This window comes from Occultella aeris (assembly GCF_902703175.1).
Taxonomy (GTDB): Bacteria; Actinomycetota; Actinomycetes; order Actinomycetales; family Beutenbergiaceae; genus Occultella; species Occultella aeris.
On the sequence record NZ_CACRYJ010000045.1, the window covers coordinates 1 to 42,005 of the forward strand.

Annotated in this window: 36 protein-coding genes; 12 read left to right on the plus strand and 24 right to left on the minus strand. The window is 69.8% G+C overall.

Features of this window, described 5'->3' with window-relative positions:
* From HALOF300_RS14835 to HALOF300_RS14850, 4 genes are all read left to right on the plus strand, one after another.
* Nucleotides 1-1,814 (plus strand): family 78 glycoside hydrolase catalytic domain (locus tag HALOF300_RS14835; protein ID WP_156741713.1); only part of this gene is annotated, 1,814 nt, incomplete at its 5' end.
* Nucleotides 1,815-2,005: 191 nt separating this feature from the next.
* Nucleotides 2,006-2,977 (plus strand): TIGR03885 family FMN-dependent LLM class oxidoreductase, encoded by a 972-nt coding sequence (locus HALOF300_RS14840; protein ID WP_156741714.1) that lies wholly within the window; start codon nt 2,006-2,008, stop codon nt 2,975-2,977.
* Nucleotides 2,974-4,656, plus strand: a complete 1,683-nt coding sequence (locus tag HALOF300_RS14845; protein WP_156741715.1) for an alpha-amylase family protein — start codon at nt 2,974-2,976, stop codon at nt 4,654-4,656. Before HALOF300_RS14840 ends, HALOF300_RS14845 begins: the two co-directional genes overlap by 4 nt.
* Before the next feature lie 38 nt (nt 4,657-4,694).
* The gene (locus tag HALOF300_RS14850) at nt 4,695-5,690 is read left to right on the plus strand and encodes a sugar-binding transcriptional regulator (protein ID WP_231955415.1); all 996 of its coding nucleotides are present in this window, start codon (nt 4,695-4,697) and stop codon (nt 5,688-5,690) included.
* A 37-nt stretch (nt 5,691-5,727) separates the two neighbouring features.
* On the opposite strand, the gene HALOF300_RS14855 is transcribed toward HALOF300_RS14850, so the two are convergent.
* The 6 genes from HALOF300_RS14855 to rph form a co-directional block, all read right to left on the minus strand.
* Nucleotides 5,728-7,212 (minus strand): mannitol dehydrogenase family protein, encoded by a 1,485-nt coding sequence (locus HALOF300_RS14855; protein WP_156741716.1) that lies wholly within the window; start codon nt 7,210-7,212, stop codon nt 5,728-5,730.
* 89 nt (nt 7,213-7,301) lie between these two features.
* Nucleotides 7,302-7,646: a hypothetical protein gene (locus tag HALOF300_RS14860; protein ID WP_156741717.1), complete on the minus strand. Its 345-nt coding sequence runs from the start codon at nt 7,644-7,646 to the stop codon at nt 7,302-7,304.
* A 44-nt stretch (nt 7,647-7,690) separates the two neighbouring features.
* Nucleotides 7,691-8,176: a hypothetical protein gene (locus HALOF300_RS14865; protein ID WP_156741718.1), complete on the minus strand. Its 486-nt coding sequence runs from the start codon at nt 8,174-8,176 to the stop codon at nt 7,691-7,693.
* On the minus strand, nt 8,176-8,658 hold the full coding sequence (locus HALOF300_RS14870; protein ID WP_156741719.1) for a hypothetical protein: 483 nt from the start codon (nt 8,656-8,658) through the stop codon (nt 8,176-8,178). The genes HALOF300_RS14865 and HALOF300_RS14870 overlap by 1 nt, the downstream gene beginning before the upstream one ends.
* A gap of 180 nt (nt 8,659-8,838) precedes the next feature.
* Nucleotides 8,839-9,495 carry an RdgB/HAM1 family non-canonical purine NTP pyrophosphatase gene (rdgB, locus tag HALOF300_RS14875; RefSeq protein ID WP_156741720.1) on the minus strand — a complete coding sequence of 219 codons (657 nt, stop codon included), beginning with the start codon at nt 9,493-9,495 and terminating at the stop codon, nt 8,839-8,841.
* Nucleotides 9,492-10,274, minus strand: a complete 783-nt coding sequence (rph, locus tag HALOF300_RS14880; protein WP_156741721.1) for a ribonuclease PH — start codon at nt 10,272-10,274, stop codon at nt 9,492-9,494. The genes rdgB and rph overlap by 4 nt, the downstream gene beginning before the upstream one ends.
* Nucleotides 10,275-10,354: 80 nt before the next feature.
* Here rph and HALOF300_RS14885 point away from each other — a divergent pair, with 80 nt between their 5' ends.
* Entirely contained in the window at nt 10,355-11,335 is a 981-nt protein-coding gene (locus HALOF300_RS14885; protein ID WP_156741722.1) for an MsnO8 family LLM class oxidoreductase, read from the plus strand.
* Here the strand turns inward: HALOF300_RS14885 and HALOF300_RS14890 are convergent, their stop codons facing one another.
* The 5 genes from HALOF300_RS14890 to clpS form a co-directional block, all read right to left on the minus strand.
* The gene (locus HALOF300_RS14890; RefSeq protein ID WP_408636857.1) at nt 11,336-14,050 is read right to left on the minus strand and encodes a phosphoenolpyruvate carboxylase; all 2,715 of its coding nucleotides are present in this window, start codon (nt 14,048-14,050) and stop codon (nt 11,336-11,338) included.
* A 67-nt stretch (nt 14,051-14,117) separates the two neighbouring features.
* On the minus strand, nt 14,118-14,891 hold the full coding sequence (locus tag HALOF300_RS14895; protein WP_156741723.1) for an MBL fold metallo-hydrolase: 774 nt from the start codon (nt 14,889-14,891) through the stop codon (nt 14,118-14,120).
* Nucleotides 14,888-15,742 carry a glutamate racemase gene (murI, locus tag HALOF300_RS14900; RefSeq protein ID WP_156741724.1) on the minus strand — a complete coding sequence of 285 codons (855 nt, stop codon included), beginning with the start codon at nt 15,740-15,742 and terminating at the stop codon, nt 14,888-14,890. The genes HALOF300_RS14895 and murI overlap by 4 nt, the downstream gene beginning before the upstream one ends.
* A 39-nt stretch (nt 15,743-15,781) precedes the next feature.
* On the minus strand, nt 15,782-16,384 hold the full coding sequence (locus HALOF300_RS14905) for a DUF2017 domain-containing protein (protein WP_156741725.1): 603 nt from the start codon (nt 16,382-16,384) through the stop codon (nt 15,782-15,784).
* A gap of 4 nt (nt 16,385-16,388) precedes the next feature.
* Nucleotides 16,389-16,697 (minus strand): ATP-dependent Clp protease adapter ClpS, encoded by a 309-nt coding sequence (gene clpS, locus HALOF300_RS14910; protein ID WP_154793266.1) that lies wholly within the window; start codon nt 16,695-16,697, stop codon nt 16,389-16,391.
* Between the two features lie 74 nt (nt 16,698-16,771).
* Between clpS and HALOF300_RS14915 the strand changes: the two genes are divergently transcribed.
* Entirely contained in the window at nt 16,772-18,100 is a 1,329-nt protein-coding gene (locus tag HALOF300_RS14915; protein ID WP_156741726.1) for a nicotinate phosphoribosyltransferase, read from the plus strand.
* Nucleotides 18,101-18,127: 27 nt separating this feature from the next.
* Here the strand turns inward: HALOF300_RS14915 and HALOF300_RS14920 are convergent, their stop codons facing one another.
* On the minus strand, nt 18,128-18,928 hold the full coding sequence (locus HALOF300_RS14920) for a sugar phosphate isomerase/epimerase family protein (RefSeq protein ID WP_156741727.1): 801 nt from the start codon (nt 18,926-18,928) through the stop codon (nt 18,128-18,130).
* A 140-nt stretch (nt 18,929-19,068) separates the two neighbouring features.
* Here HALOF300_RS14920 and HALOF300_RS14925 point away from each other — a divergent pair, with 140 nt between their 5' ends.
* Nucleotides 19,069-20,226, plus strand: coding sequence for an amidohydrolase family protein (locus tag HALOF300_RS14925; protein ID WP_197522582.1), 1,158 nt, complete (start codon nt 19,069-19,071; stop codon nt 20,224-20,226).
* Nucleotides 20,223-21,533 carry a 2Fe-2S iron-sulfur cluster-binding protein gene (locus HALOF300_RS14930; RefSeq protein WP_156741729.1) on the plus strand — a complete coding sequence of 437 codons (1,311 nt, stop codon included), beginning with the start codon at nt 20,223-20,225 and terminating at the stop codon, nt 21,531-21,533. Before HALOF300_RS14925 ends, HALOF300_RS14930 begins: the two co-directional genes overlap by 4 nt.
* 17 nt (nt 21,534-21,550) lie before the next feature.
* Here HALOF300_RS14930 and HALOF300_RS14935 read toward each other — a convergent pair whose 3' ends face one another.
* Nucleotides 21,551-22,342 (minus strand): IclR family transcriptional regulator, encoded by a 792-nt coding sequence (locus tag HALOF300_RS14935; RefSeq protein WP_269455294.1) that lies wholly within the window; start codon nt 22,340-22,342, stop codon nt 21,551-21,553.
* An 80-nt stretch (nt 22,343-22,422) separates the two neighbouring features.
* Here HALOF300_RS14935 and HALOF300_RS14940 point away from each other — a divergent pair, with 80 nt between their 5' ends.
* A complete protein-coding gene (locus HALOF300_RS14940; protein WP_156741731.1) occupies nt 22,423-23,223 on the plus strand; it encodes a LamG-like jellyroll fold domain-containing protein in 801 nt (266 codons plus the stop codon).
* Between the two features lie 50 nt (nt 23,224-23,273).
* Here the strand turns inward: HALOF300_RS14940 and HALOF300_RS14945 are convergent, their stop codons facing one another.
* From HALOF300_RS14945 to HALOF300_RS14985, 9 genes are all read right to left on the minus strand, one after another.
* Entirely contained in the window at nt 23,274-24,905 is a 1,632-nt protein-coding gene (locus HALOF300_RS14945; protein WP_197522584.1) for an extracellular solute-binding protein, read from the minus strand.
* 11 nt (nt 24,906-24,916) lie between these two features.
* The gene (locus HALOF300_RS14950; protein WP_197522585.1) at nt 24,917-26,008 is read right to left on the minus strand and encodes a Gfo/Idh/MocA family protein; all 1,092 of its coding nucleotides are present in this window, start codon (nt 26,006-26,008) and stop codon (nt 24,917-24,919) included.
* A 55-nt stretch (nt 26,009-26,063) separates the two neighbouring features.
* On the minus strand, nt 26,064-27,026 hold the full coding sequence (locus HALOF300_RS14955) for a carbohydrate ABC transporter permease (RefSeq protein WP_231955416.1): 963 nt from the start codon (nt 27,024-27,026) through the stop codon (nt 26,064-26,066).
* A gap of 5 nt (nt 27,027-27,031) precedes the next feature.
* Nucleotides 27,032-28,063: an ABC transporter permease gene (locus tag HALOF300_RS14960; RefSeq protein WP_156741734.1), complete on the minus strand. Its 1,032-nt coding sequence runs from the start codon at nt 28,061-28,063 to the stop codon at nt 27,032-27,034.
* A 52-nt stretch (nt 28,064-28,115) separates the two neighbouring features.
* On the minus strand, nt 28,116-31,970 hold the full coding sequence (locus tag HALOF300_RS14965) for a CBM96 family carbohydrate-binding protein (protein WP_156741735.1): 3,855 nt from the start codon (nt 31,968-31,970) through the stop codon (nt 28,116-28,118).
* A 565-nt stretch (nt 31,971-32,535) separates the two neighbouring features.
* Nucleotides 32,536-34,278, minus strand: a complete 1,743-nt coding sequence (locus HALOF300_RS14970) for a DEAD/DEAH box helicase (RefSeq protein WP_231955417.1) — start codon at nt 34,276-34,278, stop codon at nt 32,536-32,538.
* A gap of 107 nt (nt 34,279-34,385) precedes the next feature.
* Nucleotides 34,386-34,745 carry a DUF3039 domain-containing protein gene (locus HALOF300_RS14975; protein ID WP_154793263.1) on the minus strand — a complete coding sequence of 120 codons (360 nt, stop codon included), beginning with the start codon at nt 34,743-34,745 and terminating at the stop codon, nt 34,386-34,388.
* A 97-nt stretch (nt 34,746-34,842) separates the two neighbouring features.
* Complete coding sequence (locus HALOF300_RS14980) at nt 34,843-35,643, minus strand: ABC transporter permease (RefSeq protein WP_156741737.1); 801 nt, start codon at nt 35,641-35,643, stop codon at nt 34,843-34,845.
* Entirely contained in the window at nt 35,640-36,581 is a 942-nt protein-coding gene (locus HALOF300_RS14985; protein WP_156741738.1) for an ATP-binding cassette domain-containing protein, read from the minus strand. Before HALOF300_RS14985 ends, HALOF300_RS14980 begins: the two co-directional genes overlap by 4 nt.
* Before the next feature lie 127 nt (nt 36,582-36,708).
* On the opposite strand from HALOF300_RS14985, the gene HALOF300_RS14990 reads away from it, so the two are divergent.
* Entirely contained in the window at nt 36,709-37,710 is a 1,002-nt protein-coding gene (locus tag HALOF300_RS14990; RefSeq protein ID WP_156741739.1) for a TetR/AcrR family transcriptional regulator, read from the plus strand.
* Between the two features lie 75 nt (nt 37,711-37,785).
* On the opposite strand, the gene HALOF300_RS14995 is transcribed toward HALOF300_RS14990, so the two are convergent.
* Nucleotides 37,786-38,067 (minus strand): HU family DNA-binding protein, encoded by a 282-nt coding sequence (locus HALOF300_RS14995; RefSeq protein ID WP_154793259.1) that lies wholly within the window; start codon nt 38,065-38,067, stop codon nt 37,786-37,788.
* 212 nt (nt 38,068-38,279) lie between these two features.
* Between HALOF300_RS14995 and HALOF300_RS15000 the strand changes: the two genes are divergently transcribed.
* Nucleotides 38,280-39,443 carry an acyl-CoA dehydrogenase family protein gene (locus HALOF300_RS15000; protein ID WP_156741740.1) on the plus strand — a complete coding sequence of 388 codons (1,164 nt, stop codon included), beginning with the start codon at nt 38,280-38,282 and terminating at the stop codon, nt 39,441-39,443.
* Nucleotides 39,444-39,518: 75 nt separating this feature from the next.
* Here the strand turns inward: HALOF300_RS15000 and HALOF300_RS15005 are convergent, their stop codons facing one another.
* Nucleotides 39,519-40,067 carry an AMIN-like domain-containing (lipo)protein gene (locus HALOF300_RS15005; protein ID WP_156741741.1) on the minus strand — a complete coding sequence of 183 codons (549 nt, stop codon included), beginning with the start codon at nt 40,065-40,067 and terminating at the stop codon, nt 39,519-39,521.
* 544 nt (nt 40,068-40,611) lie between these two features.
* On the opposite strand from HALOF300_RS15005, the gene HALOF300_RS15010 reads away from it, so the two are divergent.
* Entirely contained in the window at nt 40,612-41,955 is a 1,344-nt protein-coding gene (locus HALOF300_RS15010; protein WP_197522586.1) for an ABC transporter substrate-binding protein, read from the plus strand.
* Nucleotides 41,956-42,005 lie beyond the last annotated feature (50 nt).

Consider the following 42,005-nt stretch of genomic DNA (forward strand, 5'->3'; position numbering starts at 1 on the left):
ACCCGACCCGCCCGGAGGTGACGCCGACGCCGCAGGTGAGCTCCGCCGTCGTCGTCCTCACTGCGTCCAGGGACGCCGGCGCCGCTCCCCTGCCAGCGGCCACGGTCCCGGCGGCGCTCGTGGCGACGTCGAGCGTCTACGGACAGGTGGTGCACCCACGCGAGCAGCACCCGCTCGGGAGCCTGAGGGACCTCGTCACCGGACTGACCCGGGGCGAGCCGGTGACGCTGCCCGACGGCGGCGACGTCTCGATCGTGCTCGACCTCGGCATCGAGGCGTCCGGGTTCGTGATCGTGGACCTGGACGCCCCGGCCGGGACGGTCGTGGACGTCTACGGCTTCGAGTACATCGAGGGCGAGCGCCGCCAGGAGACCACGGCGATGGACAACACGCTGCGCTACCGCACGCGGGCCGGACGGCAACGCTACGAGTCCCCGGTGCGGCGTGGGCTGCGCTACCTGCAGCTCGTGGTCCGTCGCGAGGCGGCCGCGCGGGGCCCGGTGACACTGCACGAGGTCGCCGTACGCAACTCCCACTACCCCATCGGCCAAGCGGACCAGGCCGGCGAGTTCGCCGCGAGCGACAGCCTGCTCACCGAGATCTGGGAGATGTCCCGGCGCACGGTGATCGCCTGCATGGAGGACACGTTCGTCGACTGCCCCGTCTACGAGCAGGCATTCTGGGTCGGCGACACCTACTCCAGCGCCCGGTTCGCGTCCTCGCTGTTCGACGTGGCACCGCTGATCGAGCGCTCGTTGCGGCTGGTGCCCGGGTCCAAGGCGCAGACCCCGCTGCTGGGCTCCCAGGTGCCGTCCGGGTGGACGAACGTGATCCCGGCGTGGACGTTCTTCTGGGTGCTCGCCTGCGAGCAGCACGCCCGGCGCACGGGTGACGCGGCCTTCGCCGGCGGCCTGCTGCCGGAGGCGGTCGAGGCCCTCGACGCGTTCGCCGAGCATCTCGACGGGAACGGCCTGCTGTCCATCGAGGCCTGGAACCTGCTCGACTGGGCACCGATGGACCAGCCGAACGCCGGGATCGTGACCCACCAGAACGCGCTGTTCGTGATGGCCCTGGACGCCGCGGCCGACCTGGCCGACCTGGCCGGGACCGGCGAGCGCACAGAACTGGCCGGTGCGCTACGGGCGCGCGCCGAGACGCTGCGCGCGGCGATCGCCACCCACCTGTGGTCGCCGGAGCGGGAAGCGTTCATCGACGCCATCCACGCCGACGGCACAAGGTCGGAGGTCATCAGCGTGCAGACCCAGATGTTCGCCCACCTCGCCGGCGTCGGCAGCGAGCCACAGCGCGAGCGCACCCGCGCGCTCGTGGTCGATCCGCCGTCGGGCCTCGTGCAGATCGGCAGCCCGTGGATGTCGATCTTCCGCTACGACGTGCTCGAGGCCGCGGGCCGTGCGGACGTGGCGCTGGCCGACCTGCGCCGAGACTACGGCGCCATGATCGAGGCAGGGGCGGTGACCTGCTGGGAGATGTTCCCCGCGCCGGACCGCCAGTGGCCGACCCGCAGCCACTGCCACGCGTGGTCGGCCGCGCCCGCGTCGTTCCTTCCGGCGGTCGTGCTCGGGATACGCCTGCTCGACGGCGGAACCCGGGTCGAAATCGCGCCGCACCCGGGCGAACTCGTGTGGGCCCGCGGTGCGGTCCCGCTGCCGGGTGGCGGCCGGGTGGAGGTCGCCTGGGCCCGCGACGGCGCGGCCCTTGACCTGCAGGTCGCCGCGCCAGCCGGGGTAGAGGTCACCGTCCGTGAGCCGGTCGGGTACACAACGCGGGTGCGGCTCGAGGACCCGCCGCCGTGAGCGAGATACGGATCCGTCCCGGGGGCCGGCGCGGCCGGTCGCCTCGCGGTCGCGGCTGCGCCGGATGACCGCCCCACGGGCTTCCATCGCTTCCATCGCTTCCACCGTGAACCACCCGACGCCCTGCGAGCCATCCCCGGCACCGACGATCTGCTGTTGCGGACGGCCTGCATCCGGGTTTCGGTTGCCTCATGACACGCATCGGGTTCCACGCAAGCCATGAGCAGGCCTCGCCGCGGCAGTTGCTCCGAGATGTGCAGCACGCCGAACGCGTCGGATTCGAGATGGCCATGTGTTCCGACCACATCGCCCCCTGGAGCAGCCGCCAGGGCCACTCCGGCAACGTGTGGACCTGGCTGGGTGCGGCGCTCGCGCTGACCAGTATTCCGGTCGGCAGCCTCGCCATTCCCGGACCGCGATACCACCCCGCCGTGCTCGCCCACCAACTGGCGACCCTCGCCCAGATGTTCCCCCACCGGGTGTGGGCCGCCCTGGGCAGCGGCGAGGCGTTGAACGAACACATCACCGGCGAGCAATGGCCGCGAAAGGAGGTTCGGGTGCAGCGGCTCGAGGAGAGCGTGGCGATCATCCGCTCACTGTTGGCCGGCGAGGAGGTCAGCAGGGACGGGCCGGTCCGGGTGGATCGAGCCCGGCTCTGGGATCTGCCCGAGGAGCCGCCGGAGCTGCTCGCTCCGGCGATCTCGGCCGTCTCCGCTGCGCGTGTGGCCACCTGGGCCGACGGCCTGTTGACCGTGGTCCAGCCTGTCGACACCCTGCGTGAGGTGGTGGCGGCCTACCGCGGCGCCGGCGGGCGCGGACGCCTGGCACTCCAGTTGCACGTGTCCTGGGCACCCACCGAACAGGAGGCCCTGGCACTGGCCCACGACCAGTGGCGAAGCAACGTCTTCGCCCCTCCCGCGCCTGCCGATACTGCGACCACCGAGGCATTCGACGCGTTCTCCGACCGGGTCCCACCGGATTCGGTCACGGAGACGGTGCGGGTGTCGGCGGACCTGGGACGGCACCGCGCCTGGATCGGTGAGTATGCCGACCTCGGGTTCGACGACATCTACCTGCACCACGTCGGACAGGCCCAGGATGCGTTCCTGGACGCATTCGGCGAGCAGGTCCTGCCCGCGGTGAGCGACGGAGGACGGCGATGAGAACAACCCGGACGAGCGACCTGTGGTGGAAGAGCTCGGTGATCTACTGCCTCGACGTGGAGACCTTCCTGGACTCCGACGGTGACGGAACGGGGGACCTGGCCGGCCTCGCGCAACGGATCGACTACCTGGCACAGCTCGGGATCAACTGCCTGTGGCTGATGCCCTTCTACCCCAGCCCCGACCGTGATGACGGCTACGACATCACGGACTTCTACGGCGTGGACGCACGGCTCGGCAACCATGGCCAACTCGTGGAGGTGGTACGGACTGCGCACGATCGCGGGATGCGGGTGATCGCCGATCTCATCATCAACCACACCTCGGACCAGCACCCCTGGTTCCGGTCGGCCCGGCGGAGCAGGAACAGCCGGTACCGGGACTACTACGTCTGGCGGGACACGGAGCCACCGGACACGAGCGGCGAGGTCGTCTTCCCCGACCAGGAGGAGTCCATCTGGGAACGCGAGGAGAGGACCGAGTCGTGGTACCTCCACCACTTCTACCGGCACCAACCCGATCTGAACGTGGCCAATCCGCTGGTGCGCGAGGAAATCCTGCGGGTCATCGGGTTCTGGCTGGAGCTCGGCATCGACGGCTTCCGGGTCGATGCGGTCCCGTTCTTCATCAAGGACGCCGAGACGCTCGGTGCCGATGGCGGTGAGTCGGCGGTTCCGGACGACCCGCACCAGATCCTGAAGGAGATCCGTGCGTTCCTGACCCGTCGCAAGGGCTCGGCGATGATGCTCGGGGAGGTCAACGTCGCCCGTGCGGAGCAGCTGGAGTACTTCGGCGGTGACGATGGGGACGAACTGACCATGATGTTCGATTTCATCGCCATGCAGGCCTTGTACCTGTCCCTCGCCCGAGGGGATGCGACGCCGCTGGCCGAGGCCCTCGAAGATCGGCCACCGATCCATCCCACCTGCCAGTGGGCCAACTTCCTGCGCAACCACGACGAACTCACCCTGGACAAGCTGACCGGCGAGGAGCGTCAGGAGGTGTTCGCAGCCTTCGGCCCCGAACCGCAGATGCAACTCTACGGACGTGGTCTCAAGCGCCGGCTGCCGACGATGCTGTCCGGTGATCCACGCCGGCTCAGGATGGCCTACAGCCTCATGTTCTCCCTCCCGGGCACACCGACGATCTACTACGGCGAGGAGATCGGGATGGGGGAAGACCTCGCCGTCGAGGGGCGGATGGCCGTGCGTACCCCCATGCAGTGGACCGACGGGCACAACGGCGGGTTCTCGGCTGCGTCCCCCGGCCGGCTGATCCAGGCCGTGGTGGGAGACGGGTACGGCCCGGAGCACGTCAACGTCCGCGACCAACGCCACGACCCCGATTCCATGTGGACCTTCATGCGGGAGCTGATCGCCGTGCGGCGTACCTGCTTCGAGCTGGGCTGGGGTGCGTTCTCGCTGCTGCCCACCGATGCCCCGCAGGTGTTGGCCCACCGCTGCGACCTGGAGGGCTCGGCCGTGGTGGCGATCCACAACCTCGGGCCGGATCCGGTCACGGTCCAATTACCGATGACCGACGTCGAACGACCGGACCAGATCGTCGACCTGCTGGCGCGCGACGGTGTCACACCCGGCGTCGGCACGCTCGAGGTTGCCCTGGGCGGCTACGACTACCGGTGGTTCCGGATCGGGGGCGAGGGACTCCTGGGCGCCTAGCGCCGACCCCGCCGACCGGTAGACTCAGATGAGCGAGTATGTTTGCTCATCTGACAGCCGCCGAGGAGGCTCTCGTGCCCGACGTCGACGATCCGGAGCTGCTGCGCGAGGTCAGCGTGGACTTCTACCTGGACGGCCGCTCCAAGGTGGAGATCGCCAAGGAGCGCGGGCTGTCCCGATTCCAGGTGGCGCGGATGCTGAACACGGCACGCGACCTGGGCATCGTCCGGATCGAGATCTCCACCCCGGCCCATCTGGACAACTCCACCGGTAGCGCCCTGGCACAGGCCCTCGGCGTGCGCGAGGTGATCGTCTCCTCCGGCGGCTCCAGCACGTCCCCGCGGGACGCCCTGGCTCGTGCGGTGGCCCGCACGCTCGTGGATCGGGCCAAGCCGCAGATGACGATCGGCGTCTCCTGGTCCCGGACCATCGAGCTAGCCGCCGCACACATCGAGCACCTACCGCCCTGTGACGTGGTGCAGCTCGTGGGGGCCCAGCCGGTGGAGGGCAGCGGCAACTCGCTCGAGATGATCCAGCGCTTCAAGAGCCTTCCGGGCGTGCGCACCTGGCCCATCTGGGCGCCGCTCGTGGTCCAGGACGAGGCCACGGCCGCCGGCCTGCGCGCTCAACCCCAGATCGCTCGGGCCCTCGAGCGTGCGGACCAGCTGGACATCGCCGTCGTCGCCGTCGGCGGCTGGTCGTCGGAGTCGTCGACCGTGTACTCGAACGTGAGCAGGTCCGACATCGCCGACGCCGCCGCCGCGGGCGCGGTCGGCGAGTGCTCTGGCCGCCTGTTCGACGACGCCGGCCGGCTCGTGCCGACTCCGCTGGACGGGCGGATCGTGGGCGTCGGCCTTGACCAGTTGCGCCGCACCCCCGAGGTCATCATCAGCGCCCACGGCGCGGCCGCGGCCCGGGCCGTGCGCGCAGCCGTCCGTGGCGGCATCGGATCCACGCTGGTGCTCGATCCGGCCGCAGCCGGTGCCCTGACCGAGATCCTGCGCGCCGAGTCCGCAGCGGTATCGGTCGACTGACCGGGCCGGCGGCGCGCCGAAAGTCTCGCGGTGCCACTCAGTCGAGTTCGGTCTCGGCCAGGTCCTCGAGCGTCGCCCGGGCGCCGTCGCGGTGCAGCGAGGCCAGGGCCGAGCGGTAGGGCCCGACGAACCGGTCGTCGTCGACGAGGTCACCGAACAGGTCCCGGTCGCGGATGAAGGCCAGCTCGTCCCGCTCGTGTGTCCGCGCGACCGCCGTGAGCTGCTCGGCGAGCCGATCCACGACCTCGATCGGTGCCCCCGCCTCGTCGACACCCTCCGCGTAGCGGGCCCAGCTGGCCACGATCGCGGCCGAGAGCCGCACCTCGCCGCCGCCGGCGAGGTTCTCGCGGATCACGGGCACGAGCCACTTCGGGATCCGGTCGGAGGACTCGGCGCACAGCCGGGCCAGCGTGTCGCGGACGTTGGGGTTGGAGAACCGCTCGATCAGGGTCTGCTTGTACGCCGTGAGGTCCACACCCGGGACTGGCCGCAGCGTCGGGGTCGCCTCCAGATCCATGTAGGCGAGCAGGAACGCTGAGAACAGCGGGTCCTGGCACGCGTCGTGGACCAGCCGGTATCCGGCCAGGTACCCGAAGTAGGCGACCGCTTGGTGGCTGGCGTTCAACAGCCGGAGCTTCATCAGCTCGTACGGCATCACGTCCTCGACGACCTGGACGCCGACGTCTTCGTACGGCGGGCGGCCGTCGGCGAACTTCTCCTCCAGCACCCACTGGGTGAACGGCTCACACACGACCGGCCAGGCGTCGTCGATGCCGAACCGCTCGGCCACCAGGGCCCGGTCGTCGTCGGTGGTGACCGGGGTGATGCGGTCGACCATCGAGTTCGGGAACGGAACTTCTGCCTCGATCCAGTCGGCCAGCTCGGCATCCTTGGCCCGTGCGAACGCGACGAACATCTTGTGCGCCACCTCGCCGTTGCCCTGGATGTTGTCGCAGCTCATCACGGTGAACGCAGGCGTGCCGCGGTCCCGACGGCGGCGCAGCGCCTCGGTCACGTACGCGAAGGACGTGCTGGGCACGGCGCCGTCGACCAGGTCCGCTCGGACCTGGACGTTGCCCAGGTCGAACTCGCCCGTCACCGGGTTGACGTTGTAGCCGCCCTCGGTGACCGTCAGGGAGACGATCCGCACCCGCGGGTCCGCCATCTTCTCGATGGCAACCTCGGGGTCGTCGGGTCCGTACAGGTAGTCGACGATGGAGCCGATGACGGTCGGCTCGATCGTGCCGTCGGCGTGCTTGAGGACGAGCGTATAGAGGCCGTCCTGAGCCTTGAGCGCGTCCCGCATCCGCGCGTCCCCGGGCAGCAGACCGAGCCCACAGATCGCCCAGTCGAGCGCCTTTCCCTCGCGCATCAGCCGGTCGAGATACATCGCCTGGTGCGCCCGGTGGAAGCCGCCCACACCGATGTGCACGATCCCGGCGGTCAGAGCGGACCGGTCATAATCCGGCACCTTCACGGATCCACCGAGACCCTGAACCGTCTCGTCCTTGAGCAGAGTCATCGCTGATTTCCTTCGTCCGACGTACGTTGAGCCGACGATATCAGGTGAGCGACTATGGCCTCACAAATGAGCGCGCCTTATCGGGCGGGCTAGTCGGCGATGCGGATGGCCACCACCTCGCACTGCACCGGGGATGACGTCCCACACTCACCTTCGATCCAGATCTCGACCTCGTCCCCGTCCGCCAGGTCATCCACCTGAACGTGCACGCCGTCGCCGTCCACGACGACCGGGTGGTCATCGGCACCCGCCAGGTCCATTCCTTCGAAGCGCTCGGGCACCGCATCCACCACCCTCGGGCCTGCGCCCCCGGCCGCCACGGACACGACGCCGGTCGCGTTCGGCTCGCGATCCGGAATGGCGGGACCGCTGCAGGATGACAGGACCAGCGTGGCCACCAGCACTCCAGCCACGGTCAGCGGTCGATGCGTCATGCCTCACCTCGTGTGCGCGTCGGTGGCGGCGGGCGGATTCGGCGTCACCGCGTCGCCGGTTCAGGCCAACCTGCGAGCGCTCCGATGACAGCCAGGCCGAGCCAGCGGCCCCGGAACACCAGATTCGACGACGTGCCGGTGACATGCAACTCCCAGGGCGCCGTGGCGAACTTCGGCCGAGCGGAGCGTATGCGGGGCCGCGCGTCCGTCAGCGTGAGTTCGTGCAGGGGAACGATCCGCCGGTGTTCATGCCCGTCCATGTAGTTGATCCATGCTTGCTCGACGGAACACTCGACGGGACTCCACCCCGCCAACGGCGAGAGCCATGGCGCCCGTCCACGCACCGCCACCTCGACTCCGTCGACGTAGTCGTTCGAGTCCTCCGTCGCAGGTGCCCACGTACCGGCGAGGCCGCCCGACGGCAGACTTCCGGTGACGATCTCGAAAATGGCGTCCGCCGACATAGCCACACGCCATGGCCACGTCGCTGCCTCAAGACGCCAGCCGATGATCTCCTCCGCGGCCACCATCACGACTCCCGAGCGTCACCACGGCGCCGACTGTGCCGACCCCCTCGGCCCTGTTGTCGACGCTCGTACAGGAAGTACCAGACCCCCGCTGCCATCAGCGCTGGACCGATCGCGAACATGAGAATCACATCTCCAAACTCGCCACCGTTGACCAGATGCACCTGGTCCCCCACGCCGAGAAACCGGGCCGGATACTCCTCGTCGAGCTCGTAGGGAGGCTTGTCCGTCTCCACCCACGCATCCTCGATCACCACGGCGTCGTCGGCACTCACGAATTGCCCGGACCAGGCACAGAGTTCTCCGCCGCGACCACTCGGCGTACAGTCCACGGCGTTGGTCGTGAAGACACCCGCGGCGCCCTCACCTCGCGCGACCGACAGGGCCGCGGGAAGGTTGTGCAGAGCCTCCGCGAGGATGAGAAGTCCACCGAGTGCGAGCACAACCGCCAGAGCAATCCGGCCAAGTCTCGCGAGTTGCTCCACTCGCCCCCATGCGCCCACCGGCATCAACCCTCCCTGGCTGTGACCGGCCCGCTGTCTCCGCCGTTCCCGCCGCAGCGTATTCGCCACGCCTGGGTCGTGGGGCTCGATTCACGACTCCCACAATGAACCTCGCGCGGCGACCACCCGTCGCGGATCGAACCGCGTCGGCCCGGCGGTGTCTCAGGCCCGGGCCAGGGCCTGCGCGATGTGCGGAGCCAACGCACGGAAGGCGCGGCCCCGGTGCGAGATCGCGTTCTTCTCCGCGGCAGTGAGCTCCGCGCACGAGCGGGTCTCGCCGTCGGGCTGCAGGATCGGGTCGTAGCCGAAGCCGCCCTCCCCGCGCGGGGCGGTGAGCAGCGTGCCGCGCAACTCCCCCAGCTCGACGTGCTCACGTCCGTCCGGAGTGACCAGTGCGGCCGCGCAGACGAAGCCCGCGGCGCGGTGCTGGGCAGGCACATCCCCGAGCTGGGCCAGGAGCAGGTCCAGGTTCGCCCGATCATCGCCGTGCCGGCCGGCCCAGCGCGCCGAGAAGATCCCGGGCGCGCCGCCGAGCACGTCGACGGCGAGGCCGGAGTCGTCGGCGACGGCCACCAGACCGGTGTGTGCGGCCAGGGCACGCGCCTTGATCAGCGCGTTCTCGGCGAAGGTCACGCCGTCCTCGACCGGCTCGGACGCGCCGGTCTGCGCGGCGCCGATGACCTGCTCGGGCGCGAGCGGTGTCAGCCCGGCGAGGATCGCCCGGAGCTCGCCCACCTTGTGGGCGTTGTGGGTGGCGAGCACGAGCCGCGGCGCACCCGCCTGCGGGACGGAAGCGCCGCCGTCGGGCGTGGTGTTCACGGTGCCGGCGCGCCGAGGGGACCCGGCGCCGGGCGCCGGGCCAACGGTACGGCGAGCGCCTCGGCCTGCAGTTCGGTCAGTCGCGCGGTGCCGGCGACGGCGAGGTCGAGGAGCGCGTTCAGCTCGGCCCGGTCGAACGGGACGCCCTCGGCGGTGCCCTGTACCTCCACGAACGAGCCCGACCCGGTCACCACGACGTTCATGTCGGTCTCGGCGCTCACGTCCTCGGTGTAGGGCAGGTCGAGCATCGGGGTGCCCTCGATGATGCCGACGCTGACGGCGGCGATGGAGTCGGTCAGGACGGTCGCCTTCTTGGCGACGGCCCCGTTCTCCCGGCCCCAGGCGATCGCGTCGGCGAGCGCGACGTAGGCGCCGGTGATCGCTGCGGTGCGGGTGCCGCCATCGGCCTGGAGCACGTCGCAGTCGAGCACGATGGTGTTCTCACCCAGCGCGGACACGTCGATGATCGCGCGCAGGGATCGGCCGATCAGCCGGGAGATCTCATGGGTGCGGCCGCCGATGCGGCCCTTGACCGACTCCCGGTCCGAGCGGGAGTTCGTGGACCGCGGCAGCATCGAGTACTCCGCGGTGACCCAGCCCTGCCCGGAACCCTTGCGCCAGCGCGGCACACCCTCGGTGAACGATGCGGTGCACAGCACCCGGGTGCCACCGAACTCCACGAGCACCGACCCCTCGGCCTGGTCGGACCAGCCGCGGTGGAAGCGCACCGGGCGCAGTTCGTCGGGTCGTCGGCCATCCGTGCGGGTCACATCAGTCATGGGCACGAGCCTAAGCCAGCGGGGCACTCGGTCGGCACAGCGCGGAATGGTCCGGCGCCGGGCCGGGTTGGCATGGGGTGATGGCATCCGAACGGTTCCCGATCTCGCTGCTCGACCGCTCCCGCACCCGGGCCGGCGAGGAGCCCGGGCTGGCCCTGCGGGCGAGTGTGCGCCGGGCGCAGCGGGCCGAGGTCCTCGGCTTCCACCGGTTCTGGGTCGCCGAGCACCACGCCGTGCCCGGCATCGCGAGCGGGCATCCGCCGACGCTGATGGCCGCGGTCGCCGCGGCGACCCGGTCCATCCGGGTGGGCTCCGGCGGCGTGATGGTGCCGAACCACCGGCCGCTGCTGGTGGCCGAGCAGGCACTCATGCTCGAGGCGCTGTTCCCGGGCCGGATCGACCTCGGGCTCGGCCGCTCGCTGGGCTTCACCAAGCCGGTCCGGGCCGCGCTCGGCGTGGAGGGCTACTCCCCCGAGGACTTCGCCCGGGACCTGACCGCGGTGCTCGCCTTCCTGCACGGCACCGGCCCGGTCACCGCCATGCCACCGCTCCCGGCGCCGCCGGGCATTCACGTGCTCGCGACCGGATCGGGCCTGGGTGTCGCCGCCCGGCTGGGCCTGCCGGTGGTGGTGGGTGGTCCGGTCCTGTTCGGCGACTTGCGCGGGCTCTCGGAGTACCGCAGTGCCTACCGCCCGAGTCCCGCGTGGCCCGAGCCGAGGGTGACGATCAGCCTCGAGGTGATGATCGCCGGGACCGCCGAACGGGCACGCGAGCTGCTGCTGCCCGAGGCGGTGGCGCTCGCCGAGTCCCGGACCACCGGCTCGTTCGGCCCGTTACGCAGGGTCGGCACCGCGGAGGCCGACGGTCTTCCGCAGAAGGTGCGCTCCGCCGTCGGGCATCACCTCGACCAGGCCGTGCACGGCACCCAGGCGCAGGTGCGCGCCGAGCTCGGCGACCTCATCCGGCGCACCGGCGCCGCCGAGGTACTGGCGTCCACGTCCACGTTCGACCACGACGCACTGGCCGCGGCGGACGCCGCCCTGGCGGATCTCGCGGCCTGATCAGCCCGTGTTCTGCAGGCCTGCGGCCACTCCGTTCACGGACAGCATCATGACGCGCCGGATCTGTGCGTCGGTGGCCTGGTCGGAGCCGTCCGTGGAGCGCAGCGCCCGCAGGGCACGCAGCTGGATCAGGGACAGGGCGTCCACGTAGGGGCTGCGCAGCTGCACGGCCCGGCCGAGCACCCGGTGCCCCGCGAGCAGGCGGTCCTGACCGGTGATGTCCACGATCCATTGCCGGGTCAGGGCCATCTCGTCGAGCACCAGCTCGGCGAGGTCGTCCCGGTCGCCCAGGGCGAGGTAGCGACGAGCGATCCGCTCGTCGGTCTTGGCCAGGGACATCTCGACGTTGTCGATCATCGTGGCGAACAGCGGCCAGCGGGCGTAGGCGTCCCGGAGCACGCCGACGTCACCGACGGCCGCGAGCGCGGTGCCGAGGCCGAACCAGCCGGTCAGGTTGATCCGGGCCTGCGTCCATGCGAACACCCAAGGGATGGCCCGCAGGTCCTCGAGCGACTCCACGCTCAGCCCGCGGCGGGCCGGTCGCGAACCCAGGGGAAGCCAGCCGACCTCCTCCTGCGGGGTCACCTGCGCGAACCAGGCCGGGAACCCGTCCGCCTTGATCAGCTCGAAGAAGCGCTCCCGGGAGGCCGAGTCCAGGCGGGACGCGACGTCCGTGAAGTCCCGGGCTGCGCCGGCGTTGCGGTCCGCGATCGCCGGGGTGCCCTGGAGCAGGGTCGCGGCGACGACCTGCTCGATGTGGCGGGCCGCGATCACCGGGTTGCCGTAGCGGGCGAAGATGACCTCGCCCTGCTCGGTCAGCTTGAACCGGCCGTCCACCGAGCCCGGGGGCTGGGCCAGCACGGCCCGGTTCGCGGGGCCGCCGCCGCGGCCGAGCGCACCGCCGCGGCCGTGGAAGAGGGTGAGGCGGATGTCATTGGCCTCGGCCCATGCGGCAATGCGGCTCTGCGCCTCGTAGAGAGCCAGGGTGGCCGCGACCGGGCCGACGTCCTTGGATGAGTCGGAGTAGCCGAGCATGACCTCGACGCGGCGCCCGGTGGCGGCCAGGCGGGTCTGCACCTGCGGCAGACTCAGCATCTCGTCGAGCACCCCAGGCGCGGCCTGCAGGTCCGCGAACGTCTCGAACAGCGGGATGACGTCAAGGACGGGCGCTTCCTCGGGTGACCCGAGGGCCTCCTCGGCGAGCCGGTACACGTTCGCGAGGTCCTGCGCGCTGGTGGTGAAGGAGACGATGTAGCGGCGGGCGGCGAGCTGACCGTAGCGGCGCTGGATCGACGCGATCGAGCGCAGCGTCTCCAGGACCTCCTCGCTCATCGCCCCCAGGGGAGTCCCGTCGTCGATCTCGGCGAGCGTGGCTGCGTGCACCTTCGAGTGCTGCCGTACCTCGAGCTCGGCGAGGTGGAACCCGAACGTCTCCACCTGCCAGATCAGGTGCTGCACCTCGCCGTAGGCCTTGCGCTCGTCTCCCCCGGCGGCGAGGGAGGACTGCACCACACGCAGGTCCGTGAGCAGTTCCTCGGGTCCGGTGTAGGCCAGGTCGGCGTCCCGACGACGGGTCGCGTCGATGCGCTCGGCGATCACCAGCATGACCTGCCGGTGCGGCTCGTTCGGAGACCGGACGGCGATGTCCGCCGTCAGTTCGCCGGCGAGCCGGCGCTGCCGGCTCCAGAGCGCTTCGAGGTCCGCCGAGGCGGGCGTGGTGCCGCCGTCCAGGGTCAGGCTGCGCCCGACGCGCTGGGCCACCCGTTCGAGCCCGACCAGTACGTGCTCGGCGGCGATGGCCGCGGCAGCCCGGGTGACCGAGGCGGTGACGTTCGGGTTGCCGTCCCGGTCCGCCCCGATCCAGCTGCCGAGCCGCACGAACGCAGGCGCGACCGGCACGTTGCGGCCGGCGGTGCCAGCATCCGGGCCGAGCAACACGTCCAACTCCCGGTACACCTTCGGGAGCGTCGTGAACAAGGTCTCGTCGAACACGCCCATCGCGGTGCGGACCTCGTCCAGCGGGGTCGGCTTCTCGGTGCGCAGCGGGGAGGTCCGCCAGAGCGTGTCGATCTCGGAGAGCAGGTTGCGGCGGTTCTCCTCGAGCGCGTGCGGCCCGCGCCGGGGGTCGTCCCGCTCGGCGATCAGGTCGGTGATACGGCGGATCGACGCAGCGACCGCGCGGCGCCGCGCCTCGGTGGGGTGCGCGGTCAGGACGGGGCGGAACTCCAGTTCCGAGACCCGGCGGCGGGCCTCGTCCGCGCCGACCTGGTCCACCAGGAACGCCAGGGCGGTCTCAAGGGTCTCCTCCGGCGCGCGTGCCGGCGCCTTCGCGGCGGTGTCCCGCGAGCGCAGCGTGCGCACCCGGTGGTACTCCTCGGAGAGGTTCACGAGGTGGAAGTAGCACGTGAAGGCCCGGGCGACCTCCTCCGCACGCTCCAGGGTGAACGTCTCCACGAGGGCCTCTGCTGCATCGAACGCGCCGGTGTCCGAGCCGGAGTAGGCGGCGATGGTGAGCTCGCGCAGCCGCTCGACGTCGGCGAGCAGGTCCGGCCCGCCGCTCTCGGTGAGGATGATGCCGAGCAGTTCGCCGAGCAGCCGCACGTCGTGACGCAGGGCGTCCGGCATGTCCTGCCGGGCCCCCGTGCGCGAACCGGACGCGATGCCGGTGGCGGGGGTCTGCGGGGAGGTCGAGGACGCTTCACTCGAGGAATTCATGGCTCGAGCGTACCTACGCGGTAGCCCTTCGCCGTCGGGCGTCTCACCGAGCGACCATGGCCCCGCCTCAGAGCCTCCAGGTGGCGCCGGGCTCGGCCAGATCCACCGGCCCGGAGTACGCCGTGAGCGCCTCCGCGTGCACCGTGGCCGGGGAGGTCCACGGCGGGAGATGAGTCAGCACGAGCCGGCGCGCGCCCGCCCCACGGGCGAGCTCCCCGGCCCGCCGACCGGTCAGGTGGATGCCGCGGACAGTGTCCCGGCCCTCCTCGAACGCGGCCTCGCTGAGCAGGAGGTCGGCGCCCTGGGCCGCCTCGGCCACCCCGGCGCACGCGTCGGTGTCCCCGGTGTAGGTGATCACCCGGGTGCCGTCACCGTTCTCGGCGGGACCGGATATCCGCATCGCGTAAGCGGGGGTGGGGTGCCGCACCACGAACGGGACGATGCTGAGCGGGCCGATCCGCACGGGGGCAGCGGGGTCCCAGGTGAACACCCGGAACTGGTCGTCGGGAGTGTCGGAGTCCCCACAGATCTGCGCCAGCCGCGCCTGGGTGCCCTCCGGACCGTGGATGTCCACGCGGGGGTGCGGGGCGCCGGGTCCGTACTTCAGGTACACGTGCAGGGCGGCGGTGTCGACGACGTGGTCGGCGTGCAGGTGGGACAGCAGCACACCGTCGAGGGTCGCCGGGTCCCCGTGGCGCAGCAGCTGCCCGAACGCGCCGGAGCCGAGGTCCAGGAGCACCCGCCAGGTGCGTCCGTCGTGATCGGCCTCGACCAGGTAGCAGGAGGACGCCGAGTCCGGCCCGGAGACGGACCCGGACGAGCCGATGACGGTGAGCCTCATGTGGTGGCCTCCTCGTCGGCCACCACGATCCGGGGGATCTCCCCGGTGACCTCGGCGGCGCTCTCCGCGCCCACTTCGGGGCCGAGGAACCGACGGGCCAGGCTGGTGAAGCCGCGCGGGTCACCGGTCGCCAGGAAACGGTGCTCCGGCGGGCTGGCAGCGGTGCGTTCGAGGTCGTGCGCGACGAGCTCGCGGTAGACGTCCTTCGCGGTCTCCTCGGCGCTCGAGACCAGCGTCACGCCGTCGCCGACGACGTATTGGATCACGCCGGTGAGCAGCGGGTAGTGGGTGCAGCCGAGCACGAGCGTGTCCACGTCCGCGGCGGTGACCGGGGCGAGGTAGTCGCGGGCCGCCTCGAGCAGTTCCGGCCCGGAGGTGATGCCTCGTTCGACGAACTCCACGAACCGCGGCGCGGCGGTGGTGACCAGGTTGAGGTGCGGTGCCGCCGCGAACGCGTCCTCGTAGGCGCGCGAGTCGACGGTGGCGCGGGTGCCGATGACGCCGACCCGGCCGGTGCGGCTGGTCGCCACGGCGCGGCGCACGGCCGGTGCGATGACCTCGACGACCGGGACGCCCATCCCGATCGTGTACCGTTCCCGAGCGTCACGCAGCACGGCGGCGGAGGCGGAGTTGCACGCGATGACGAGCATCTTGACCCCGGAGCGGACCAGGTCGTCCATGACCGTCAGGGCGTGCGCGCGCACCTGGGCGATCGGCAGCGGACCGTACGGGCCGTTCGCCGTGTCACCGATGTAGAGGGTCGACTCGTTCGGCAGCTGGTCGATAACGGCTCGTGCCACTGTGAGGCCGCCGACGCCAGAGTCGAAGATCCCGATGGACGCGTCATTCACGCGACCGAGGGTAGCCCGGTGCGGCGACGGCGAACCTATTCAATCGGGGAGTGTGGGCAGCATCACCTGCAGCAGCGACTCCTGCAGCCAGGTCAGCGCCGAGTAGAGCAGGGCGAGCGCCTCACGGATCTCGTCCTCGCCCGGCTCGGCACCCATCGTGCTCAGCCGGTAGACGTCCTCGGCGTCGGAGTCGGTGCGGATCTCGAGCCGTTCGGCCAGCACGAGCCGCACGTCGGTCAGCGCCGCCGCCCAGTCCATGGCGCGCTCGGTCGGCACGTGGATCTTCGTGCCCGGCCGGCGCAACTCGTCGAAGACCATCCGCAGCCGGTCGGCCTTCGCCGACCTGAGGTCCGCCTCGGTGAGCCGACGGAACTCGTCAGCGACGCCGTCGTCCTCCTTGCTCGCCGACGGCAGCAGGCGCGCCAGCGCCGGATCGGCGGGTGCGCTCACGTCGTCCGCGGACCACGTCATCGAGGGCCCGACGGCGGAGCCCGCCTCCTCAGGGTCGCTCGCCTCGTCGGGGTGGCCGAGCGGGACCCCGAGCAGCTGGGAGGTGTCCGCGATCACCCTGGAGATGATCGTCCGCTCGTGCGCGTCGAGCTCGGCCACGTACTCGCCGCGGCGGAAGGAGAAGGCTCGCATCGGCTCAGTCACCGTCCTGGGAGAGCGTGGCCCACAGGCCGTAGGAGTGCATCGCCTGCACGTCCACCTCCATCTGCTCGCGGGTGCCCGAGGAGACGGCGCTGCGCCCCTCGTTGTGGACCTGGAGCATGAGCCGGTTCGCCTTCTCGGCGGAGAACCCGAAGTAGGAGCGGAACACGTACGCGACGTAGCTCATGAGATTCACCGGGTCGTTCCAGACGACGGTGCGCCACGGTCGGTCATGGGCCGGGCGGATGCCCTCCTCGATGTCCGCCTCCGGGGTGGCGACCGGGAGTTGGGTGGCGAGGACCATGCCCCCAGCGTAGGCGCATCGCCGCGGCGAAATGCCACGCGCGCACTCACCTGCGCACCGTTACGGTATGACGCATGTCTGGAGCCTCCGCGGCGAGCACCGCGCTGCTGACCGACCGGTACGAGCTGACGATGGTGCAGGCCGCGCTGGCCGACGGCACCGCGTCGCGGCGGTCCGTGTTCGAACTGTTCACCCGGCGCCTGCCCAACGGTCGCCGGTACGGCGTGGTGGCCGGCACCGGGCGCCTGCTCGAGGCGATCACGGCGTTCCGGTTCGGCGACGACGAGCTCGACTACCTGCGCAGCGGCGACGTCGTGAACGCCGAGACCCTGGACTTCCTCGCGAACTACCGGTTCACCGGGGACATCTACGGCTATGCCGAGGGCGAGGTGTTCTTCCCGGGCTCCCCGTTGCTGGTGGTGGAGTCCTCGTTCGCGGAGGGCGTCATCCTCGAGACGGTGGCGCTGTCGATCCTGAACTACGACTCGGCGGTCGCCTCGGCAGCGTCGAGGATGACCAGTGCGGCGGGCAGCCGGCCGTGCCTGGAGATGGGCGGCCGGCGCGCGCACGAGTGGGCGGCCGTTGCCGCTGCCCGTGCCGCGATCGTGGCCGGGTTCACCGGCACCTCCAACCTCGAGGCCGGGCGCCGGTACGACCTGCCCACCATCGGCACCGCGGCCCACTCGTTCACCCTGCTGCACGACGACGAGGCGTCCGCGTTCGCCGCGCAGGTGGCCTCCTACGGGCCGGACACCACCCTGCTGGTGGACACCTATGACATCGCCGAGGGTGTGCGCCTGGCGATCGAGGCCGCCGGGACCGGACTGGACTCGGTGCGCCTGGACTCCGGCGACCTCGGCGTGGTGGCCCGGGAGGTGCGCGAGCAACTGGACTCCCTGGGTGCGGCCGGCACGAAGATCGTGGTGTCCTCCGACCTGGACGAGTACGCCATCGCCTCGCTCGCCGTGGCGCCGGTGGACTCCTACGGCGTCGGCACCTCCGTGGTGACCGGCTCCGGTGCGCCCACGTGCGGCATGGTCTACAAGTTGGTGCTCCGGGAGGGTGGCACCGGTCGGATGGAGCCGGTCGAGAAGGCCTCCAGCTCCAAGACCAGCGTCGGCGGGCGCAAGAGCGCCGCCCGGCGCCTCGACGCCGCGGGCCGGGCCGGCGAAGAACTCGTGGTGGCCGGAGCGCAGGGCGACTGGGTCCCCGACGACGAGGACCTGCGGCCCCTGCACGTGCCGCTGGTCCGCGACGGCGTCGTCGAGGCCTCCTACACCGGCGCCGAGGGCGTCCGACGCGCCGCGGCCCGGCACGCGGCCTCCCGGGCGGAACTGGCGCCGTCGGCCCGCCGCCTGTCCAAGGGCGACCCGGCGGTGCCCACGACGCACGTCACGATCTGAGCCGACGATCAGGCGCCGCCCGACCGATCAGGCCGGCCACAGGGACTGGGCGATGTCCAGGTCTGCGCGCGCCAGTTCGGCGTGCCGCTCCGTCGTGGCTGCGTCGGTGTACTCCGGGTGCAGGCAGATCGGGTCGGACCAGCCGGTGGCGTGGAGCCAGGCCAGGACGCGGGACCAGTCCGCCATCCCGCTCTCGGCGGGACCGAACCAGGGTCGGTAGCGCGGTGCCCCCGAGACCGGATCGGGCACCCGCCGGTACCGTGCGTTCTTGAGATTCACCTGGCCGAGTCGCGGCCCGGCCAGCTCCAGACTGCGGACCGGATCCACCCCGGTCAGTGCGTCGTGGGCCGCGTCCCACGCCAGCTTGAACCCAGGCAGGTCCTCGATCAGCTGCAGGATGCCCAACGTGCTCTCCACGTAGGTGCCGTGGTGCTGTTGCACGACGACAGTGACCCCGTAGCGATCGCACCACGGGACCGCTGTGGCCCACTCCCGGTGCAACCGACCCACTCCCGCGCGATAGTCCTGATCGACCGGTGCCATGGTGCGGACCATGGACACGCCGGCCTCGGCGCATGCGGCCAGAACCGGCTCCACCGGGTCCGCGGCGACGCTGGTCACCTTGACGCCGTACTCGGCCAATGAACGCACGAAGTCTGCGAGTCGCTCGCCCACATTGTCCGGATCGAGGTAGCAGCCGGGTCGAACCGGCACCTCCGCTCCGGCGAACCCCAGCCCTGCGACGAGTTCCCCGAGCGGTCCCGGCGGCATGGCAGACCAGGGCTTGGTGAAGACGGACCAGGTCACGTCATCCGTGGTCGGTCGCATCGGCGCGCACTCCTGTCGGTTCGGGACATCGGTCGCCACGACCTTACGCCAGTTCGGTATCGTTGAACCATCTTCCGCATCGCCGAACGATCGACTAGGGTCTCGATGTGATGATCGAGTCAGCGACAGGGAGGACAGTGATGTCTGCACAGGAGATCGTGATCGATTGCGATGTGCACAACGACATGGTCGGGTTGTCGACGTACATCCCGCTGGTCTGGCGGGAGGCGTGGCGCAACCAGCGACTGCCGGGCGGGAACTACACGAACCCGCGCGGAGGCGTCGCCCGGCACGACGTGACACCCCCGGACGGCGGCCGGCCGGCCAGCGATCCGTACTTCCTGATCAGCGATCACCTTGATCGCTATCGGATCGACTACGCGATCCTGACCGGGCCGCATCTGCTGGCGATGGGCACCGATCCCGACTACATGACCATGGCGGCCACCGCCTACAACGCCTGTACGGTCGATGAGTGGCTCGACGTGTCCGACCGCTTCCGCGGGTCGATCCTGGTGTATGCCGATGAACCGGTCGCAGCGGCGGCCGAGATCCGCCGCTGGGCAGGCGATCCACGCTTCGTGCAGGTGATCGCTGCCGCCACCACCAGACGTCCGCTCGGCCAGCGCTACCACTGGCCGATCTTCGAGGCAGCTGCCGAGGCCGGTCTGCCGTTCGCCGTTCACCCGGGCACGGAGGGCGCGGGCACCTCACTCCCACCGACACCGGTCGGCTGGCCCTCGCGCTACATGGAGTGGCACAACATCCTGCCGATCGGGTACATGGCCCAGATCAACAGCATGGTGACCGAGGGCGTCTTCGAGCAGTTCCCGTCGCTCCAGTTCGTCGCCATCGAGGGCGGCATGGCCTGGCTGCCCCATCTGATGTGGCGGATGGACAAGAACTACAAGGCCCTGCGGGACACCGCGCCGTGGTTGAAGCGGCTGCCTTCGGAGTACATCCTCGATCACGTCAAACTGACCACCCAGCCGATCGAGGAACCGCGACGACCTCACGAACTGCGCGAGATCCTCGCGATGATCGATGCCGAACGGACACTGATGTTCTCCTCGGACTACCCGCACTGGGACTTCGACAACCGCGACCTCATCCTGTCCTCCGTCGAGGCCACCACCCGCGACCGGATCATGGGCGGCACGGCGGCAGAGCTGTACGGCCTCCACCGCGCACCTGCGGTCGAGACCCTGCCGTCACACCGGCCGGTGAGCGGCGCCGAGAGCGGGCATCGGCAACGTGCCGGCGACGCACTCACCTCGATCGAGGCCGCCGTCGAATGAGCGGACCGCTACTGGCCAGGCTCGAGGACATTCCCTCGGCAGGGGAAGGACCGTTCCGCTGCAGCGTCGACGGCGAGGAGCTCGGGCTGTTCCGGGTCGGCGAGCAGGTGATCGCGTGGCGCGACCTCTGCCCGCATGAGGCGGCCCAGGTCTGTCGCGGAACGATCGCTGGCACACGCCTCGAGTCCGACGTGGGCGACTACCGGTTCGGCCGTGCCCGGGAGATCCTGCGCTGTCCGTGGCACGGCTGGGAGTTCGACCTGCGCACCGGCCACCACCTCGCGTCCGGATCCGGAGCGAGGTTGCGGTCCCACCCGATCGAGGTCCGCGACGGCCTGGTCTTCGACGCGGCAGGACTGGCCCATGATCGCGAACTGGTGATCACGGGGCGGCACGAGGTCGCCGAGGCAGTGGTCGTGCTCGATCTCTCGCCGGCCGATGACGCACCCCTGCCGGCTTGGGCACCCGGCGCGCACATCGACCTCGAGCTCGCGTCCGGGCGACGGCGACAGTATTCGTTGTGCGGGGATCCCCGGGACCGGACGTCATATCGCATCGCAGTCCTTCGAGAGGTCGCGGGCCGAGGCGGATCTGCCGAGGTCCACGACGACGGACAACTCGGTGCGCGGCTGCTCATGAAGCGCATCCGCAACCGCTTCCCCCTCGTGGGCGCCTCCCGGTACCTCTTCATCGCGGGTGGGATCGGCATCACCGCGATGCTTGCCATGGCACGGTCGGTGAGCCGACGGCGAGGTGCCGCCGAGCTCGTCTACGTCGGCAGAACCTCCGACGCGATGCCCTTTCGCGACGAGGTTGCCGCGCTCGGCTTCGCCCGGACGATCATGACCGATGCCGACGGCAGGCCGGACCTCACCGCGATGCTGGCCGCGACCGGTGATGAGACCGTGATCTACTGCTGCGGTCCGACCGAGATGATCACGCAAGTGGCCGCGGCGGGTGAACGACTCGGCCGCCGAGTCGTGACCGAGAGTTTCACGGGGCCGGCCACCCCAGCTCACGCCGATGACCAGGACGGCCGGGACTTCGACGTTGTGCTGGCGGGCAGCGGTCAGCGGGTCACCGTTGGCGCGACCGAGACGATCCTCGAGGCTCTGCGCCGCGAGGGCATCGGCCACGCCGCGTCCTCGTGCGAGCAGGGCTGGTGCGGCAGTTGCGAGACGCGGGTACTGGAGGGAGCACCACAGCACCGCGATACCGTGCTCACCGACGCCGAGCGGGAGGAGTCCGACCGCATGATGATCTGCGTCGGCCGAGCGACCGGTGACTGCCTGACCCTCGATCTGTGATCGGGGCTCCGGCCCGGCTAGAGCGCGGCCTGGTACACCTCGGCGACGGTCGACTCCGTCGGCTCGGGAACGGGGTACTCCTTGAGCCCGAGCTGACGAGCCAGCGCGCTGCCGGCCCGCCACAACTCATGGGCCACGGTGAGCACCTCGTCGGCGCCGAGGCTCCACGGCGCCGAGCAGCCGATCGCCCACGCCGGCTTGCCGGGGTGGCGCCACGCGGGCACGGCGACGCCGCTGGCGCTGATCCGGGGCGACTGATCGGGCCGGGGCAGACGAAGTCCGATCCCGGCCTGCCGGAATCGCTCGAGCACACCGTTCCATCGGTCCACCGGCCAACCGGCCACATCGGGGTGCTCGGCGATGTAGCGCGGCCAGGAGGCGGGATCCTCATAGGCCACCAGCAGCCGGCCGGTGGCGAGGTCGAGTGCCGAGCCGGCATCGGTCGCCGCAGTGCGGCCGACCGTCACAAGATCGGTGCCCGGACTGTAGGCCACCTCCTTCGGCACGCCCCCGATCAGCGACACGGCAATCGCACTGTGGCCGGTGGTCGAGGCGATCTGGTCCGTGGCGCTCCGGAGCGCATCCAGCAGCGACTCCTCCCCCGCGGAGGCGATGGCCGCTGCCCGCGGCCCGAGCCGATAGGACCCGTCGGTGTTGGTGGCGTAGTCCTCCTCGACCAAGGAGATCAGGAGGTTGTGCGTGGTCGACGGCGGCAGGCCGACCTGCCTGGCGATCACAGAGAGCGGTACCGCGGAGTCAGTGACCGCAAGCACCTCGAGGATCCTCAGCGCCCGCCGAACCGATGTCACCCCAGCCAACGTGACGTCCCGATCCGGTTGACGTGCAGCGAAGCACCCGAGAGATTCATCATGGTAGGAGGGTAGACGGTATGACAGAACGTGCGAGCGAGGACCTCTCCCGTGTCGAGTGGAACTTCACCGCCGGACCGGATCTGCTCGACACCACCGGCAACGGCCTGCGGCTGGAACCGGGCTCGGACTCCGGGCCGGTCGAGTGGGTCCCCGACGAGGACGTCGGCGGTGCGCTGCGGTTCGACCATGGCCGGTATCTGAGCATCCCCGCCGCGCGAGTCGGCCCGCTGGACGCAGGGCGGCGGGGTGATCGCGTCTCGGTGATCGCCCTGCTCCGGCGGCGCAGCCCGACCACCGGATTCATCGCCGGGATGTGGCAGGAGGACGACAACGACCCACGCCGCCAGTACGGGCTGTTCGTGAGCCTGCCGGTCTACGGCGGCGACCAGCGGGTCTGCGGGCACGTCTCCGCGGACGGCCGCCCGAGCGAGGGGCTGCCGTACAGCCGCGACTACTCTGCCTCGAAGCGCGCAGTCGGGTTGGAACGCTGGCACGTCGTGGCGTTCAGCTACGACGGAGCACAGGTCACGTCCTATCTCGACGGCGTCAGCGACGACCATGTCGACTACACCGAACCGGGCCCGCCCCTCGGCATGGGCTGGCGCTACCGGAAGAACCCGTACGAGTATCGGTCCGGGCTCAACCGCGGCGCCGCGTCGGACTTCACGGTCGGATCGGTCCGGCTGACCTCGGGAATGGCCAACCACTTCACCGGCGACCTGGCTCGCCTGCGCGTGACGCCGGCTGCGCTCTCGCCCGCGCAACTGCGGTTCACCAGCGACCGGTGGCTGGCGTCGACGGTCCGGTCGTCCGGCTGAGCGGTCGGCACCCGCGGCTGCGGGTACCGACCGGCTTCTCGCGACCGGGTTCATTCCGCCGCCAGCGCCTCCTCGAGCTCGGCGCGAATCTGGTCACCGCCGTCGGAGCGCCAGGTGGCCACGGAGTCGGCCCAGTCGCTGATCTTCTTCCGTCCCTGGATGATGTCGTTGAACTCGCTGTCGAGCCGTGCGGTCAGTTCGGCCCCGTTCTGGGACTCGGCGGCCGAGTAGCGGTAGATGGCGGGGTTGTCCACGCCCTGGGGGGCGAGCTGCTTCATGTGCTCGAAGAACTTCGTCGTGACCCCCGGGTCGTTGGGGAAGTAGCCGACCCGGGGCGCGCAGACCAGGGTCACCAGGCTGAGCGCTTCGCGCAGACCTCGCTCGGTCTGGACCGGGTCGGATCCCTCGAGCGTGTAGTTGACGCCCTCCTCGCCGTAGATGACGGAGAGGTGCTCTGCGCTGCCGAAGGGCGCGGCCAGGTAGTTCCAGATGTCCAGGATCGTCTCGACCCGGTCTTCGTTGCCCTGGGAGATCGCACCCACCGAGTAGGCGGGCCTACCGAGATGCAGGGTGCCCTGGCCACCGTCGTAGCCGGGCAGAGGCATGCCGTCGATGTCGAAGGTCTCACCCACCGTCTGCTCGCGGTGGTACTGGAACCAAGCCGGGTAGGAGTCATAGGTGATCAACGTTCGGCCGCTGCCGAACAACTGTTTGGCCTCGGCACCGGACAGGGCGAACGCGTCCGGATGGACCACACCCGCCTCCCACAGCCTGATGCAGGCATTGAGAACCTCCTCCTGCTCCGGCACCTCGTAGGCGTTGGTGAGGTTGCCGCCGTCCAACTGCCACATATTGGGTACCCCCAGCATCTGGCGGACGTAGGCGACCGGGGTGTTCGTCAGTGCCCACACCGAGTTCCTGGAGTCAGTCAACTGCTCACACAGGGCGAACAGGTCGTCGAAGTCGGTGACCTGACCGGCGTCGGCGCCCATGGCCGCGATCAGGTCGCTGCGCTGGAAGAGAAGTCCGGTCTGCCACATCCCTCGGTCGGTCGGGATGCCGTAGATCGCGTTGTTGAAGACCCCTGCCTGCCAGGCCGCCGGAGGGAGGTTGGCAAGGTTCGGATACCTGGTGACCGCATCGCCGGACAGGTGCTCCGTCAGGTCGACGAACCTGGCCCTGACCAGTTCGGGCAGCCGGGCCACCTTCGCCAGCTCCATCATCGTCGGAAGGTCGTTGCCCGCGACCGTGGTGGCGAATCGCGCCGAGTAGTCGGCTGCGGGTACCGGCTGGAACTGGAACTCACTCCCGAGCTGTTGGTTGAGGTGCTGCCAGGCGGCGTTCTCCGACATCGGCGGCGGCGCGGCAAGGTAGTACGAAGCAAGCGCGGTGATCGGCTGACCGTCGCCCGGCACGCCGTCGACCGTGACCGGCGGGTTCGCGGGGTAGTGGAGGAACGCGTCCGACGATCCGTTCTCGCCCTTCAGGTCCGCCGGGACGGTCTCGAACACGACGTGCGTCGGCAGCGGGACGCGTTCGGACGGCGAAACGGGTCCGTCGGCTTCCGAACCATCACCGGGTGCACAGCCCGCTGTGAGTCCCGCGGCGACGGCAGCCGTAGAGAGGCCGAGACCGAGAACGGTTCGACGGTCCAGCTGTGGGGAGAAGAACGTACCGGGCATGGATCTACCTTTCATCGGAGGCCTGCTGAGAGTTCCTGCGTTGTGCTGATCGTGGACCGACGCTCCCGTGGTGCCCCGCTCCGGGTGCGTGCTCGAGTGAGGATCTCGACCTGGCGGCGCACGCTGGCCGGGGTGACGAACAGGTCGGCACCCTCGCGGAGGGTGGCGTAGAGCCGGCGGTAGTAGCGCTCGGTTCGCCTGCTCGGTCCGACGGCGACCGTCTCCTCGGACCAGTCGATCGACTCGTCGGTGCCGTATTCGCGGCCCTCCGCGGCACCGGTTCGCAGAACCAGTGCGGGCAGGGCGGCCGGGTCGAACCAGCGGACCCGGAGCGTGCTCTGCGAACCCGCGATGCCGCCGGCCGTCCCGACCACGAACCAGCTGTCCTGCGGGAGTGCCACGGTTGCACTGGACTCGACCTCGAGGACCGGGCCGTGCTCCGGCCGCAGTGTCAGCTTGACGTGGTCCTCGGCGTCGCCTGCCGAGACCGTGTGCCGCAGATCGGCGGACACCGAGGTCGGGGTGTCCCCGATCAGGAGGAGCAGCTGGTCGAGGTAGTGCGACACCTTGTTGGACAGCTCGCCTCCGCCGTGGGAGCGCAGCGTCTGCCAGTCGGCGCGGCGGGCGAACCTGTGGATCGCGCGCCGGACCAGCACCACCTCCCCGATCCGGCCCGACTCGATGATCTGCCGGACAGCGAGGAATGACGGTTCGAGCCGGTTGTTCTGGAAGCAGGTGAGCACGCGTCCGGCGGACTCGGCCACCGCGGCCATGAGGTCGATCTCCTCGGGTCTCTGGGCCATCGGCTTCTCCAGCACCACGTGCTTGCCGGCCTGCAGGGCGATCAGCGCGATGGGGACGTGGGTGTGGGAGGGGGTCGCGACCACCACGAGCTCCACCCGGTCGTCGGCGATCAGCTGCCGTGGCTCGGTGTAGGTCGTCACGCCGAGTTCGGTGGCCGCCTCCACGCGCCGTGCCTCCAGAGGGTCGGCCACCGCCACGACGCGGAACCGGTCGGGGAGCTCACGTAGCCCGGCGGCGTGGATGTTCCACCCGCTCCGGCCAAGCCCGATGATGCCGACTGCGATCTGCCCTGCCGACAAGGACGCCTCCTTCGACGGCGCGACCGCGAGGCTCCTCCGGTCCGGCACGACCACCTCAGCCCTTGACCGCACCGAGGACCACCCCCTTGGCGAAGTGCTTCTGCAGGAACGGATAGACCAGGCAGATCGGCACCAGGCTGACGACCAGGATCGCCATCTGTAGCGACTGCTGCGGCGGGATGTACTCACCCGGCAGGTCGATGCCGATCGAGGAGTTGTCGACCACATAGGTACGCAGCACCAGCTGCAGCGGCCACTTCTCGGCCGAGCTCATGTACAGCACCGCGTTGAAGAACGCGTTCCAGTAGCCGACCGCGGTGAAGAGGGCGATCACCGCGAGCGCCGCCTTGGACAGCGGCACCATGATCCTGGTCAGGATGCGAATCTCACCCGCACCGTCGATCCGGGCGGCATCGATGATCTCGCGCGGCACCTCGAGGAAGAACCCTCGCATCAGGATCACCTGGAAGCCCGACACCAGGGTCGGCAGGATCAGCGCCCAGTACGAGTCGAGCAGACCCAGCTGCTTGACCAGCAGGTAGTTCGGGATCATGCCCGCGGAGAACAGCATGGTGAACAGCACCATCAGCAGGATCGGTTTGTGGCCGAACGTACCCGGCCGGGCCAGGGCGAAGGCCAGCATCGTCACCACCGTGACCGACAGCGCCGAGCCGACGAGCGTCACCCCGATCGAGACGACGGTGGCCCGGGTGACCACGCCCCCGCGGAAGATCGCCTCGTAGGCCGCCAAGGTCGGACGTTCCGGGAACAACACGTAGCCGCCGGCCGCGTTGATCTGCGCCTGATCGGCCAGGCTGGTCGAGATCACCGCCACGAACGGCAGGATCACCAGCAGGCACGCGATCAGGAGCACGAGGCCCTTGACCGACCGCATCGGGATGCCCGGCGGATTGGCTCCGTTGATCGCCCGCAGCCGTTGGCTGTGCGACATCCCCGGGATCGTCTTGACAAGCTTGCCGCGACCGGGCCGTCTCGGCGTCATGGTGGAAGTGCTCATCCTGATCAGTCCTTCGAGGAGTAGACGCCGCGTTCACCGAATATGTGGGCCACCTTGTTCGCCCCGAGCACCAGGGCAGTACCGATCAGGCCCTTCACCAACCCCACCGCCGCTGAGGCACCCCAGTTGCCGCCGACGATGCCGCGGTTGTAGACGTAGGTGTCCAGCACCTCGGACGCCTCCAGACCGACCGCACCCTGCTGCAGGAAGATCTGCTCGAACCCGACGGTGAGCGCGTCACCGAGCCGCAGGATCAGCAGCAGGATGATCACGCCACGGATCGCCGGGAGGGTGACGTGCCAGAGCTGGCGCAGCCTGCCGCCGCCGTCCACGGCCACCGACTCGTACAGCTCGAGATCGACACGCGAGATCGCGGCGAGGAAGATGATGGTCCCCCAGCCGGCGTCCTTCCAGATGATCTGAGACGTGATCAACGGGATGAACAAGGACGGCTCACCGATGATGCTCACCGTGAAGAGGTCGTGGTGGCGTGCCCACGTGTTGTACAGGCCCGCGTTGCCGAGCATGTGTTGGAAGATCGCGACCACGATCACCCATGACATGAAGTGCGGCAGGTACAGGATCGACTGCACCACCCGCTTGATCCGCTCCCCGAGCAGGGAGTTCAGCAACAACGCCATCGCGATCGGCACCGGGAACACGAACAGGATCTGCACCAACGAGATGACCAGTGTGTTCGTCAGCGCGTTCAGGAAGTACGGATCCCCGTTGAAGATGATCGCAAAGTTCTCCAGCCCTACCCACGGGGCCTCGAGGATGCCCAGGTACGGCTGGTAGTCCTTGAAGGCGATCACGTTTCCCAGCAGCGGCACGTAGTGGAACAGCAGCACCACGAGCACGCCCGGCACGGCCAACAGCAGCAACGCCCTGTCCCGCCGGAGCCGATCGCGCAGCGAGGCCCTCCGCTTCGTCGCGAGGTCCGGCGATCGACGCACGCGACGGCGCCGATCGCTGCTGCCGTCGGCGGTGTCCACAGGGCCGGCACGCTCCGATTGCTTGAGGCCGGTCACCGCCATCGCCATGCACCTCTCTTCGCTCGTGTGTCCGTCCGGATGCGCACCACGCGCGTCACTCGGGGTGCCGCAACGTGATGGACAGGCTCGGGCGCTGGGCCGGCGCCGCTTCGCTGCTCTGGACCGCGAAGTACGCCTCCTCGGTCTCGGTGGTGAGCGCGATGCTCACGAAGGCGTCGCCTGTGGCCTCCTGTCGGACGTACTCGGTGAGGTCGAACGTCAGCCAACTGCCCGGCGACGAGGCTGTGGCCGCCCCCAGCGCGGTGCCCACGGATGGTTGGTTCGCCGCGGTGAGCGCGGTCTCGGACCACCCGTCATCCGTCACGGCACTGACCATGAGTTCGGCCTGTGGATCGGGGTTCGCGGAGGTCTTCTTCACCACGAACAGGCGTAGCTCCGCGTGCTCGATCTCGGCGTCCAGCGCACCGAGCTCGAACCGGAGGTAGCCCTGACGTTCGATCCCGGGATCGATGAAGGACTGGCGCACCTCGATCGCGGTCTGCGTGCCGAACACGGCATCCGGGCGCCAGGCAACGGTGTAGGCGTCGTCGGTGGGAGCGAGCACACGCACCTCTCGGCCGTCGCTGACGGTCACGACCGCCGCTGCGGTGCGGGTCACTCCGAACGCTCGGACCGTCACGGTGACCGTCGCCGTGCCTACGGCGACCCCGCGAACCACTCCGTCCGGATCGACGGTGGCCACGTTCGGGCGGTCCGAGCCATAGCGGAAGTCGGCGCCGGAGAGGTCGGCGGGCGTGAGATCGTGCATCCGCCCGGTGACCTCGCCGGCCAAGGTCGCATCCACGCGCACCTCGTCTGCCTGAAAGGTGAGCTCGGCGTCGAGCAGGAACGGGTCGGGCCCGAAGAATCCGACGGAGGTGATGCTGTTCACCGCGTTCGTCGAGTTGCCGTTCCCGACGATCCGCGCGTATCGCGCGGTCGACGGAGCGATCGAGACGTACTCGAGGTCGGTGGTCGTACCGGACGACGAGCCGCTGAAGGCCGTCGTCCAGGTCTCGGCGTCGCTGGAGGTCTGTATCTCGTAGCGTGCGCTGCGTTGATCACCGTCGTCGAATGCGATCGCCACCTGTCTGAGGTCGACCGCCGCACCGAAGTCGAACTGCAGCCAGCGCCCGGTACCCTCCTCGGCCCAGTAGGTCAGGACGTCGTCGTCGAGGACATACTCGGGTCTGGTCACGTCGCCACCGCTCGCGGCCAGCCCTGCCACGGCGATCGCTCCGGCACCCTGTGGAAAGCGGTGCTCGAGGTGGAGGACGTAGTCCCGGTGGGCCGAACCGTCCGCCGAGGTGACTGTGATCGTCGCCGCACCGGGGAGGGTGGAAGGTCCGGTCACCTCGAAGGATGCGCGCGGGTCGGAGGTGATCCCGACGATCCCTGGGATGGTCAGGTCACCGACGACGGGTACTGCCTGTTCCGCCGCCTCGGGGTCGAAGTCACGAACGAGTTCGCCGCCGATCGCCACCTGGGCGAGCGTGGTATCCGTCCCCGGCTGGGCACCGTCGGTCCGCAGACGCACCGCTCCCGCGTTCGGGTCCCAGACTGCCGTCCCGCCGCAGATCGTCCCGAGGAAGGACATCGGGACGTAGAGCCGGCCGTCGACGAGTCGCGGGGCCGCCGGCAGGATGACCCTGCTGCCACCGATGCGGGCGGTTGTGTCCCCCTCGGTCACCAGATACTCGACGCCGCGGAGCAGGCCGTGAAGCGTTCCCCGCTCTGCGTTGAAGTACGCGGTGCCCCCGAGCCCCTCCACGGCCGCCGCAGCGGGCAGCCAGACGCCACGATCGTCGACGAGCGCAGTGGCGGGCACGGTCACGATCTCGTCGTCCGCGACGATCGTGAGGTGGTCGCTCAGGTAATCGACGGGGTTGACGACGTTCGCGGCACCCGTGGCCAGGTCGAGCGTCACCGTGGTCGCGTCGACCCGGAACGTCAGCACCTCGCCGCTGCGCTCCATCGACACCGGTCTCGGCTGGGTGCTCTGATCCGACCACGACAGGGCGACAGCGCTCTGCCAGGTCTCCGCGGTCGTGCTCAGGGTCAGCGCGTTGCGGGTCTCGGTGTAGTAACGGGTGGTGATCTCCACGGGCTCGACACCGACGCTCGCTCCCTCGACGGCAAGCGGCTGGATCCTCAGGTTGGCCGACTCCCCCGGAACGAAGTACCCACCGTCGTCCTGGAGCACCAGATCCTGCGCCTGCGGCCAGTACCGCAGGTCCAGCTGTCGGGGGTCGTCGAGGGCGATGTCGTCGACCACTATCAGCACGTCGGGCTTGATGAAGAGCAGGTGCCGGTCGAACTGGGTCAGTCCCAACTCGGCCGCGTATGCCTCGGCGCCGTCTCCCACGATGTGGTCGAGGCCGGGTACCGCTTCTGCGAGCGTCACCCGTGGTCGGGCATCGGCGTCCCGGTACCCCGTCATGGTCAGCCAGTCCACGCCCTCGCCGAGCTGACCCTGGCCGTCGATGGTGAGGGTGTTGTGCTGGCGGGTCCACTTGGGTAGCGCGTAGTCGTCCGAGCGGAGCAGGGTCTGGCCGTTCCCGACCAGGATGAAGCTGTTCACATCCGGGTCGACGTGCCCGGATCCCCAGTTGTACCAGGGCGAGCGGGTGCCGTTCAGTTCCATCTCCTGGTGCCCCAGTGGTGGCCCGGCCCGGAAGTACAGGGCGGACTCATCCCCTTCCCACGAGGAACGTGAGTTCACCATGCCGAGGTCGTCGAAGAGGTGCAGCAACGGGGTGTCGGCATCGGTCGGCGACACCGCTTCGACGTCGCCGTCGTACCAGAACAGATCCATAAAGACTCGCCGCGACGTCACGATGTTCGCTTCCTCGACCTCGTCCGCGAGCCACTGGGCCTGCCCGTCGTCGTTGATCGTGGCGAGCAGCCGCAGCATGTGGACGAGGACGTTCCCCCGTCCGGTTCCGTCGTTGAAACCGAAGAAGTAGGAGCCGGCGGGCCATGGCGCCCAGGAGTCGCGGGGCAGGAAGTTGTTCAGCACATAGGCGACGGTCCGGTCCAACCATGGGTCGTCCAGCATGTTCGTCCCCATCAGCGAGTCCGACATGTCGGCGTACAGGAACATGCTCTCCATGCCGTAGAACCAGTAGTCCATGCCCTCGTGGTTGGCGCCGTCCGGCGGGAGCACGGAGAAGGTGACACTGAAGTTCTTGTTGGCCGTCTCCAACCACGGCAGCACCGACGGCTCCTCGTCGAACAGTGCCAGGGCCGCCGTCGCCATGCCTTGAACGGCGATCCACATGTGGTTCTGCAGCCAGGATCGGTTCCAGTACGACTGCCTGTCCAGCGTCGCCAGGTCGTAGACACGAGTGCCCTCCTGCAGCATCCGCGCCCGCATCAGGTCGCGGGTGGCGACATCCAGGTCGTCGTACAGCCAGTCATAGGCAAGTCCCAGAGCAGTGAGACTCTGCCCTACATAGAGATCCGGGTGCGAAGCGTTCCAGACCGGCTCCTCGACCAGCGCCGTGATCCAGTCCACAGCGGCGTCGAGGTACGTCTGCTCTCCGGTGAGCGCATACGCCATCGCGAAGGTCTGGATATTGTCCGTGACGGTGCTGAACGCCGCGGCAGGCACACCCACCGGCACCGGGCCGGCCAGGGCGGCGTCCGCCTTGGCGATGGTGCGCTGCCGGGTCTGCTGGAGATGCTCATCGGTGTCGACCCGAAGTGACGCCAGCTCATCGGCATCCATCAGGAGGCGGGGATGCACTCCCGCGTTGGAGTTCAGCTCGTCCACATCGATCGTGTAGTTGGCCGTATCCAGGTCCTGGTACGGATCGTCCGGCGCGGCTCCGGCCGGTGTTGCGGTGACCAGGACCAGTCCGGCACTGGCCAGGATCGCGACAAGGCGACCTGACAACGGGGAACGCACGTGATGACTCCTTCGTCGTTTCTTGCTCGGATCGCTCGCAGAGCGCTTCCGTGGATGGTCAAGGTCGTTGCCGACCGTGCGGGCGCCTGCCGTGGACTGCCGTTCCGGCCGTCTTCACCCCGCCCGGGCGTCGTGGGCGTTCGGCCCGACCGGCAGTGCTGTCGAACTCTCGATGCCCGCCGTCCCGACGATCACGGATGCCTGTGGCAGCCGCTGGCGGGTGACGGCCATCGCGGTCCTCTCGTCGATGAGATTCGGTATCGTGGAATGCCGTTCATAGATGCTGTACGCATACTGGCACCGGGTACGGACGTCGTCAAGAGGGCGCGGTGAGGCTCGGGTTCGGCCCGGCGCGACCGGGCCGCCGCTCGCGCCGATCGGGTTCCGGGGGTGAGCGGCAGCGACGCGCCGGCATGACCGCACGCCGGACCTGGCCGATGGCCGCGGATGCTTCAGAGATGCCCTGTCGCGTCAGCCTCAGCCGCGGCCGATCCCGCGCAGACCCGGGTCAGCGCGACAGCGCCGCACAAACGCGCCCAGGTGCGCACGGCACGTGCCGTGCGACCTACTTCTGCCCGACGAACCAGCGACGCACCTGGGAGATCCGCGAGCGCAGGTGGTCGGCGGAGGCGGTGGCGACCTCTCCCCCGCCGCTGTGCTCACGCAGCCGGGTGTGCACCACGCCGTGCGGGGTGCCGCTGCGCCGGGCCCAGGCCTTGACGAGCGAGTTCAGTTCCTTGCGCAGCTCGGCCACGGCCCGGTGGTCGTCCACCGGGGGTGCCTCGGCGGCCGGGGTGCGCCGCTTGCGGGCCGCGACGTGCTCCGCCTGCCGCGTGCGCAACAAGGTAGCAACTTGGTCGGCGTCGAGCAGTCCGGGAATGCCGAGGAAGTCCTGCTCCTCGTCCGAGCCGAGCTCGCCGCCGGTGCCGAACTCGCCGCCGTCGAAGAGCACCTTGTCGAAGGAGGCCTGCGCCTCGAGCGCTTCGAAGCCGGGCAGCATCATCTCGTCGGACGCCGACTCGGACCGGTTCGCGGCGGCGACCAGTGCGTCCTCGGGGTTGTAGAAGTCGCCCTCCTCCTCGGCCGTCTTGGGTCGGTCCAGGGCATGGTCGCGTTCGGTCTCGAGCTCGTTCGCCAGACCGAGCAGGTTCGGCACGGACGGCAGAAAGATCGAGGCGGTCTCGCCGCGCTTACGGGCCCGAACGAACCGGCCGACGGCCTGGGCGAAGAACAGCGGGGTGGCGGTGGAGGTCGCGTAGACCCCGACGGCCAGGCGCGGCACGTCCACGCCCTCGGAGACCATCCGCACCGCAACCATCCAGCGTTGCTCGCCGGCGCCGTACTCCTCGATCCGCTTGGAAGCGCCCTCGTCGTCCGAGAGCACCACCACGGGCGACTCGCCGGTGATCCGGCGCAGGTGACCGGCGTACGCGCGGGCCTTGGTCTGGTCCGTGGCGATCACCAGGCCGCCGGCGTCCGGAACCCCGCGCCGCACCTCGGACAGCCGCTTGTCCGCGGCCGCGAGCACGGACGGGATCCACTCGCCCTTCTCGTCCAGCGCGGTCCGCCAGGCTTGGTTGATCATGTCCTTCGTGAGTGGCTCACCGAGGCGGGCACTGACCTCGTCGCCGGCCTTCGTGCGCCAGCGCATCTGCCCCGAGTAGGACAGGAAGATGACCGGCCGCACCACCCCGTCACGCAGGGCGTCCCCGTAGCCGTAGGAGTGGTCCGCCTGGGACCGCCGGATGCCGTGCGCGTCCGCGGTGTAGTTGATGAACGGGATCTTCGCCGTGTCGGACCGGAACGGGGTCCCGGTCAGGGACAGCCGGCGGGTGGCCGGCTCGAACGCCTCCCTGATCGCATCTCCCCAGGAGAGGGCATCGCCGCCGTGGTGCACCTCGTCGAGGATCACCAGCGTGGGCGCGGCCTCGGTGCGGGCGCGGTGCAGGTTGGGGTTCGCGGCGACCTGCGCGTAGGTGAGCGCGACGCCGTCGTACGCCGCCCCGTGGCGGCCCTGCGCGTTCTTGAAGTTCGGGTCGATCCTGATGCCGACGCGCCCGGCAGCGTCGGCCCACTGGGTCTTCAGGTGCTCCGTCGGCGCGACCACCGTGATCCGCCGCACCACGCGCTGCTCCAGCAGTTCGGTGGCCACCCGCAGGGCGAACGTGGTCTTCCCGGCGCCGGGCGTCGCCACCGCGAGGAAATCCCGGGGCTGACGCTCCAGATAGGAATCCAGGGCCGCCGCCTGCCATGCGCGCAGCCGGGACGCGGTACCCCAGGGCGCGCGCGCCGGGTAGGCCGGGGGCAGGTGCGACGCGGCTGCGGTCGACCCGACGGCGTGGTCCGGGCGCGCCGGATGGGCGCGCGATCCGGATGCTTCGGGGTGGGACGGGGAGCCGGTGGAGGTACCCGAGGTCACTTCTTGGAGCCGAAGCCGAAGAACCCGCGGCCCTTGCCGCCGGACTCCGAGCCCGCGCCGTCCTTGCCGCCGCCACCGCCGGTGAGACCCTCGAAGATCTCCTTGCAGGCGGGGCAGATCGGGAACTTGCTGGGGTCGCGGTTCGGTGTCCAGACCTTGCCGCACAGAGCGATCACCGGGGCGCCGGACACGGCGGAGGCGGTGATCTTCTCCTTCTTGACGTAGTGCGCGTAGCGCTCGGCGTCACCGGGCGAAGCCTCCTCCCGCACCTCCGCCCGCTCCAGGACGTCGGTGCCGGTGCCCGATGAAAGGCGCTCGGTCTCCTGGGGCTGCGTGGGAGGAAGGGGCTCACTCATGGGACCAGTGTACGAAGTCCACGCCCAGGTTGCGTCCTGGGCGTGGACTTCGGTGCGGTGAGGTGGGGCACAGCGCCGCAGTCCGCAGCCCCTGGCCTCAGCGGCGCCCGGCCTTGCGCCGGAACATGATGGTCGACCAGGTCACCGCGACCACGAGGATCCCGACGCACCACGCCACGGCCACGAGCGGAGCGTTCCCGGACTCGACGCCCGTGAGCAACCCTCGGATCGACTCGATGACCGGTGTGATCGGCTGATGTTCGGCCACGCCACGCAACCAGGTCGGCAGCGTCTGGGTCGGCACGAACGCACTGGACAGGTACGGCAGGAACAGCAGGATGAAGCCGTACCCGTTCGCCGCCTCGGGGTTACCACTGGCAAGGCCGATCGCCGCGAACAGGTACGTGATGGTGAGGATGTACAGAGCCACCAGTGCGATCGCGGCCACCCACTCCCCCGCGGATGCCGTCGGTCGGAACCCGATCGCGATCGCCACGCCGATGACGATGGCGGTGGCCGCGAGGTTGCGGGCCAGACTGGCGACCACGTGGCCGGTGATGACGGCGGAGCTGCGAACCGGCATCGTGCGCAGCCGATCCATGAACCCGGTCGCGGAGTCGTTCGCGACGTCCACCCCCGTGGAGGAGGCACCGAAGCCGGCGCAGAGGAGGATGATGCCCGGGACCACGTAGTTCACGTAATCGCCGCCGGGCGAGATGGCGCCGCCGAACACGTAGACGAACAGCATCATCAACATCACCGGGAGCACGATCGCCATCAGGAGCGACTCGACGTTGCGCACGGTGTGCCGCATGCTGCGGGCGATGAAGGTTCGCTCCTCGGTGCCCAGCGGCAGTCGGGCGGGGGCCGACGGCGGCGCGGCGGTCAGGGCGGTCATCGGTGGTTCCTTCCGGTGGTCACCAGCGCGTCGGCGCCGGTCTCGGCGCTCGGGCCCGCCGGGCCGTGCGGTTGGGCGTCGGGTTCGGTGAGGGCGAGGAAGACGTCGTCCAGGCTCGGGCGACGCAGGCCGACCGTCCCGGTCAGCCCGCGCGCGTCGATCGCGTCGAGGGCCGCACGCAGCGCGTGCACCGAGCCGTCCGTGGGCACCTCATGCAGGACCCGTCCGTCCGGGCCGCGCACCTCGACGACCTCGCCGCCCACGCTCTGCTTGAGCTCGGTGGGGGTTCCCTCGGCCACGATTCGTCCCTGCCGGAGCACGCCGATCCGGTCGGCGAGCTGATCGGCCTCCTCGAGGTATTGGGTCGTCAGCAGGATCGTGGTGCCCTCGGCACGCAGGGAGCGGATCACGTCCCAGAGCTCGAGCCTGCTGCGCAGGTCGAGGCCGGTGGTCGGCTCGTCCAGGAACAGCACCTGGGGCACGGTCACGAGGCTGAGTGCTATGTCGAGACGACGGCGCATCCCGCCCGAGTAGGCCTTGACCGGCTTGTCGGCCGCGTCGGTCAGGCCGAACTGCTGGAGCAGCTCCGCGGTACGGCGCCGGTTCGCGCTCGCTCGCAGGCCGGCGAGCGACCCCATCATGCGCAGGTTCTCCGCACCGGTCAGGAGCTCGTCCACGGCCGCGGACTGACCGGTGAGCCGGATCCGGCGCCGCACGCCGACCGGGTCCCGGCGCAGGTCCGCACCCTCGACCCGGGCACTGCCGCCGTCGGCCTGGACCAGTGTGGACAGGATGTTCACCAGGGTGGTCTTCCCGGCGCCGTTCGGCCCGAGCAGGGCGAACACGGTCCCCCGTCGAACCCGGAGGTCGATGCCCGCAAGCACCGCCTGCCGGCCGAAGGACTTGGTCACCCCCTGGACGTCGATCGCTGTGGTCATGCGATTCCTCCCGAAACTGTCTATCTCGCACACTGTGTGCGGCACACACTGTATATGTCGCACGCAGTCTTGTATAGGGCATACACAGAAGTGGACGAGATCGGCAGTAGCAGGCGAGGATGGCCCGATGAAGAAGGCGGACGGACAGATCGAGGTGGAACTCCCCCGGGGAATCGCGCTGGCCTGGGGTGTCGCGGCCAACCCCCAGCGCGGGCCGAAGCGCGAGATGAGCATCGAGCGGATCGTCGAGGCCGCGGTGGAGATCGCCGACGCCGACGGGATCGGCGCGGTCTCCATGTCCGCCGTCGCCGGTCGACTCGGTTTCACCACGATGTCCCTGTACCGGTATGTCTCCGCCAAGGACGACCTGACCCTGCTCATGCAGGAGTACGGCATCGGTCTACCCCCACTGAGCGTGCAGGAGGCGCAGACCTGGAAGGAAGGCCTGCTTGCCTTCTACCGCGCGAACGTCGACATCTACCAGGCGCACCCGTGGATCCTCGACATCCCGATCCAGGGGACCCCGAACACCCCGAACAACCTCGCCTGGCTCGAGGCCGGCCTCGTGCTCATGCAGGACACGCCCTTGGACGTGTCGGAGCAGATCTCCGTCGTGCTGCTGTTCACCGGTCACGCCCGCTGGGCGGCCGGCGTCACCCGCGGCTACGTGCAGTCGGCGTCCGAACACGGCCAGAGCACGGCCGAGCTGGAGCGGGCCGAGGCCGAGTTGATCGCGAGCCTCGTCACCGAGGAGATGTTCCCCACGTTGACGGCGGCGATCCGCGCCGGCGCCCTCGTCGACGACAGCGACCCGTTCGAGTTCGGGGTGCATCGGATCCTCGAGGGCGTGGAGCATCACGTCGCCGACCGCATCGCCGGCGGCGCCGCGCCCGCGCCGGTGCGGGACTGGCAAGCCGAGCGCACCGATGCGCACCCCAAGGACCCTGCGGTCCGGCAGGCGCGAGCCGCCCGCAGAGAGGCTGAGGCGAAGCTGCGCGAGGCCCTCCGCAAGGAGCGCGAGGCCGTCACCAAGGCCGAGGATCGGGCCGCCAAGGCCGCGGACAAGGCACAGGCCCAGGCCGCCAAGGAACGCGAGCGTCAGGAGAAGGAAGCCGCGCGCAAGGTCTGAACATGCGAGAGGGCGCGGGGTGAACCCCGCGCCCTCTCGTGTGCGGCGCCGACCGGAGTCAGGCGCCGCGTGGGATCACTTGGCGACGGCCTTCTTCAGGGCCGAGCCGGCGGACACCTTGACGCCGAAGCCGGCCGGGATCTGGATCTCCTCGCCGGTGCGGGGGTTGCGGCCGGTGCGCGCAGCGCGCTCGACACGCTCAACGCTGAGCAGACCGGTCACCTTGACGGCCTCGCCCTTGCCCAGCGACTCGATCAGAACGTCCTGCAGCGCGGACAGCGCGGCGTCGGCCTGCGTCTTGGTCAGCGAAGCCTTCTCGGCGATCGCGGCAACAAGGTCAGTGCGGTTGACGGACACGTAGGTTCCCTCTCATCGTGCGGAATCGCGTCCCGAATGGGATGCGCCGGGACCGACACTACGACTCCGAGGCCCCGATCCGCGTATTTCAAGCCCTGATTTCGGCGTGTTTCCGCCAACTTGGCCCCATTTCACCGTCCTCGGAGCAAACTTTCGTCACTTTGATCACTTCCGCCCCATCTGCCCCGTGCGGTCGTGGCAGTGTTACGGCCATGAGCCTGCTCACCGATGACCTGCTGACGCGCATCCGTTCCCGCGCCGCCGACTACGACCGCGCGAACGAGTTCTTCACCGAGGACCTCCAGGACCTCACGGCCGCGGGGTACCTCACCGCCCTCGTGCCGACGGAGTTCGGCGGAGCCGGGCTCACCCTCGAGGAGCTGACCCGTGAGCAGATGCGCCTGGCCGGCGCGGCACCGTCGACCGCTCTGGCCGTGAACATGCACCACGTGTGGGTCGGGGTCGCCAAGACCGTCCACGACCGCGGTGACGACTCCCTCGACTTCGTCCTCACCGAGGCGGCCGCCGGGGAGATCTTCGCGTTCGGGGTCTCCGAACGTGGCAACGATCTGGTCCTGTTCGGCTCCACCACTGAGGCACGGCCCGACGGCGCAGGTGCTTACACGTTCCACGGCACCAAGATCTTCACCTCGCTCTCGCCGGCCTGGACCCGGCTGGGCACGTTCGGCACGGACACCGTGTCCGAGGACGCACCACGGTCGGTGTACGGCTTCATCACCCGCGACGGTGGCGGAGTGGAGATCAAGGACGACTGGGACACGCTCGGGATGCGCGCCTCCCAGTCCTGCACCACGGTGCTCGACGGCGCCCCCGCCGCCGCTGACCGGATCGCCAGGCGGCTCGTCCCCGGCCCGAACGCCGACCCGTTCATCTTCGGCATCTTCGCGAACTTCGAGATCCTGCTTGCCGCGGTCTACACCGGCATCGCCCAGCGTGCGCTCGACGTGGCCGTGGAGACGGTGCACAGGCGGACCTCGCTGAAGAACGACGGCGCCCCCTACGCCCATGACCCTGACATCCGCTGGCGGATCGCCGATGCCGCGATCGCGCTCGACGGCATCGGGCCGCAGATCGCGACGCTCGCCTCCGACGTCGACAACCTCGTCGACCACGGCGCGATGTGGTTCGCAAGACTGTCCGCGGTCAAGGTCCGCGCGACCGAGACCGCCAAGGATGTGGTCGAGAAGGCGATCCGGGTCTCCGGCGGCAGCTCGTACTTCAGCCGCAGCGAACTCTCCCGGCTCTACCGGGACGTGCTCGCCGGCCTCTTCCACCCGAGCGACGACGAGTCGGCCCACAGCACGATGGCGAACGCCCTGCTCGGACCCGTCCCGACGCCGTCGGCCGGGGACTGACACGACGAGGGCGGGCCCGCGGTCCGCGGACCCGCCCCACGCCGTCGGGCGTTGAGACCCACGCGACGCGACGTGTCACCAGCGGTGCGCGACGTCGACCACGAGCCGGCTCAGGTCTCCTGGACCGTCGAGGATGAAGACGCGGAACGGCAGCCGCGCCCGGACACCGAGGCCGATCGTCGTCTGCCCCTCGAAGCTGCCGCCGAAGAAGACCTGCCGGAACGTGGAGTAGGAGTTCACGTTCGCGAGTTCCGACCCGTACCGGTACGGGAACCGAACGGACCCCTGCTCGTCGTAGATCGGGACCCTCAGGACGATCACAAGATCCGCCGCGCCCCGAAGCGGGATCGCGCGGCCCTCGCCCTCGTTCGTGAACGTGCCGTAGGACACGTGGTAGCCCTCGATGTCCCCGTGGACGTCGAAGACGATGCGGTCGAAGCAGGCGTGGCGACCGGTGCGGACGTTCTGCAGCCAGCCCGCGGACATCGTCGGATCGGACTCGGGCAGCGAACCCCACCGGATCCCGCAGTACGGGCTGCTGGCGGCGGTCGCGGCGGGCCCGGCCGGAACGAGGAAGACCGCCCCGAGGACCAGGCTGAGCAGAACTGTGAACAAGCGCTTCATGACCTTCCCCTTCGTGAACTCCCCCGATCGTGTGGCCCCTGCGATTCGCACGCTACGCCCGGTCCGAGACCCCTGGGAGAGCGTCGGCGGTCACGGATCCATCACAGCCGGAACGTTGGGGTGAGGGACCTGGTTCGCGCCCAATGGGAGTGGGAACCTAGGAACCCTCCAGAAACCGGTCACCCGTCCACCTACTGGGATGACCCGACTGCTGCACCGCCCTCTGGGCATTCCGTGGCAGTTGTGACACGTCGTCGCGAATCTGTTGCAATGTCGCCAATAGTGATCGAATCACGATGAGCCTGGGACCAGGCTGGACGCCCCCGGCCACCGTGACCGGTCCGTGACCTTCGGACGCAAGGTTGACCCCCTTCCTCGGATCATGCTAGAAACCGCTTTCAGGAGTTGAGCCCCCGGAGCGGACCTGTCACCGCCGATGGAGGCAACGCACCACCGCAAGCGGTCGGCCCGCCGACCAAAAAGCCCGACCAGCACCACCAGGTCCAGCCAAGCGATCCACATCATGTCTGCAAAGGAGCATGCGATGTCCGCACGCCTGTCCCACCCGTCCGCACCCCTGTCCCGTCGGGGCTTCAACCACCTGGTCGTCGGTGCCGGCGCCGCCGGTGCAGTCGGGTTGACGGCCGCCTGTGCCGTCGAGCCGGACGAGGTCGCGCAGGAGCCGGCCGACTCCGACGAGCCGATCGAACTGAACTTCATCTGGTGGGGCGCTGCCGATCGCGCCGAGGTCACCGAAGCCGCCCTGGACCTGTACCGGGCCGACCACCCGAACGTCACCATCACCACCGAGTACCAGGACTCCGGCCCCTACAAGGACAAGCTCGCCACCCGGATCGCGGCCGGCGACGCCCCGGACCTGATGGCGATCCGGCGCGACCAGCTGCGCGAGTACGGCGACCGGGGTGCCCTGACCGACCTGCGCACGATGGAGGCCATGGACCTGTCCGGCATGTCCGAGCCGGTGCTCGCACCCTGGGACGTGGAGGGCCAACTGATCGGCGTGCCCGCCGGCCTGAACACGATCGGCTTCATCATCCAGACCACGGTGCTGGACCAGTACGGCATCGACCTGCCGGACGGTGACACCTGGACGTGGGACGACCTCGCCGAGATGGCGAACGCGATCACCGCGGCCAGCGGCGCAACGATCTACGGAACCGCCTACGAGATGGCCACCGTCGCCAATCTCTACGTCTGGGTGCGCCAGCAGGGTGAGGACCTCTACACCGAGGACGGCCAGTTCGGCGCCAGCGAGGCGACGATCCAGAGCTGGTTCGACTTCGCCGACGAGATGCGCGTCGCGGGCGGATTCCCACCGGCCGGGTTCTTCGACGCGACCACCAGCGCCCCGGAAGCGTCCTACATCGCGCTCGGACGGGCAGCCTCCGCGATCATCCCGACGAACAACTTCAAGGGCTACAACGAGGCCTGCGGCGGAACCCTCGCCCTGCTTCGCATCCCCGGCGAGTCCACCTCCGTGCGCCGCGGTCAATCGATCGACTGCCCGCACCTGTGGTCGATCTCGGCGCAGTCGCCCTACCAGGCGCAGGCCGCGGACCTGCTCAGCTTCCTCACCAACGAGTTGGCCGCGTGGGAGGCGATGGGCACGACCCGGGGCGTGCCGCCGAACTCCGAGGTCGCCGAGGGTCTACTGCCTGAGCTCGAGGCCGATGACGTGACCGCCACCGAGTACATCCTCAGCCTGCAGACCGAGGACCTCCCGCCGGCGTTCGCCGACCCGGTCGGGGCAACCGAGATCCAGTCCAAGCTGGCCGATGTCGCCGTCGAGGTCGAATTCGCCCGGATCACCAGCGCGGACGCCGCAGCCCAACTCGTCGCCACGGCCAACGACGTGCTGGCGGGCTGAGTCGAGGATCCATGAGTACCTCCATCGCACCCTCCCCCACCGCCCCGTCC

Coding starts and splice junctions, on each gene's coding strand:
- HALOF300_RS14840 (WP_156741714.1), top strand. CDS start 2,006: ATGACACGCATCGGGTTCCACGCAAGCCATGAGCAGGCCTCGCCGCGG.
- HALOF300_RS14845 (WP_156741715.1), top strand. CDS start 2,974: ATGAGAACAACCCGGACGAGCGACCTGTGGTGGAAGAGCTCGGTGATC.
- HALOF300_RS14850 (WP_231955415.1), top strand. CDS start 4,695: ATGTTTGCTCATCTGACAGCCGCCGAGGAGGCTCTCGTGCCCGACGTC.
- HALOF300_RS14855 (WP_156741716.1), bottom strand. CDS start 7,212: ATGACTCTGCTCAAGGACGAGACGGTTCAGGGTCTCGGTGGATCCGTG.
- HALOF300_RS14860 (WP_156741717.1), bottom strand. CDS start 7,646: ATGACGCATCGACCGCTGACCGTGGCTGGAGTGCTGGTGGCCACGCTG.
- HALOF300_RS14865 (WP_156741718.1), bottom strand. CDS start 8,176: ATGGTGGCCGCGGAGGAGATCATCGGCTGGCGTCTTGAGGCAGCGACG.
- rph (WP_156741721.1), bottom strand. CDS start 10,274: ATGACTGATGTGACCCGCACGGATGGCCGACGACCCGACGAACTGCGC.
- HALOF300_RS14885 (WP_156741722.1), top strand. CDS start 10,355: ATGGCATCCGAACGGTTCCCGATCTCGCTGCTCGACCGCTCCCGCACC.
- HALOF300_RS14890 (WP_408636857.1), bottom strand. CDS start 14,050: ATGAATTCCTCGAGTGAAGCGTCCTCGACCTCCCCGCAGACCCCCGCC.
- HALOF300_RS14895 (WP_156741723.1), bottom strand. CDS start 14,891: ATGAGGCTCACCGTCATCGGCTCGTCCGGGTCCGTCTCCGGGCCGGAC.
- HALOF300_RS14905 (WP_156741725.1), bottom strand. CDS start 16,384: ATGCGAGCCTTCTCCTTCCGCCGCGGCGAGTACGTGGCCGAGCTCGAC.
- clpS (WP_154793266.1), bottom strand. CDS start 16,697: ATGGTCCTCGCCACCCAACTCCCGGTCGCCACCCCGGAGGCGGACATC.
- HALOF300_RS14915 (WP_156741726.1), top strand. CDS start 16,772: ATGTCTGGAGCCTCCGCGGCGAGCACCGCGCTGCTGACCGACCGGTAC.
- HALOF300_RS14920 (WP_156741727.1), bottom strand. CDS start 18,928: ATGCGACCGACCACGGATGACGTGACCTGGTCCGTCTTCACCAAGCCC.
- HALOF300_RS14925 (WP_197522582.1), top strand. CDS start 19,069: ATGTCTGCACAGGAGATCGTGATCGATTGCGATGTGCACAACGACATG.
- HALOF300_RS14930 (WP_156741729.1), top strand. CDS start 20,223: ATGAGCGGACCGCTACTGGCCAGGCTCGAGGACATTCCCTCGGCAGGG.
- HALOF300_RS14940 (WP_156741731.1), top strand. CDS start 22,423: ATGACAGAACGTGCGAGCGAGGACCTCTCCCGTGTCGAGTGGAACTTC.
- HALOF300_RS14945 (WP_197522584.1), bottom strand. CDS start 24,905: ATGCCCGGTACGTTCTTCTCCCCACAGCTGGACCGTCGAACCGTTCTC.
- HALOF300_RS14955 (WP_231955416.1), bottom strand. CDS start 27,026: ATGAGCACTTCCACCATGACGCCGAGACGGCCCGGTCGCGGCAAGCTT.
- HALOF300_RS14960 (WP_156741734.1), bottom strand. CDS start 28,063: ATGGCGGTGACCGGCCTCAAGCAATCGGAGCGTGCCGGCCCTGTGGAC.
- HALOF300_RS14975 (WP_154793263.1), bottom strand. CDS start 34,745: ATGAGTGAGCCCCTTCCTCCCACGCAGCCCCAGGAGACCGAGCGCCTT.
- HALOF300_RS14980 (WP_156741737.1), bottom strand. CDS start 35,643: ATGACCGCCCTGACCGCCGCGCCGCCGTCGGCCCCCGCCCGACTGCCG.
- HALOF300_RS14985 (WP_156741738.1), bottom strand. CDS start 36,581: ATGACCACAGCGATCGACGTCCAGGGGGTGACCAAGTCCTTCGGCCGG.
- HALOF300_RS14990 (WP_156741739.1), top strand. CDS start 36,709: ATGAAGAAGGCGGACGGACAGATCGAGGTGGAACTCCCCCGGGGAATC.
- HALOF300_RS15000 (WP_156741740.1), top strand. CDS start 38,280: ATGAGCCTGCTCACCGATGACCTGCTGACGCGCATCCGTTCCCGCGCC.
- HALOF300_RS15005 (WP_156741741.1), bottom strand. CDS start 40,067: ATGAAGCGCTTGTTCACAGTTCTGCTCAGCCTGGTCCTCGGGGCGGTC.
- HALOF300_RS15010 (WP_197522586.1), top strand. CDS start 40,612: ATGTCCGCACGCCTGTCCCACCCGTCCGCACCCCTGTCCCGTCGGGGC.